The sequence below is a fragment of the Nonomuraea sp. NPDC003754 genome (assembly GCF_053605785.1).
Genome location: NZ_JBSGJX010000030.1, coordinates 57,340 through 114,622 on the forward strand (window position 1 = coordinate 57,340; position 57,283 = coordinate 114,622).

51 protein-coding genes, 2 tRNA genes and 1 pseudogene (1 of these 54 cut by a window edge) are annotated in these 57,283 nt (G+C 70.5%); 29 read left to right on the forward strand and 25 right to left on the reverse strand.

All coding sequences use genetic code 11. The annotated features are described in order from the left end of the window. The 3 genes from ACWEVS_RS31065 to ACWEVS_RS31075 form a co-directional block, all read right to left on the reverse strand. Nucleotides 1-587, reverse strand: the 5' portion of a protein-coding gene (locus ACWEVS_RS31065) for an AMP-binding protein (protein ID WP_452413764.1). Its footprint begins 1,117 nt before the window's first position; 587 of the gene's 1,704 nt are visible here — the first part of the coding sequence; the start codon lies at nt 585-587; the stop codon falls past the left edge of the window. 123 nt (nt 588-710) lie between these two features. Then, nucleotides 711-1,763: a quinone-dependent dihydroorotate dehydrogenase gene (locus ACWEVS_RS31070; protein ID WP_354919926.1), complete on the reverse strand. Its 1,053-nt coding sequence runs from the start codon at nt 1,761-1,763 to the stop codon at nt 711-713. Between the two features lie 10 nt (nt 1,764-1,773). Then, on the reverse strand, nt 1,774-2,442 hold the full coding sequence (locus ACWEVS_RS31075) for a response regulator transcription factor (RefSeq protein ID WP_354919923.1): 669 nt from the start codon (nt 2,440-2,442) through the stop codon (nt 1,774-1,776). 18 nt (nt 2,443-2,460) lie between these two features. On the opposite strand from ACWEVS_RS31075, the gene ACWEVS_RS31080 reads away from it, so the two are divergent. Beyond that, entirely contained in the window at nt 2,461-2,844 is a 384-nt protein-coding gene (locus ACWEVS_RS31080; RefSeq protein WP_354919921.1) for a tautomerase family protein, read from the forward strand. Here ACWEVS_RS31080 and ACWEVS_RS31085 read toward each other — a convergent pair. Next, nucleotides 2,755-3,669 (reverse strand): DMT family transporter, encoded by a 915-nt coding sequence (locus ACWEVS_RS31085; protein WP_452413762.1) that lies wholly within the window; start codon nt 3,667-3,669, stop codon nt 2,755-2,757. The two genes, ACWEVS_RS31080 and ACWEVS_RS31085, sit on opposite strands and share 90 nt — an antisense overlap. 73 nt (nt 3,670-3,742) lie before the next feature. On the opposite strand from ACWEVS_RS31085, the gene ACWEVS_RS31090 reads away from it, so the two are divergent. The 9 genes from ACWEVS_RS31090 (at nt 3,743) to ACWEVS_RS31130 (ending at nt 15,005) form a co-directional block, all read left to right on the forward strand. Further along, nucleotides 3,743-4,648 carry a LysR family transcriptional regulator gene (locus tag ACWEVS_RS31090; RefSeq protein ID WP_449921549.1) on the forward strand — a complete coding sequence of 302 codons (906 nt, stop codon included), beginning with the start codon at nt 3,743-3,745 and terminating at the stop codon, nt 4,646-4,648. Between the two features lie 139 nt (nt 4,649-4,787). After that, the gene (locus ACWEVS_RS31095; protein WP_452554329.1) at nt 4,788-6,566 is read left to right on the forward strand and encodes a GTP-binding protein; all 1,779 of its coding nucleotides are present in this window, start codon (nt 4,788-4,790) and stop codon (nt 6,564-6,566) included. 470 nt (nt 6,567-7,036) lie between these two features. Further along, nucleotides 7,037-8,272 (forward strand): sugar transferase, encoded by a 1,236-nt coding sequence (locus tag ACWEVS_RS31100; RefSeq protein WP_449921553.1) that lies wholly within the window; start codon nt 7,037-7,039, stop codon nt 8,270-8,272. A gap of 3 nt (nt 8,273-8,275) precedes the next feature. After that, nucleotides 8,276-9,538, forward strand: coding sequence for an O-antigen ligase family protein (locus ACWEVS_RS31105; protein ID WP_452554330.1), 1,263 nt, complete (start codon nt 8,276-8,278; stop codon nt 9,536-9,538). Continuing rightward, complete coding sequence (locus ACWEVS_RS31110; protein WP_452554331.1) at nt 9,535-11,028, forward strand: lipid II flippase MurJ; 1,494 nt, start codon at nt 9,535-9,537, stop codon at nt 11,026-11,028. Before ACWEVS_RS31105 ends, ACWEVS_RS31110 begins: the two co-directional genes overlap by 4 nt. A gap of 5 nt (nt 11,029-11,033) precedes the next feature. Further along, nucleotides 11,034-11,726 (forward strand): polysaccharide deacetylase family protein, encoded by a 693-nt coding sequence (locus ACWEVS_RS31115; RefSeq protein ID WP_452554358.1) that lies wholly within the window; start codon nt 11,034-11,036, stop codon nt 11,724-11,726. Then, nucleotides 11,723-12,817, forward strand: coding sequence for a glycosyltransferase (locus ACWEVS_RS31120; protein WP_452554332.1), 1,095 nt, complete (start codon nt 11,723-11,725; stop codon nt 12,815-12,817). The genes ACWEVS_RS31115 and ACWEVS_RS31120 overlap by 4 nt, the downstream gene beginning before the upstream one ends. A gap of 2 nt (nt 12,818-12,819) precedes the next feature. Then, nucleotides 12,820-13,413 (forward strand): hypothetical protein, encoded by a 594-nt coding sequence (locus ACWEVS_RS31125; protein ID WP_452554333.1) that lies wholly within the window; start codon nt 12,820-12,822, stop codon nt 13,411-13,413. Continuing rightward, nucleotides 13,410-15,005, forward strand: coding sequence for a glycosyltransferase (locus ACWEVS_RS31130; RefSeq protein ID WP_452554334.1), 1,596 nt, complete (start codon nt 13,410-13,412; stop codon nt 15,003-15,005). The genes ACWEVS_RS31125 and ACWEVS_RS31130 overlap by 4 nt, the downstream gene beginning before the upstream one ends. A 257-nt stretch (nt 15,006-15,262) precedes the next feature. Here the strand turns inward: ACWEVS_RS31130 and ACWEVS_RS31135 are convergent. Then, nucleotides 15,263-15,415, reverse strand: a pseudogene (locus tag ACWEVS_RS31135) (glycosyl hydrolase family 26); the annotation flags it as partial. On the opposite strand from ACWEVS_RS31135, the gene ACWEVS_RS31140 reads away from it, so the two are divergent. The 4 genes from ACWEVS_RS31140 to ACWEVS_RS31155 all read left to right on the forward strand — a co-directional run bounded on the left by ACWEVS_RS31140 (nt 15,405) and on the right by ACWEVS_RS31155 (nt 20,854). Further along, a complete protein-coding gene (locus ACWEVS_RS31140) occupies nt 15,405-15,683 on the forward strand; it encodes a hypothetical protein (protein ID WP_452413751.1) in 279 nt (92 codons plus the stop codon). The pseudogene ACWEVS_RS31135 and the gene ACWEVS_RS31140 sit on opposite strands and share 11 nt — an antisense overlap. A gap of 522 nt (nt 15,684-16,205) precedes the next feature. Next, nucleotides 16,206-17,225: a carboxylate--amine ligase gene (locus tag ACWEVS_RS31145; RefSeq protein ID WP_452413749.1), complete on the forward strand. Its 1,020-nt coding sequence runs from the start codon at nt 16,206-16,208 to the stop codon at nt 17,223-17,225. Between the two features lie 63 nt (nt 17,226-17,288). After that, nucleotides 17,289-18,449: an NAD(P)-binding domain-containing protein gene (locus tag ACWEVS_RS31150; protein WP_449922141.1), complete on the forward strand. Its 1,161-nt coding sequence runs from the start codon at nt 17,289-17,291 to the stop codon at nt 18,447-18,449. A 35-nt stretch (nt 18,450-18,484) separates the two neighbouring features. Next, complete coding sequence (locus ACWEVS_RS31155; protein ID WP_452554359.1) at nt 18,485-20,854, forward strand: GEVED domain-containing protein; 2,370 nt, start codon at nt 18,485-18,487, stop codon at nt 20,852-20,854. Between the two features lie 169 nt (nt 20,855-21,023). Here ACWEVS_RS31155 and ACWEVS_RS31160 read toward each other — a convergent pair whose 3' ends face one another. Beyond that, nucleotides 21,024-21,776, reverse strand: a complete 753-nt coding sequence (locus ACWEVS_RS31160; RefSeq protein ID WP_449921570.1) for a DUF2127 domain-containing protein — start codon at nt 21,774-21,776, stop codon at nt 21,024-21,026. Between the two features lie 178 nt (nt 21,777-21,954). Between ACWEVS_RS31160 and lepB the strand changes: the two genes are divergently transcribed. From lepB to ACWEVS_RS31190, 6 genes are all read left to right on the forward strand, one after another. Next, nucleotides 21,955-22,392: a signal peptidase I gene (gene lepB / locus ACWEVS_RS31165; RefSeq protein ID WP_354919882.1), complete on the forward strand. Its 438-nt coding sequence runs from the start codon at nt 21,955-21,957 to the stop codon at nt 22,390-22,392. An 11-nt stretch (nt 22,393-22,403) separates the two neighbouring features. Continuing rightward, nucleotides 22,404-25,286 carry a BTAD domain-containing putative transcriptional regulator gene (locus ACWEVS_RS31170; RefSeq protein WP_452554335.1) on the forward strand — a complete coding sequence of 961 codons (2,883 nt, stop codon included), beginning with the start codon at nt 22,404-22,406 and terminating at the stop codon, nt 25,284-25,286. A gap of 74 nt (nt 25,287-25,360) precedes the next feature. Continuing rightward, nucleotides 25,361-25,555, forward strand: a complete 195-nt coding sequence (locus ACWEVS_RS31175) for a hypothetical protein (RefSeq protein WP_452554336.1) — start codon at nt 25,361-25,363, stop codon at nt 25,553-25,555. Nucleotides 25,556-25,614: 59 nt separating this feature from the next. Continuing rightward, complete coding sequence (locus ACWEVS_RS31180) at nt 25,615-26,136, forward strand: MauE/DoxX family redox-associated membrane protein (RefSeq protein WP_354919874.1); 522 nt, start codon at nt 25,615-25,617, stop codon at nt 26,134-26,136. Between the two features lie 14 nt (nt 26,137-26,150). Then, nucleotides 26,151-26,645, forward strand: a complete 495-nt coding sequence (locus ACWEVS_RS31185; protein ID WP_452413744.1) for a hypothetical protein — start codon at nt 26,151-26,153, stop codon at nt 26,643-26,645. Beyond that, a complete protein-coding gene (locus ACWEVS_RS31190) occupies nt 26,642-28,474 on the forward strand; it encodes an ABC transporter ATP-binding protein (protein WP_452554337.1) in 1,833 nt (610 codons plus the stop codon). The genes ACWEVS_RS31185 and ACWEVS_RS31190 overlap by 4 nt, the downstream gene beginning before the upstream one ends. Before the next feature lie 272 nt (nt 28,475-28,746). Here the strand turns inward: ACWEVS_RS31190 and ACWEVS_RS31195 are convergent, their stop codons facing one another. The 6 genes from ACWEVS_RS31195 to ACWEVS_RS31220 all read right to left on the reverse strand — a co-directional run bounded on the left by ACWEVS_RS31195 (nt 28,747) and on the right by ACWEVS_RS31220 (nt 35,344). After that, nucleotides 28,747-29,268 (reverse strand): SET domain-containing protein, encoded by a 522-nt coding sequence (locus ACWEVS_RS31195; protein WP_452554338.1) that lies wholly within the window; start codon nt 29,266-29,268, stop codon nt 28,747-28,749. 165 nt (nt 29,269-29,433) lie between these two features. Next, nucleotides 29,434-30,309 (reverse strand): NAD-dependent epimerase/dehydratase family protein, encoded by an 876-nt coding sequence (locus ACWEVS_RS31200; protein WP_452554339.1) that lies wholly within the window; start codon nt 30,307-30,309, stop codon nt 29,434-29,436. An 85-nt stretch (nt 30,310-30,394) separates the two neighbouring features. Further along, on the reverse strand, nt 30,395-33,196 hold the full coding sequence (locus tag ACWEVS_RS31205) for a LuxR C-terminal-related transcriptional regulator (RefSeq protein ID WP_452554340.1): 2,802 nt from the start codon (nt 33,194-33,196) through the stop codon (nt 30,395-30,397). Nucleotides 33,197-33,261: 65 nt separating this feature from the next. Continuing rightward, entirely contained in the window at nt 33,262-33,897 is a 636-nt protein-coding gene (locus ACWEVS_RS31210) for an alpha/beta fold hydrolase (RefSeq protein ID WP_452554341.1), read from the reverse strand. 103 nt (nt 33,898-34,000) lie between these two features. Next, entirely contained in the window at nt 34,001-34,282 is a 282-nt protein-coding gene (locus ACWEVS_RS31215) for a hypothetical protein (RefSeq protein ID WP_354919847.1), read from the reverse strand. Between the two features lie 585 nt (nt 34,283-34,867). Continuing rightward, on the reverse strand, nt 34,868-35,344 hold the full coding sequence (locus tag ACWEVS_RS31220; protein WP_449921600.1) for a MarR family winged helix-turn-helix transcriptional regulator: 477 nt from the start codon (nt 35,342-35,344) through the stop codon (nt 34,868-34,870). A 63-nt stretch (nt 35,345-35,407) separates the two neighbouring features. On the opposite strand from ACWEVS_RS31220, the gene ACWEVS_RS31225 reads away from it, so the two are divergent. After that, nucleotides 35,408-35,815, forward strand: coding sequence for a VOC family protein (locus ACWEVS_RS31225; RefSeq protein WP_449921602.1), 408 nt, complete (start codon nt 35,408-35,410; stop codon nt 35,813-35,815). Between the two features lie 159 nt (nt 35,816-35,974). On the opposite strand, the gene ACWEVS_RS31230 is transcribed toward ACWEVS_RS31225, so the two are convergent. From ACWEVS_RS31230 to ACWEVS_RS31255, 6 genes are all read right to left on the reverse strand, one after another. Further along, entirely contained in the window at nt 35,975-38,365 is a 2,391-nt protein-coding gene (locus ACWEVS_RS31230; protein ID WP_449921604.1) for an ATP-binding cassette domain-containing protein, read from the reverse strand. Between the two features lie 438 nt (nt 38,366-38,803). Continuing rightward, entirely contained in the window at nt 38,804-39,214 is a 411-nt protein-coding gene (locus tag ACWEVS_RS31235) for a VOC family protein (protein WP_452554342.1), read from the reverse strand. Between the two features lie 5 nt (nt 39,215-39,219). After that, nucleotides 39,220-39,678: a helix-turn-helix transcriptional regulator gene (locus ACWEVS_RS31240; protein WP_449922143.1), complete on the reverse strand. Its 459-nt coding sequence runs from the start codon at nt 39,676-39,678 to the stop codon at nt 39,220-39,222. 95 nt (nt 39,679-39,773) lie between these two features. After that, entirely contained in the window at nt 39,774-40,202 is a 429-nt protein-coding gene (locus ACWEVS_RS31245) for a YybH family protein (protein ID WP_452554343.1), read from the reverse strand. 136 nt (nt 40,203-40,338) lie between these two features. After that, a complete protein-coding gene (gene wrbA, locus ACWEVS_RS31250) occupies nt 40,339-40,947 on the reverse strand; it encodes an NAD(P)H:quinone oxidoreductase (RefSeq protein WP_452554344.1) in 609 nt (202 codons plus the stop codon). Nucleotides 40,948-41,264: 317 nt separating this feature from the next. After that, nucleotides 41,265-41,765, reverse strand: coding sequence for a hypothetical protein (locus ACWEVS_RS31255; RefSeq protein ID WP_452554345.1), 501 nt, complete (start codon nt 41,763-41,765; stop codon nt 41,265-41,267). Between the two features lie 136 nt (nt 41,766-41,901). Between ACWEVS_RS31255 and ACWEVS_RS31260 the strand changes: the two genes are divergently transcribed. From ACWEVS_RS31260 to ACWEVS_RS31270, 3 genes are read left to right on the forward strand one after another with little or no spacing between them, the layout of a single operon-like run. Continuing rightward, the gene (locus ACWEVS_RS31260; protein ID WP_452554346.1) at nt 41,902-42,576 is read left to right on the forward strand and encodes a response regulator; all 675 of its coding nucleotides are present in this window, start codon (nt 41,902-41,904) and stop codon (nt 42,574-42,576) included. Further along, nucleotides 42,573-43,991: an ATP-binding protein gene (locus ACWEVS_RS31265; RefSeq protein ID WP_452554347.1), complete on the forward strand. Its 1,419-nt coding sequence runs from the start codon at nt 42,573-42,575 to the stop codon at nt 43,989-43,991. The genes ACWEVS_RS31260 and ACWEVS_RS31265 overlap by 4 nt, the downstream gene beginning before the upstream one ends. Then, nucleotides 43,988-44,470 carry a hypothetical protein gene (locus tag ACWEVS_RS31270; protein ID WP_452554348.1) on the forward strand — a complete coding sequence of 161 codons (483 nt, stop codon included), beginning with the start codon at nt 43,988-43,990 and terminating at the stop codon, nt 44,468-44,470. The genes ACWEVS_RS31265 and ACWEVS_RS31270 overlap by 4 nt, the downstream gene beginning before the upstream one ends. A 22-nt stretch (nt 44,471-44,492) precedes the next feature. Here ACWEVS_RS31270 and ACWEVS_RS31275 read toward each other — a convergent pair whose 3' ends face one another. Then, a complete protein-coding gene (locus ACWEVS_RS31275; protein ID WP_452554349.1) occupies nt 44,493-45,482 on the reverse strand; it encodes a DUF5937 family protein in 990 nt (329 codons plus the stop codon). A gap of 136 nt (nt 45,483-45,618) precedes the next feature. On the opposite strand from ACWEVS_RS31275, the gene ACWEVS_RS31280 reads away from it, so the two are divergent. Next, nucleotides 45,619-46,473, forward strand: a complete 855-nt coding sequence (locus tag ACWEVS_RS31280; RefSeq protein WP_452554350.1) for an isocitrate lyase/PEP mutase family protein — start codon at nt 45,619-45,621, stop codon at nt 46,471-46,473. A gap of 6 nt (nt 46,474-46,479) precedes the next feature. On the opposite strand, the gene ACWEVS_RS31285 is transcribed toward ACWEVS_RS31280, so the two are convergent. Beyond that, nucleotides 46,480-48,234 carry a hypothetical protein gene (locus tag ACWEVS_RS31285; protein WP_452554351.1) on the reverse strand — a complete coding sequence of 585 codons (1,755 nt, stop codon included), beginning with the start codon at nt 48,232-48,234 and terminating at the stop codon, nt 46,480-46,482. Nucleotides 48,235-48,842: 608 nt separating this feature from the next. Beyond that, nucleotides 48,843-48,915 (reverse strand) — tRNA-Asn (locus tag ACWEVS_RS31290). An 87-nt stretch (nt 48,916-49,002) separates the two neighbouring features. Between ACWEVS_RS31290 and ACWEVS_RS31295 the strand changes: the two genes are divergently transcribed. Beyond that, nucleotides 49,003-49,509 carry a hypothetical protein gene (locus ACWEVS_RS31295; protein WP_452554352.1) on the forward strand — a complete coding sequence of 169 codons (507 nt, stop codon included), beginning with the start codon at nt 49,003-49,005 and terminating at the stop codon, nt 49,507-49,509. A 705-nt stretch (nt 49,510-50,214) separates the two neighbouring features. Continuing rightward, nucleotides 50,215-51,267, forward strand: coding sequence for a zinc-dependent alcohol dehydrogenase family protein (locus tag ACWEVS_RS31300; protein WP_452554353.1), 1,053 nt, complete (start codon nt 50,215-50,217; stop codon nt 51,265-51,267). Nucleotides 51,268-51,423: 156 nt separating this feature from the next. Here the strand turns inward: ACWEVS_RS31300 and ACWEVS_RS31305 are convergent, their stop codons facing one another. From ACWEVS_RS31305 to ACWEVS_RS31320, 4 genes are all read right to left on the reverse strand, one after another. After that, nucleotides 51,424-51,804, reverse strand: coding sequence for a hypothetical protein (locus ACWEVS_RS31305; protein ID WP_452554354.1), 381 nt, complete (start codon nt 51,802-51,804; stop codon nt 51,424-51,426). Next, the gene (locus ACWEVS_RS31310; protein WP_452554355.1) at nt 51,801-52,160 is read right to left on the reverse strand and encodes an SGNH/GDSL hydrolase family protein; all 360 of its coding nucleotides are present in this window, start codon (nt 52,158-52,160) and stop codon (nt 51,801-51,803) included. The genes ACWEVS_RS31305 and ACWEVS_RS31310 overlap by 4 nt, the downstream gene beginning before the upstream one ends. Nucleotides 52,161-52,191: 31 nt before the next feature. After that, the gene (locus tag ACWEVS_RS31315; RefSeq protein WP_452554356.1) at nt 52,192-53,001 is read right to left on the reverse strand and encodes an SGNH/GDSL hydrolase family protein; all 810 of its coding nucleotides are present in this window, start codon (nt 52,999-53,001) and stop codon (nt 52,192-52,194) included. Between the two features lie 833 nt (nt 53,002-53,834). Next, nucleotides 53,835-53,913: transfer RNA gene (locus tag ACWEVS_RS31320), tRNA-Phe, on the reverse strand. A 494-nt stretch (nt 53,914-54,407) separates the two neighbouring features. Between ACWEVS_RS31320 and ACWEVS_RS31325 the strand changes: the two genes are divergently transcribed. Next, nucleotides 54,408-56,705, forward strand: coding sequence for a hypothetical protein (locus ACWEVS_RS31325; RefSeq protein ID WP_452554357.1), 2,298 nt, complete (start codon nt 54,408-54,410; stop codon nt 56,703-56,705). Nucleotides 56,706-57,106: 401 nt separating this feature from the next. Next, the coding region (locus ACWEVS_RS31330; RefSeq protein WP_452554360.1) for a transposase at nt 57,107-57,283 on the forward strand (177 nt) is incomplete at its 3' end.

Consider the following 57,283-nt stretch of genomic DNA (forward strand, 5'->3'; position numbering starts at 1 on the left):
GGCGCGGTTCCGGGGTGCTTCGCCGGAGGGACGGGAGCGGCGTACGCGTCGCGGTAGGCGGCCCAGCCCTCCGGGGCGTCACCCACGCAGATCCTGGTGTAGTCGCCCTTCACCTCGTCGAACTTGGCGGTGTCGGCGGCGTTGGCGACGACGTAGCGGGCACCGCCCCTGTCGATGCGGTCCGCCAGGTCCGACGGGCCCAGCGCGGTGGTGGCCGGCAGGATGACCGCGCCCAGCTTCATCACCGCCAGCATCGACTCCCACAGCTCGACCTGGTTGTTGAGCATGAGCATCACCCGGTCGCCCCGCGAGACGCCCTGCCCGGCGAGGAAGGCGGCGACCTGGTCCGATCGCCGCGCCATCTCGTCGTAGGTGTAGCGGGCCTCGGAGCCGTCCTCCTCCACCACCCACAGCGCCGTCTGGTCGTTGCCGCGGGCGATCGCGTCGAACCAGTCGACCGCCCAGTTGAAGGTCGCCCCGAACCGCGGCCAGGCGAACTGCTCGACCGCTTCGGCGTGCCGCCCGCCCAGGTTCAGCAGCAGGTCGCGGGCCGTGCGATAGATCTCGGTGTTGCTGGTCGCGCCCATGGCGGCAACTCCTCTCGCTGGTTGCCACAAGCTACGACAGCAGTATCCGTCGCGGCACCCCCGAAAGGGGGAGACCGCACCGCCGCCGGCGAGCCCGTCCGAGGGCTCGTCGGGGCGCGCGGGTCAGCGGGCCGTACGGCCGATCAGCTGGGGGACCGTGGTGCGGTGGCGGCGCAGGCGGCGCGAGAGCTGCCGGTGGATGCGCGAGGCCCACAGCGGCCCGCCGTAGATCATCCCCGTGTAGCCCTGCACCAGCGTGGCCCCGGCGAGCAGCCGTTCCCACACGTCGTCGACGTCCTCGACGCCGCCCACGGACACCAGCGTCAGGCGGTCGCCCACGCGCGCCCGCAGCCGGCGCAGCACCTCGAGCGAGCGCCCCTTGAGCGGCCGCCCCGACAGCCCGCCGGTCTCCCCGCCGTGCTGGATGGTGGTGTTCGTCGCGATGATCCCGTCGAGCCCCAGCTCCAGCGCGAGGTCGGCGACCGCGTCGACGTCGGCGTCGGCCAGGTCGGGCGCGATCTTCACCAGCAGCGGCGTACGGCGCGGCGTGGCGTCGGCGACCTCCTTGACAGCCACGAGCAGCGGCCGCAGCAGCTCGACGGCCTGCAGGTTGCGCAGCCCAGGCGTGTTGGGCGAGCTGACGTTCACGACGAGGTAGTCGGCCAGCGGCGCGAGCTCCTTGGCGCCGGCGACGTAGTCGGCCGCCGCCTCGGACTCCGGCACGACCTTGGTCTTGCCGATGTTGACCCCGACCACGACGGGCACGCCCCTGGTACGGCGGAGCCTGCGGGCCGCCGCGTGGGCGCCCGCGTTGTTGAACCCCATCCGGTTGATCACGGCGTGCTTCCCGAGGTCGCGGAACAGGCGCGGCCGCGGGTTGCCGGGCTGGGCGTGGGCGGTGATCGTGCCGACCTCGACGTGGCCGAAGCCGAACGCCGACAGCGCCTCGGCGCAGGCCGCGTCCTTGTCGAACCCGGCGGCGAGCCCGAGCGGCCCGGGGAAGTGCACGCCGAAGGCCGTCACCCGCAGCGCGGGATCGCTGGGTGCGAGAAGCCGGTGGAGCAGCCGCTTCAGCAGCGGCAACGTGGAGAGCAGCGCGAGCGCTCTGACGGTCGCGTGGTGCACGGCCTCGGCGTCGAACCGCCGCAAGACCTGCGTGAACAGGAGTCGGTACATCAAGGCCAGGCTATCGGTCCCCGGTGACCCCGATCACGAGGCCCGCTTCGTAGGCGACGATCGCCGCCTGCACCCTGTTGCGGACCTCCAGCCTGGTGAGGATCGTGCTGACGTAGGCCTTGACGGTGCCCTCGACGATGAACAGCCGCCTGGCGATCTCGGCGTTGGACAGCCCCTCGCCGACCAGGGCGAGCACTTCCTTCTCCCGTTCGGTGAGCACGTCGATCCGGTCGCGGGCGTGGGCGCCGCGCCCCATCCTGCCGCCGCTGATCTGGGTGATGACCCGGTGGGCGACCTTGGGCGACAGGTAGGCGGCGCCGCCGGCGACGGCGTGGACGCCCGCGATGAGCTCGCGCGGATCACCCGCCTTGAGCAGGAAGCCGCTGGCGCCGACGTCGAGCGCCTTGGCGATGTAGTCGTCCTCGCCGAAGGTGGTGAGCATGATGACCGCCGTGGCGGGGGCCACCCGGCGGATCTCGGCCGCGGCGGCGAGGCCGTCGAGCTTCGGCATGCGGATGTCGAGCAGGGCGACGTCGGGCCGGTGACTGATCGCGAGGTCGACGGCCTGCCTGCCGTCGCCCGCCTCCGCGACTACCTGGAAGGCGGGGTCCACGCTGAGGATCGCGCCGACCCCGGCCCTGATCATGGCCTCGTCATCGGCGAGGAGGATACGTACCACTTTTGTATAGTGCCCGACATGGCGCAGGTGAAGGTCTTCGGACGGCGGGACGTGTGGGCGGGGCGGCAGCGGGAGGTCTCCGACCTGCTGCACGCGTGCGTCACGAAGGCGTGGGGGCTGCCGGAGGACAAGAGGTTCCACCGTTTCCTGCTGCTCGACGCCGACGACCTGATCTGCCCGCAGCGCGGCGACGGCTACCTCATCGTGGAGATCGTCTGTTTCACCGGGCGCAGCGACGAGGCCAAGCGGGCGCTGATCCGCGAGGTGTTCGCGAAGGCTCCGGCCCTCGGGATCACGACCGACGACATCGAGCTAACGATCATCGAGATGCCCGCTGTGAACTGGGGCATCAGGGGCGTGCCTGCCGACGAGCTGGCGTTGCCGTACAAAGTCGAGGTCTAGCCGCAGCACCAGCACCGCGGTCAGGACCGCGACGCCGCCCGCGAGCTGGCCCGGCGTGAGGATCTCGCCGTACACGAGGGACGTGGACAGCAGCGTGACCACCGGCTCCGCGCACGACAGGATCGCCGCGGTGGGCGCGCCGAGCATCCGCACGCCCACGAACAGGGTCGCCATGGCCAGCACGGTGGACACCAGGCCGAGCAGGCCCGTCCACAGCCAGCCCTCGGCGGTCGCCGGCACCTGGAAGCCGCCGGCGAAGCCCAGCGTGATGGCGGCGGCCGTGCAGACGATGGCCGACAGCAGGTAGACGTCGACGTCGGCGGGCAGGCCGTCGGCGACGGTGAGGTAGAGGGAGTAGGCGACGGCCGCGCCGAGCGCGAGCAGCACGCCGGTGGTCCCGCCCTCGGCCACCCCGCCGAGGCCGAGCAGCAGCACCAGGCCCACGGCCGAGCAGGCGAGCGCGGCGAGCTTGCGCCGGTCGAGCGACTCCCTGCGCAGCGCCACGGCCAGGGCGGTGACCAGGGCGGGGAAGGTGTAGAGGAGCAGCGCGGCCAGCGAGGCGTCGATCCTGGCGACCGCGCCGAAGTAGCACAGCGCCTGGACGGCGTAGCCGACGGCGCCGAGCCCCACCGCGGTGGCGATCACCTTTCTCGTCGGAAGCGCGGGCCTGCGCCAGGCGCATATGGCCCACAGCACGACGGCGGCGATGACGAACCTGCCGGTCAGCAGCTCCGTCACGCTCGCGCCGGACTGGTAGGCCTCCTTGGCGAAGATCGGCGACAGGCCGAACGCCGCGGCGGAGATCAGGCACCACAGCACTCCCATGCCCGGCAACCTAGGCAGGCTGGAGCCATCGAGGTAGCCTTGCTTTCCTTTGGAATCCGCAGGAATTACCTCTATGACCACGTTGCACCAGCTGCGCTGTTTCCTGGCCACCTTCGAGCACGGCTCGTTCACCGCCGCCGCCGCGGCGCTCGGCTACGCCCAGCCGTCCATCTCCGAGCAGGTGCGCCTGCTGGAGCAGCACCTCGACGTGTCGCTCTTCCTGCGTGTGGGCAGGGGCGTCGTGCCGACCGAGGCCGCGCTCGCGCTCCGCCCGCACGCGCTGGCCGCCATCGCGGCGGTGGACGAGGCGCGCAGGGCGGTGGCCGCGGTCCGCGAGATGCTGACGGGCACGGTACGGCTGGGCCTGTTCGGCACGGCCCGCTTCTACCTGGGCGCCGATCTGGTCGCCGACGTCCTAGAACGACATCCCGGCGTGCGCGTCGAGCTGATCGGGCAGAACTCGGCCGAGGTGCTCGACCACGTCCGCAGGGGCCGGCTGGAGGCGGCGGTCGCGACCGTGCCGGTCGCCGACGAGGGGCTGTCGGTGACGCCGGTGTTGCGTGACGAGCTGGTCTTCGTCAGCACCGAGCCCTCGGACCCCGTCACGCCCGAGCAGCTGGCCGCCCGCCCGCTCGTGCTTCCGAACATCAGCTGGCGCGAGGAGGACACCACCCGCCGCACGCTCACCAGCACCCTTCAGGCGGCGGGCCAGGTGCTGCGGCCCCGGGTGGAGGTGGAGGATCCCGAGATGGCGCTGGAGATCGCGGCGCGCGGCCTGGCGGCGACGGTGACGTGGCGGGGCGTCCTGCACCGGCTGGCCGACCGGCTGCCCGGCAACCTGCGGTGGGCGCCGCTCGACCCGCCGCTGCACGACACGTTCGCGATCGTGCACGGGCCCGCGCTCTCCCCCGCCACCCGCATGGTGCTGGAGCTGGCGTCGGCGCGCATGCGCGCGCTCGAGGCCCAGGTACGCAGGTGACCGCGGAAAAACCGGTCGACTCGACGGGCCGCGCGGCGGCACGATAGGAGGCCCACGAACCTCAGGGAGGACCAGATGCGGCAGAGCCTCGCGGCACCCCAGCGTCCTGTCCTTCTTCCTGTCGAGGTTCCACGCATCCATGACCACCCTGAACATCGGCGTGCTCGCGCACGTCGACGCGGGTAAGACCAGCCTCACCGAACGACTTCTCTTCGACGCGGGCGCCATCGACCGGCTCGGCAGCGTCGACGGCGGAGACACCCAGACCGACAGCGGGGCGATCGAGCGCCGCCGCGGCATCACCATCCGCTCGGCCGTCGCCGCCTTCACGATCGGCGGTCTGCGGGTCAACCTCATCGACACCCCCGGCCACGCCGACTTCGTCGCCGAGGTCGAGCGGGCGCTCGGCGTCCTCGACGGCGCCATCCTGGTGATCTCGGCGGTCGAGGGCATACAGGCGCAGACCAGGGTCCTGCTGAAGACCCTGAAGAAGATGCGCCTGCCCACGCTCCTGTTCGTCAACAAGATCGACAGGAGGGGGGCGCTCCAGCGCGACATCCTCGCCGGGCTGCCCGTCATCGCCATGAACCGGGTACGGCAGGGCCGCGTCGTCCCCGTCCCGATCGACGCCGAAGCCCTGGCCGACCACGACGACGCGCTGCTGGAGGCGCTCGTGGAAGGCCGGGTGCCGAGCCACGACGAGCTGCTCAAGACGCTGGCCGTACGGACGGCCGGCTGCGAGGTCCACCCGGTCTTCCACGGGTCGGCGGTCGGCGGGCAGGGCGTGGCCGAGCTGCTCGGCGGCATCCGCGACCTGCTGCCGGTGCCCGCGCCGAGGGGGGAGGGGCTGTCGGGCACGATCTTCGCGGTGGAGCGCGACCAGGCCGGGCGGAAGGTCGCCTATCTGCGGCTGTTCTCCGGCGAGGTGCGCCCGCGGCAGAAGCTGGCCGGGGGCCAGGTAACCGCGCTGCGCGTGGTCGGCGCGGCCGAGGAGCCGACGCTGACCGCCGGCAACATCGCCAAGGTCTGGGGGTTGCACCGGGCCCGTGTCGGGGACCGGCTGTCCGACGAGGGCGGCGAGACCTCCGCGTTCGCGCCGCCGGGCCTGGAGACCGTCGTGCGGGCGGTCGACCCGGCCGACTCCGCGCGCCTGCACTCCGCGCTGCTCTGGATGGCCGAGCAGGACCCGCTCATCAGCACCCGCGTCCTGCCCGGCGGCGGCTCGTCGGTGCTGCTCTACGGCGAGGTGCAGAAGGAGGTGCTGGCCGAGCGGCTGCGCGACGAGTTCGGCGTCGAGGCGGTCTTCGCCGACAGCACGCCCGTCTACCTGGAGCGGCCGGTCGGCGTGGGCGCGGACGTGGCCGACATCGACGACCACGCCGTGCACCACTTCTGGGCCACCGTGGGTCTGCGCGTCGAGCCGGGCCAGGGCTTCACGTTCCGGCGCGAGGTGGAGCTGGGCGCGCTCCCGCCCAGCTTCGACCAGGCGATCGAGGACACCGTCCGCGCCACCCTCCGCGAGGGCCGGTACGGCTGGCCGGTCGTCGACTGCACGGTCACGCTGACCAGATCCGGCTACGCGTCGCCGGTCAGCACGGCGGGCGACTTCCGCGGCCTGACGCCCGTCGTGCTGCGGTCGGCGCTGGCCCGCGCGGGAACGAGGGTCTTCGAGCCGTGCCATGCCTTCGAGGTGGAGATCCCCTCCGCCGCGCTCGGTCAGGTCGTCGCCAGGCTGGCCGCGCTGGGCGCCGAGCTGGCCGACACCTCTCCCACGCTTGTCACGGGGTCGCTGCCCGCCCGTTCGGTCAACGAGGTCAAGAGGCAGCTGCCGGCGCTGACCGGGGGCACGGGCGTGTGGTGGTCGCGTCCGTCGGGCGATCGTCCGGTGCAGGGCCGGATTCCGCCGACACGGCGGTAGACACTCCATCCGCTCCGAATAACGGCGATTTCCCCGATCGCGGCCGGCGCCTACCGGCCGCGATCGGCATTCGCGGGACCATAAACGAGTAACTGGTATTTCCAGCACCAACTCACTGTCAATGAAATCTTGCCTGCCAATCTTCCGTTTCCCCTGCACGGTGCCGGAAACGATGATTGCCGGAGGGCTACGATCAAGGCCTTTGTTGCGGCATTTCTCGCGCAATGCGGAGGCAAATATCGGCACCTCGTCAAGAGCAAAGACAAGAGACTCACAAGAGCCGCCGGTGATCCTTGACTGGATTAGTCGGGCAATTAACGCATGCCCGACTTAAGGTGATTTATTCCGGAGAAATGATGGCTGTACCTGTTAGGGATGACCGCCATGCCAGGGAACGGGCGGGGCACCGACGGTCGAGACGCTGGGCGGCAGTCCAACCTCTCGGCCTGGTCGGCATGGACCTGGCGTGCATGACCGTCACCTCGCTGGCGGCCGGACAGGGGGCCGCGCGAGTCGCCCTCGCAGGAGCGCTGGTGGTGGCGGTGAACGCGGCGGGCCGCGGCTACGAGCCGCGGATCCTGCCGTCGAGCCTCGACCGGGGGTTCTGGCTGGCCGGCTCCGGGCTGGCCGCGTCGCTCGCCGCCTTCTGGGGAAGCACGTCGTTGACGGTGGTCGCCCTGACCTGCCTGCTCTTCACCTTCCTGGCCTTCTGCGGCAGATGCGTCTTCCATTCCGTGGTGCGGGGCGCCCGCCGGCGCGGCGTCACCACGCCCACCGTGATCGTGGGCGCCGACCGGCACGGGCAGCGCCTGGCCGTCACTCTGCTCGGCCATCCCGAGTACGGTCTGCTGCCGATCGGCTTCATCAACGACGGCGAGGAATCCGAGCTGCGGCTGCCGGTGCTCGGCAAGCCGGGTGACCTGCGCGAGATCCTGCGCGACCACGGCGTGCGCGCCGTCGTCCTCGCGGGCCAGGACGACCAGGCGACCGCCAGGACGGCCAGGTCGCTCGGGTGCGCGGTCTACTTCGCACCGGAGCCCGGCGACGTCATCGTCGACTTCGTCCCGCTGCGCGAGCACGTGCGGAGCTTCACCCTCCTGCGCATGCGTCCCGCCCCCCAGGCCCGGGTGACCTGGCCGCTCAAGAGGGTGCTGGACATCACGGCCGCCATGGTCGGCCTGCTGATCAGCGCACCGATCCTGGCCGTGTGCGCGGCGGTGGTGCGCTGGGAGATCGGCCCCGGCGTGCTGTTCAGGCAGCGCAGGGTCGGCTACGGCGGCGAGCCGATCGAGCTGATCAAACTGCGCACGCTCAAGCCCGTGGACGCCCACGAGTCGGCGACCCGCTGGAGCATCGCGCACGACCACCGGCTCGGCCCCGTGGGCAAGGCACTGCGCAAGACCTCCCTCGACGAGCTGCCCCAGCTGTGGAACGTGCTCAAGGGAGACATGAGCATCGTCGGCCCGCGGCCCGAGCGCCCGTTCTTCGTCGACCAGTTCTCCAGCTCGACGCCGCGCTACCACCTGCGTCACCGGGTGCCCGTGGGGATCACCGGCTGGGCGCAGATCCACGGCCTGCGCGGCGACACCTCGATCGAGGACCGGGCCCGCTTCGACAACCACTACATCGACGACTGGTCCCTCAGAACCGACTTCAAGATCATGCTCAGGACCGCGTGGTCCCTGCTTCGCCCTGGTGGCAGTTAGGAAATGCGCGTCGTGTTCACCCGCCTCCGGCGTCCCCTCACCCTGGTCCGCAGGCCGAGCGTTCTCGCGGCCCTGACCGTCCTGCTGACCTGCCTTCCCGACGGGCGGGCCGACCAGGCCGCCGCCGCGCACGTGACGGCGGCGGACATCGCGTCGGTAGGGCTGATCCTCGTGGCCGCGGCGTGCCTGGCGGCGCGCCGCGCGACGCTGCCGGGACGCGCGCTGGTGCTCGTGCCCGTCGTCCTCGCGGCGACGATCGCGACGCTGGCCTCACCCGACATGTTCACCAGCCTGCCGGGACACCTGAGGCACATCCAGATCTTCGTGCTGATCCCGCTGGCGGTCGTGGTGACGCTGCGCGACAGGGTCGACGCCTGGCTGGTGGGGGGCGCGCTGGTGGCCGCCGCCTCCGTCCAGGGGGTCATCGGCTGCTACCAGACGCTCACCGGGACGGGCGCGTCCTACGGGGGCGAGCGGGTGCGGGCCGTGGGCACGTTCGGCGCCCTCGACGTCATGGGGATGGCGACGGTGGTCAGCTACGGCGCGATCGTCCTGCTCGGCGCGGGGCTGACCCTGCGGGGCAGGTCCAGGGGCGCCGCGCTGGCCGGCGCGGCGCTGCTGGCCGTACCGCTGGTGCTGTCGCTGAGCCGCGGCGCCTGGCTGGCGATGGCGTGCGCCGCGCTGGTCATGCTCGTCATGTACGGCACGCGGACCGCGGCCCGCGTGATCATGGTGACCGCCGCGGCAGGAGTCCTGCTCGTCTTCGGCGTCGGCGTGGGCGCCGACACGATCGGCCAGCGCATCACGTCGATGACCTCGTCGGTCACCCAGCCCGACCAGTCGGTCAACGATCGCTACGACCTGTGGCGGACGGCCGCGGGCATGTGGCGGGACCACCCGGTGACCGGCGTGGGCCCGCGCAGGTTCGCCGCGCTGCGCGACAGCTACGCGCCCGCCAGCCTGTCGTCGAGCAGCGACACCGACGACCCCGTGCACGGTTTCCAGCGCCAGCCCCTGCTGTCGCCGCACAACATGTACCTGCTGGTGCTCAGCGAGCAGGGCGTGCTGGGGCTCGTCGCCTTCACGCTCATGCTCGCGGCGCTCCTGCTGTGGGCGGTCACGCGCGCCGGGCTCGTCGTCGCCGGGCTGCTCACCTGGGTGAGCGTCGACTTCGCCTACTCCGACATCGGTGGCCTGCCGACTCTCGTCACGGCCGTGGTGCTGGGCGTCGGGCTCTCGTGGGCCGCGGGCGGGTGGGCGCGATGACGTCCACCGGCACGCCTGGGCTGAAGGCGGCCAGCCTCACCGCGGTGCTGGTCGGGCTGGGGTTCCTGCTGGGGTTCGGCCGCGACCTGCTCATGGCCAGGACCTTCGGCGCCGACTCGGGCACCGACGCCTTCCTCGTCGCGTGGATGGTGCCGGAGACCGCGGCGCCGCTGCTGATCGAGGGCGCCATGGCGTTCCTGATGGTGCCGCTGTTCAGCAGGGCGGCGGAGCTGGACGACGACGTCAGGCACCTGATCTCGGCGACGCTGCCGCACATGGGCGTCGCGCTGCTGGCGCTGAGCCTGGTGACGGCGGCGGGGGCGCCCTGGCTGGTCGGCGTGCTCGCTCCGGGCATCGCGGACCCCGCGCTCGCGGTCGGCTGCATGCGGTTCACCTCGGTCACGATCCTCATGTTCGGGCTGGCGGGATACGCGAGCGCCGCCCTGCGCGCCAACGACGTGTTCGGGCCGCCCGCCACGGTCACCGTGGCCTACAACGTGGGCATCGTCGCGTGCGTGTGGTGCTTCCACGACCTCGGCGTGTCCGCCGCGGCGGTGGGGGTGGCGATCGGGGGGCTGGGCATGGTGCTGGTCCAGGCGCCCTCGTTCGTCCGCAGGCTCGGCCTGCCGCGCCGGCCCGCGGCCAGGATGCTGCTGCCGCTCGGCGCGTTCGTCCCCGTCGCGGCCTTCACCCTGGAGCGTCAGGGTCAGGTGTTCGTCGAGCGCTTCGTCGGATCGTCGCTCGCCGAGGGGTCCATCTCGCACCTCAACTACGCGCAGAAGATCGCCCAGGTGCCGATGATGCTCTCGCTCGTCGTCGCCACGGTGAGCTTCCCGCACCTGGTCCGCGCCATCACGGCGGGCGACGTCGCCGCCGCCCGGCGGCGCCTGACCGACGACCTGCTGGCCGCCGCCGCGATCGTGCTGCTGGCCACCGCCGTGCTGGTGGTGTGCGCGCCCGACATCGTGCGGCTGCTGCTGCAGCACGGCGCCTTCACCGACGCCGACACCGCGGCGACCGCCGAGATCATGCGGATCTACGCGCTCGGCCTGCTCGGCCAGGCCGTGGTCGGCGTCGTCTGCAGGGTGTTCTTCTGCGGCTCGCGCCCGAGCTGGTTCCCCGCGATGGCGATGATGGCGGGCCTGGCCGCCACGATCGCGCTGGCCACGCCGTCGGCGGAGGCGGCCGACATCGCGGCGGCCAACGCGGCGGGCATCACGCTCACGGCGGTGATCCTGCTGGCCGGCCTGCGCGGCCCCGCCGTCGGCATGCCGGTGCGGGAGATCGCCGGGCCCGCCGTCCGCCTGCTCGTCGCCGCCGCCGTCACCGCCGCCGCCGGGTGGGGCACGCGTTCGCTGCTGGAAGGACTGCCGTCGGCGGCCGCGCTCGTGCTCGCCGCGCTCGCGATGACGGTGACGTTCTGCGCCGTGACAGCACTCACGGGAACTGAGGAGATCAACAGGATGATCAGGATTCGAGGTCGTTCGTGACCGCCATGCCGCTCGTGCTCATGTACCACTCGGTGACGAAGTACGACAGCGACCCGCTGCTCGTCACCGTCTCACCCGACCGGTTCGCCGCCCAGATGCGCTGGCTCGCCGGCCGCGGCCTGCGCGGGGTCGCGATGCGCGACCTGCTCGCCGCCCGGCGACCGGGTACGGCACGCCGCCTGGTCGGGCTGACCTTCGACGACGGCTACGCGGACTTCGCCGGCGAGGTCGTCCCCGTCCTCCTCCAGCACGGTTTCACCGCCACCGTCTTCCCTGTCACGGGTGAGCTCGGCGGCCACAACGCCTGGGACGCCGGGTACCCGCGCAAGCCGCTCATGGACGCCGACGACGTGCGCAGGATGGCGGACCTCGGCATGGAGGTCGGCTCGCACTCCGTGGGGCACCGCTCGCTGCCCACCCTGTCCGACGACGAGCTCGCGCACGAGCTGGTGGCGAGCAAGGAGCGGCTGGAGGACATCACCGGCACCGAGGTGACCGGCTTCTGCTACCCGTACGGCCACGTCGGCGCCCGCGAGGTGGCCGCCGTCCGCGACGCGGGCTACGGCTACGCGTGTGCCATCTGGAAGTCCGAGGTCACCGGCGTCCACGCGTTGCCGCGCACCTACATCGGCGATCGTGACGGAGCGCTGCGGCTGCACGCCAAGCGGCTGCGACACCGGATGCGGTGGGGGTCGTGAAGGTCCTGCACGTCATCACCGGACTCGCGGCGGGCGGCGCCGAACAGCAACTGCGGACGCTGCTGCCGTACATGAGCGCGCGGTGCGAGGTCGCCGTGCTGACGGGGCTCGGCGTGGTGGCCGAGGCCATCAGCGCGAGCGGCGTCCCGGTCCACCAGCTCGGCATGCGCGGCAACCGCGATCTGCGGGCGGTCGGCCGGCTGGCCAGGCTGATGCGGGCGGGCCGGTTCGAGGTGGTCCACGCGCACCTGTACCGGGCCTGCGTGTACGGCAGGCTGGCCGCGCGCCTGGCCAACGTCCCCGCGATCGTGGCGACCGAGCACTCGCTCGGGGACGAGCGGATCGAGGGCCGGCGCATCACCATGCCGATCAGGCAGCTCTACCTGGCCAGCGAGCTTCTCGGCCACGCCACCGTGGCGGTGTCCCCGTCGGTGGCCGAACGGCTGGCCACGTGGGGGATCCCGCGCTCGCGCATCGTGGTGATCGCCAACGGCGTCGACGCCGACGCGTTCCGCTACGACCCCCGGCTGCGGGAGCGGACCAGGGCCCGACTCGGGCTGCCCCAGGACGCCTTCGTGGTCGGCGGGGCGGGCCGTCTGGAGCCGGGCAAGCGCTTCGACCTGCTCATCGAGGCCATGAAGGGCCTGGAGGACGCGTTCCTCCTGCTGGTCGGGACGGGATCGGTGCGGCGGCGGCTCGAGGATCTGGCCCGCGCGCTCGGGGTCGAGCGCCGCGTGGTCTTCGCCGGTGAGTCGGCCGACATGCGGGCCATGCTGTCGGCGATGGACGTGCTGGCCGCGCCCTCGCAGGAGGAGACGTTCGGCCTGGCCGTCGTCGAGGCGCTGGCCGCGGGGCTGCCCGTCCTGTACGACACCTGCCCCGCCATCGACGACCTGCCCCCTGACGCCGCGCCCGGAGCGCGGCGTGTCCCGGGGGGCGGGCTGGGCGCCGAGATCAGGACGCTGGCCGCGACGCGGCCCGCCCGGCTGGCGCCTCCTGGAGCCGTCCGGCTCTACGACATCCGACATCAGGTCGCCCAACTGGAAGCGCTCTACCGGCGCCTGCTGGGCGCCGCCGCCGACAAGGAGTAGCGATGACATCGAAGCGGGCTCAGGTGACGCAGTGGCTGGCGCGGTTGTGGCTGCCGCTGTCGCTGCTGTTCGGTGTGCTGGGGGGACTGTTCTACTCGCTGGCCAAGGAACCCGTCTACACCTCCGACGCCTACGTCGTGGTGGTGTCGGAAGGCGACATGGCGCAGGCGGTGCACTTCGCCCAGGCCTACACCAGGATCGCCGTCCAGCCCTTCATCATCGGCAACGAGCAGGCGGGCGGGACGCTGAGCGCGACGGCCTCGCCCGACGCGCCCATCATCAGGCTCACCGCGCAGGCCGCGACCGCGCTCGACGCGGCCGCGCGGGCCGACCAGGCCGCCTCGGCGCTGATCCTCTACGCCAACGGGCACGCCGCCGACACCAGGGTGCGGCTGACCAGCTTCGCCACCGCCTCGGTCGCCACCTCGCCGTCGTCGCCCGTGCTGCTGGTCAACATCAGCGTCGGCGGCGCGGCGGCGGCGCTCGTCACCGGTCTGCTCTATCTGGGGGCGCCGTACGTGCGTCCCAGGAGCAGGCGGGAGCCGGACGCCGCTCCTGACGAGAAGGCTCCCGCGATGAGTGGAGCCGAGGCGTGAAGGGCGCCGCGTCCACGAGCCCGCGCGTGCTGCACGTGACGCAGCCCGTCGACGGCGGCGTGGGCGCGTACGTGGCCGCGGCGGCGGCCGACCAGGTACGGCGCGGCTGGCAGGTCGCGGTCGCGTGCCCTGGAACGGGACCGCTGCGCGGACGGCTGGCCGAGCTGGGCGTGCCCTGGCTCGACTGGCCCGCCGGACGGGACCCCGGCCCGCGCGACCTGGCGGCGATCCGCCGGCTGCGCCGGCTGGTCGACGCGTTCGCGCCTGACGCGGTCCACCTGCACTCGTCGAAGGCGGGGCTGGCCGGCAGGGCGGCGATCCGCGGCCGGATCCCCACCCTCTTCCAGCCGCACGGCTGGTCATGGCTGGCCGGCAGGGGTCTGGTGGCCAGGGCGGCGCTGGCGTGGGAGCGCCGCGCCGCCCGCTGGACCGGCCTGACGGTCTGCGTGGGCGAGGGAGAGGCGGCGCTCGCGCGCCGGCACGGCGTGGGCGGCGACCAGGTGGTCGTGCGCAACGGCGTCGACCTGCGCCGGTTCCGCCCGGCGGGCAAGGAGGAACGGGCGACGGCGCGGGAGCGCCACGGCATCCTCTGGTCGGCGCCGCTGGCCGTGTGCGTCGGCAGGATCACCCGCCAGAAGGGGCAGGACCTGCTGCTGTCGGCATGGGAGCGGGTCGTCGAGGAGTGCCCGCAGGCCAGGCTCGTGCTCGTCGGCGACGGCGACCTGCACGACGAACTGCGCGCGCTGGACGTCCCCGGGGTCTGCTTCGTCGGCGACGTGGCCGACGTCCGCCCCTGGTACGTCGCCGCCGACGTGGTGGTCCTGCCGTCGCGCTGGGAAGGCTTGCCGCTGACCGCCCTCGAGGCCATGGCCACGGGGCGGTCGCTGGTCTGCTACGACGTGCCGGGCCTGGCCGAGCTGGTCGGCGACGGCGTGGGCGCCGCCGTACCGGCGGAGGACGTCGCGGCCCTGGCCGAGGCCCTGCTGCTCAGGCTCTCGCAGCCGGGCCTCGCGGCGGCCGAGGGGCTGGCCGCCGCGGCGCGCTCCGCGGCCTTCGACGCCGCCGTCGCCTTCGGCGAGCTCGCCCAGCACACGCTGCGAACGGCGAACGGCGGGTGGGCAGGCACCGGCGGCGTGGGCGGCGGCGCGGGCATCGGCCGCGGGACCGGGCTGGCGGAGACCTCGGCCGGTGCGCCGGGGGCCTGCGCGACGGGCAGCACCGGCGAGGGCGTGACCGGGGCCGGGATGACCGGGGTCGGCGCCAGAGGGGTCGGTACGGCCGGGCCCTGCGTGGCCGGGGCCGTGACGACCGGGCCTGTGGTGACCGGCTCCGTGGGCTCGGGCCCCGTCGTGGCCGGTCCCGTGACCGGCTCCGGCGTGGAGGACGGCGCCGTGCCAGACGTCGGGGCAAGCGTCGGGTCGGGCGTGCCGGGTGCGGTCGCGGACGGGCTCGGCACGGGCGTCGGGATCTCCGGGGTCGGTGTCGCCGGAAGCGGGGTAAGTGTCGCGCGGACCTGCGACTGCACCATCGTCCGGAAGAGCTCCGAGGAGTTCGGGTTCGACGAGCACTGCCAGACGCCGTGCGGACAGTAGTCGGTGATCGAGTGATACACGACGTTGTGCGTGGCGATCCAGTCGAGCATCCGGCGTACGAAGCCGGGCCGGTCGCCGTGGTGGAAGAGCCCCCACTCGGGGAACGACATCGGCTTTCCCCGCTCGGCGGCGAAGTCGGCGTGCGCCTGCAGGCCGTACGGCTGCTCGACGTAGTGGGAGAAGGTCTTGCCCGGCTCCATGTCGTAGTTGTCCATGCCGATGATGTCGACGACGTCGTCACCCGGGTAGCACGTCGTCCACTCGATGGCGTCGCGGCCGCGGGCGGGCGCGAAGTCGAAACGGAAGCGCTGACCGGGGATCGACCGCATGGCGGTGACGACGCGCCGCCAGTAGGCCTTCCACGCGTCCGGATCCGGCTTGCACCGGTGGGAGTAGGTGGTGCCGTTCATCTCCCAGCCGAGCACGATGATGGTGTCGGCCGCGTTGCCCGCCACCAGCTTCTGCGCCAGGCGCTCGAAGAACGGGTCGAACGCGCCGTTCGCGCCCGCGCGGAGCAGCACGGCCACCTCGTCGTCGGACATCTCGTTCTCGTTCGGGGTGATCATCGGCACGTTCAGGGCCAGGATCCTGCCCGGCTTGGCGGCGCGCCAGCGCAGCCACGGTTCGAGGATGAATCCGGGCCCCTGCAGCGCGTCCCAGGACTCCCCCGGCAGATAAGTACGGCCGACCGTCACCTCGGCGCCCAGCCAGGCCTCGAAGCCGGGCAGCCGCTGAGGACCTCGCTCGTCGGAGGCGAGGAAGACACCGAGCGCGGCGGGTCTGTGCTCGGGCTCTTCACGTTGCGCGCCGTCGACGCGGCTGCTCGCGGAAAGCCACGCCATGGCGGCCGATCCGGCGAGCATCGCGAAAAGACAGCGCACGTATCCCTTTTTGGCGGTCATTGCGAACGTCCCTATATGTCGTCTCAGGTCTCACCGTATATACCCCGCTCGGCGAAAAAGCCAATATCCGACTCGCGAGTTGCCGAGAAATGTCCGAGATGAGGCGTTTGACTTTTGGAATGGAACGCACGACATGCTTGATACGACCGTTCCCGCACTAGTGCTGCGGATGGACGACAATATCTTTCACCACGGAACACTCGGCGCCATTCGCTCCCTTGGCCGGGCCGGAGTGGAAGTGCACGGAATCATCGAGGGACGGCACGCACCCGTCTCCCGATCGAAATACCTCAGCCGCATGTACACCTGGCCACCGGGCGGAGAGGTCGTCGAGACGCTGACCGCGGTGGCCAAGCGGATCGGCCGCAGGGCCGTCCTGGTCGCCATGGACGACGCCGGCGCCATCGCCGTCGCCGAGCACGCGGCGGAGCTCAGCCACTGCTTCCTGCTGCCCGGCCAGGCGCCGGGCCTGCCGCGGCGGCTCGCCGACAAGGCCGCGCTGTCCTCCCTGTGCACGTCACTCGGCGTGGCGCAGCCGGAGACCCGCGTCGTGACCTGCCCGGACGACATCGCCGCCGCCGTGGCGGACCTCGGCCTGCCGCTGGTGGCCAAGTGGGCCCAGCCGTGGCGGTTGCCCAGGCAGGCGGGCCTGCGCAACACCAGCCTGATCCACCGGCCCGAGCAGGCGGACGGGCTGCTCGGGCACGGCTTCGACTGCGACCTGCTGCTGCAGCGTTTCGTGCCCGGCGGGCCCACCTCGGACTGGTTCTTCCACGGCTACTACGACGAGGACTCCAGCTGCCTGTTCGGCGGCACGGGACGGAAGGAGCGCGCCTACCCGCCCGGCGCCGGCCTCACCACGTACGGCAGGGCGCTGCCCAATCCCGCGATCGAGGACGTGGCGCACGGCATGGCCGCCGCGCTCGGCTACCGCGGCGTGCTGGACATGGACTTCCGCTACGACGCCGCCGAGGACGTGTACTACCTCGTCGACTTCAACCCGCGACTCGGCGCGCAGTTCCGTCTCTTCGGCGACGGCCGCGGGCTCGACCTCGTGCGCGCCATGCACCTGCACCTGTCCGGGGAACACATACCGCCGGCCCGTTTCGTCCATGGGCGAACTTTTCTGGTGGAAAACTACGACATTTACCCCGCATTTCGCGCCGGACGCGAACGAACCTGCACCGCATGGCTGCGGGCCGTACGGGAGGCAGACGAACTCGCCTGGCTTTCCGCGGACGATTTCTGGCCCTTCGTGGCAATGGCTAGACAGTCGATAAAGCGTGGCTTTACCCGCCTCGCACAGGGTCGGAAATAGGCTTTTAGGGGACAACGAACAGGAGGGGAAGTTTTGCAGACGCCGGTGATTGACGTGGCAATTGTGGGCGCCGGTCCCTATGGACTCTCGGTCGCCACCCACGCGCTGGCGGCGGGTCTCGACGCCCGGGTTTTCGGACGGCCGATGCAGGCATGGGAATGGCACATGCCGCGCGGAATGCTGTTGAAATCCGAGCCGGACGCGTCCCATCTCAGCGACCCCGACCGGCGATACGGCCTCGACGCCTTTCGCCGCTACTCGTATGGCGAGCCCGTCCCGGTGGAGACGTTCATCGCCTACGGCAAATGGTTTCGCGCGCAAACGGTGAAGGACGCGCTCGACGAGTCGACTGTGACCGGCATCGGCACCGAAGGCGGGCTGTTCAGCGTCACGCTGTCGTCCGGCGCCACCCTGCTGGCCAGGACCGTGGTCCTGGCGCTGGGCTTCCTGCCGTTCGCGCACCGGCCCAACGCGCTGGCCCAACTGCCGCCGGAGGTGTCGTCGCACAGTTGCGAGCACCACGACCTGTCGGCCTTCGCCGGCAGGCACGTGGCCGTCGTCGGCGCGGGCCAGTCCGCGCTCGAGACGGCGACGCTGCTCGTGGAGGCAGGGGCGAAGCCGCGTATCGTCGCCAGGACCACGTCGCTGGCGTGGAACGACACGCCCGACGAGCGGCGCTCGGTTCTCACGCGCACGCTGGCGCCCCGCTCGGGCCTCGGCACGGGCTGGCCGTCGTGGGTGTGGTCCGAACTGCCCGGTGCCGTCAGGTACCTGCCGAAGGCGGCCCGCAGCCACATCGTGCGCACCACGCTGGGGCCCGCGGGCTCGTGGTGGCTCAAGGAGCGCTTCGACGGCGCCGTCCCGGTGACGCTGGGCGTGCGGCTGGAGGGCGCTGACCACCGCGACGCCGTACGGCTGCACCTGACCACCGCCAGGGGCACGGTCAAGACGCTGGAGACCGAGCATGTGATCGCCGCGACCGGATACCAGGTCGACGTCGGCAGGATCGACATCCTCGACCCGAACCTGCGCCGCGGCGTCAGCGCGGGCGGGCCGCGGCCGCGGCTGTCACGGACGTTCGAGACCCGGGTGCCCGGCCTCTACATGGTCGGACTGGCCGCCGCCGCCACCTTCGGCCCGGCCATGAGGTTCGTCCACGGCAGCGACTTCGCCGCCAGACGAGTCACCCGCGGACTGGTGAGCCAGGTCCGCAAGTCAACGTGATCCTTTCGGGACAAGAACAGGGAGCGAAATTGGGTGTGCGCGTAATCCTCGCCGGGATGACCGCGGCCTTCGTCGGGGTCACGGGCATCGTTCCCTTCGCATACGCGAGCGGGCGCCCGGCATCGTTCACGAACTCGTCGACCGAGGCCATAGGCGACACGCCCTCGGGCGTGATGGTCACCGTACGCAAGGTGATGGTCAACGGAAGCAAGGTGGGCTCCGCCGAAGTGTCGCTCGCCGACCCGGCGGCCCCGCCCGACGAGTACCTCATGCCCGTCAACGCCAAGGCGGAGGCGGGCATCGTCGACCGCTACGAGAACTTCACGGTCGAGGCCAACGAGTGGAGCGACGTCGCCGAGCTGACGTTCACCTTCTCCAGGCCGGTCCGCGATCCCCGGCTGCACGTCTTCGGCACCGGCGGCAGGGCGGAGGACCTCTCCGGCAGGCGGGACGACTACTGGGCGGGAGTGGAGCTGGTCGGCGGAACACCGACCATGCCCTCCTTCTCCCGCGTGGCGGGCTTCCCCGGCTACGAGGTCACCGGCACCTCGATCGTGCCCGAGCGGGTCTACCGGGTCCACTCCACCACCTGCGGCGTCGTCTACACCTGCGGCACCGTCCAGGTGAACGGCACGGTCACCTCGTTCACGATCCGGCTGCGCGCCCGCAACGTGCGGACCAGGGGCGACGCGGGCACCCCGCACCTGTGGGGCGCCTTCAAGCTGTCGCTGCACGAGGACGACTCCGACGCGCCCTCCTCGTACGGCCCCGCCTCGCACGCCATCACCGACATCTTCATCGGCGAGAACGCGACGGCCGACAACGCCGACACGCTGAGCTTCGAGGCGCGGGCCATCCGAGGGGACGCCGACATCGACGACGCGCTGAGCGGCGACGAGCTCGTCCTCGAGGACGACGCGACGGCGTACTCGCTGACCGTGCCCATCAGGTCGGCTTCGGACGCCGTCCTGGCGGGGTGGATCGACTTCGACCGCGACGGCAGGTTCGACGACGAGGAGCGGGCGCTCGCGGAGGTGGACCGCCGCGACGACAGCGAGACGCTCACCTGGAACCTTCCCGAATCGATGCAGGCCGGCAGCACGTGGATGCGGCTGCGCGTGACCGCCAGGCCCGAAGGGGTGGAGCGGCCGACGGGATGGGCCGACAGCGGAGAGGTGGAGGACTACCGCTTCGACCTGCCGCAGCGCGTGGCCATCACCCCGCAGGCCGACACGCCCGCCGGCACCACGCCGACCATCACCACGGTCGCCGCGCCGGCGGTCGTCCCGCCGACGGCCACTCCGGCGCCGGTCACCCCGGCGGCGGTCAACCCGCCGAAGGCGGTCCCGCCGAAGATGATCAGGCCGAAGCTGGGCATGCCGAAGGTGACCTGGCGGACGGTCAGCCCGGACAAGCGGCAGTGGCCCTCGATACACAGCCGGAAGGACGGCTCCCGGGCCGAGCGGCGCGAGCACGCGACGCGGGGGGCCCGCCGGGCCTGGGCCGAGGGCGACCGGGCGACGCGGAACCGGCGGGCGGGCGACGCCGAGCCGGGCCGCGCCAGGCAGGCGCACGCCCCTGAGCTCCGCCGGGCCTGGGGGGCGCACGACCCCGCACCCGAGCGCGCCAGGCGCGACCGGGCCGGGACCGACCGCGCCGGCCGCGGCCGGGCCACGGACACCAAGAAGCCCTGGGCGACCGCCGCGGCGGAGCGTGAGATGCGGGCCGCGATCAGGGAGGTAAGGAGACAGGCCGCGGCCCAGGCCAGGCGGCAGCGGGCCGGCCAGCAGTCCGGCCAGTCCAGCCAGCAGTCCGGGCAGCAGTCCGGCCAGCAGGCCGAGTCCGGTCAGCAGTCCGGGCAGCAGGCCGACACCGGGCAGCAGTCCGGCACCGGGCAGCAGGCCGAGGACAGGTACCAGCAGGCCGAGTCCGGTCAGCGAGCCGCGGCCTGGAGCGAGCGGACCGCGTCGGAGGCCGTCCACGGGCGGGCGGCGGACCGGCGCACGCGGGCCGAGGCGAACGACGACCTGCTCGACATCACGCGTGACTGGAACGACCGGTTCGGCGCCACGGGCGACGACGACGCGCGGCCCGGCCTCGTGAGCGGCAGGAACAGCCGGCCGACGAGCGACAGGAACGACCAGCCGACGGTCGGCAGGAACGACCAGGCCACCGTGGGCGGGCACGACCAGCCCAACGCCAGGCGGGAACAGGACGACCGGACCAAGACCAGGCGGGAGCGTCAGCGCGAGCGCGACGACGCCAGGCGCGCCCTGGAGCAGTTCCGCCGCCAGCTGGGCGAGTCGCGCAGGCGCGAGACGCCCTGGAAGCCCGCTCAGATCAGGGAACTCGCCAAGGAGGAGCTGAGGCGGCACGTCGCCATCGGCAGGCTTCCCGAGTTCTAGACATGACCGCGACGGGCTCGTCGAGCTCGCCGATCGGCTCCCAGCGAGGCCCGCATTCCGATGCGGGCCTCGCTTCCTTTTCCCCCACGGTTTCCCGCGGGCTTCCCGCGCCCTCTTTCCCACGTCTCCCAGCCCATCGTGCACCTCGCGTCGACCGTCCGGGGCGGGTTCAGCGGGTGCCCGCCGTCTGGACCTCGAGGAGGCTCGCCTCGTGCCGTTCCGCCTCGTGGGCGGCGCGACCCCCGCGCACGCCGAAGAGGCGCTTGGTGACGACGATGTAGGCGACGGCCGCGAGGTTCACGACGAGGAACGTCACCCGGATCCAGGTGATCCGGTGGCTCAGCTCGTAGATCTCCAGCGGGATGAAGACCGAGGTGGCGATCACCGCGAAGTACTCGCCCCACCGCTTGAGCAGCCACAACCCGACGCTCTCGACGACCAGGATCACGCCGTACGCGGTGAGGGCGACGGTCAGCAAGGTCAGCGTCCTCGTGCCGGTCGCCAGCAGCTGGTGCAGGGTGAGGACGAGCTTGGAGTCGGCCAGGCGCCAGCCGAGCCGTTCGGCCAGCGGCATGAGCAGCGGCAGGTACTCCTCGAAGGCCCTGTTGATCGCCTCCTTGCCACCCTTGAAACGCCAGACGCCGTAGGCGGCCAGGAACAGCAGCAGCGCCCTGGCGAACCGTTCGAGCGCGAGGAGCCGGAGGATGGCGGCGTCGCGCAGGGCCCGGCCGCGCAGGACGAGCGGAGCCTCGTCGGCGGGGCCGGTGCCGTGCGGCGGTCCGAGGGTGAAGTCGCCGCAGCGCAGGCAGCGCCACACCTCGCCCAGCGTGGTGTCGGCGCGCAGCCGCCGTCGCAGATGCGGCTCGTCGGGGGCGTAGGTGACGTGACCGCGCCGGCTGCAGGCGCGAAGGCTCCAGTCCATGACGGCAGGCACTCCTCAGCGTGGGACACCTTGTTCCTTCCCGCCGCGGGGCCTTCTACGGGCGACGATCCGCCGCCCGGCCGTACGGGGCGGCGGCATCTTGACATGGCCACGTTCCAACGGAGATCGTTTCGCCTCAGGAATCACCCCTCCCAGGGGCCGACCTCGGAAGAGCGCCATGAAGCTGATCATCGGTGGGTGCGTGCTGGTGGCGATCGCGGGCGCGTTATGGGTGCGAAGGCGCTACGTGGTGGTCACCGTCGAGGGGACCAGCATGCTGCCGACCCTGGCCGACGGCGATCGCGTCCTGGTGCTCAGGCGCCGGATCGACCAGGTCAGCAGGGGTGACGTGGTCGTGCTCGAGCCGCCGCCGACGCCCGCCGAGCCTGGTCCGCCGGGACCGGACGGTCGGCAGTGGAACATCAAGCGTGCCGTCGCGTTGCCCGGCGACCCGGTGCCGCCGGGCATCGACGACAGCGTGACCCGGGTACCGGCCGGCGCGCTGGTCGTCCTCGGCGACAACAGCGACAGCGTCGACTCCCGCCAGCGCGGGTTCTTCGACGCCGACCGGCTGCTCGGCGTCGCGCTGCGCCGGTTTGGCGGACACTCCCGGTAACCGCGGCCATCGTGCGGTTTCGACTTCTCGGCCCGATGCGGATCCAGGTCAACGGGTCCCCGGTCAGGATCACGGCGCCGAAGCAACGGACCGTCCTCGCCATGCTGCTGGCGCGGGCGGGTCACGTCGTCCCCATCAGGTCGCTGGTGGCGGAGGTGTGGGACGAGCAGCCGCCCCGCTCCGCGGTGGCGAACCTGCGCACCTACCTCATGCAGCTGCGCAAGCTGTTGCCGGACGAGGAACGGCTGGTCACCTCGGACGTCGGCTACCTGTTGCACGTCGGGCCGGAGGAGTTCGACCTCTTCGAGTTCGAGGCGCTGTCGGCACGCGGCCGCCAGGCGCTGGCCAGGCGCGACCTGAGCGCCGCCGAGGAGTCCTTCACCCGGGCCCTGGCGCTGTGGGACGGGACGGCGGCCGAGGACGTGCCGCTCGGCCCCACCCTGCGCGAGGTGGTCGCCCGCCTCACCGACCACTACCTGGGCGTGGTGGAGGAACACGCCGACATCCAGCTCGCGCTCGGCAAGAACGCGACGGCGGCGACCCGGTTGCGCGAGGTGATCGGGCAGTATCCGCTGCGGGAGCGGCTGCACGGCCAGCTCATGGTGGCCCTGTACCGCAGCGGCGACGTGGTCGGCGCGCTGGAGGCGTTCGGCGCCGCCCGCCGGGTCCTGGCCGACGAGCTGGGCATCGACCCTGGACCGGACCTTCGCCTGCTGCAGCAGGCGATCCTGCGCAGGGACGCCGGTCTGCTGGCACCGGACCGTGACACGGTGGCCGTCCCGACCGACGACGGGCGCCCGCGTCCCCGCCTGCTGCCGCGGGCGCCGATGGTGTTCGTCGGCCGGGCGGCCGAGCAGGCCCGGCTGCACACCGTCCTGCACGGCGAGGCGGGCCCGTCCGTGGTGACGCTGCACGGCCCCGGCGGCGCGGGCAAGTCGGCGCTCGCGGTGAAGGCGGCGCACCGCGTGGCCGACCACTACCCCGACGGCCAGCTCTACGTCGACCTCCAGGGATCCACACCCGGCCTGCCCCCGTTGCGCCCTGCCGAGGTGCTCGGCCGCTTCCTGCGCGCGCTGGGCGTGCCGCCCGGTGACGTTCCCGCCGCGCCGGCGGAGGCGGCCACCCACTACCAGTCGCTGCTGGCCGACCGGCGGGTCCTGGTCGTCCTCGACAACGCGGTCAGCGCCGCCCAGGTGGCGCCGCTGCTGCCGGCGGGCGAGGGCTGCGCGGCTCTGATCACCAGCCGCGTCGCGCTGACCACCGTGGACGCCGTGCCGATCGCCGTCGGCATGCTCGACGAGGCCGAGTCGGTGCGCCTGCTGACGTTGCTGGCCGGCGAACGGGTGGCCGCCGAGGCGAAGGCTGCCGCGGAGATCGCGTCCTGGTGCGGCTACCACCCCCTGGCGCTGCGCATCGCCGGCGCGCGGCTGGCGGGCCGGCCCGACTGGTCGCTGGCCCGCTTCGGCGAGCGGCTGGGCGACGAGCACCGGCGGCTGGACGAGCTGCAGGCGGCCGACCTGCGGCTGCGCTCCTGTTTCGAGGTCGGGTACGGCACGCTGACGAGCACCGCGAAGGCCGCCTTCCGGCTGTTCGGCGTGCTGGAGGTGCCCGAGGTGGGCGTCGAGCTCGCCGCCGCGCTGATGGACACCGACCGGGCGACGGCGGAGAGCGCGCTGGACGAGCTGATCGAGGCGCGCCTGCTCGATCCGGTCGGTGACGGCCGGTTCCGCATGCACGACCTGCTGCGCCTCTTCGCGGCGGAGCTGGCCGGCGGCCATGACGCGCCGGAGGAGCGCGCGGGTGCGGTCGGACGGGCCCTGGAGTGGTACCTCGACGGCTGCCGCCGGCTGCAGCACGTGTTGCAGCCGCACCTGCTGCCCGCCGTCGAGGGCGCCGACGCCTCCGCCGTCGCCCCGCCGGATCCCGCCGCCGCTGTGCGATGGCTGGACACGGAGCTGCCGTGCCTGGTGGCTGCGGCCGTACAGGCGGTGAAAGAGGACCAGGGCGGCTTCGCCGTCGCGCTGATGCCCCTGATCAAGGCCATCGCGATGAAGAGCGGCTACTGGCGGGAGCTGGAGACCGTCGCGCGGCTGGCCATCGACGTCGCGCGGCGCGAAAGCGACCGCGTCGCGGAGGCGTCCACGCTGGTGACGCTGGGACTGGTGGAGTGGAGGTCCGGCCAGGCCGAGGCGGCGCACGACCTCCTGCGCCGGGCCCTCGATCTCTGGCGCGACCTGGGCAGGCGCGAGGAGGAAGGGCTGGCGCTGCACAACCTCGGCTGGCTGTGCATGCAGACCGGCGAGCTCGACGCGGCCCTCGACCACATCACCGCGGGCCTGCGCCTGCTGGAGGCGCACGGGTCGAACCGCATCGGGCTGGTCACCCACAACCTGGGCGAGGTGCTGCTCCGGCTGGGCCGGTACGCCGAGGCGGCGGACCGCCTCGAAGAGTGCCTGTCCGTCCGGCGCGCCGACCGCGACCTGTACGGCGAGAGCATCACCCTGGCCGCGCTCGGCCGCGCCTACTGCCTGCTCGACCGGCGGGAGAAGGCACTGGAGGTGCTGGCGGAGGCGCTGGCCCGCTGCGAGGAGATCGGCAACAGGGAGGACCAGTGGGAGGTCCTGCTCAGCAGGTCCGAGATCCGGCTGCGGCAGGGTGATCCGGGCGCGGCCGTGGCCGACCTGGCCCGCGTCCTGGAGCTGACCGACCAGATCGGCGACGCGTACGGCCGCGCCGCCGGCACCCGGCAGCTCGCCCGAGCCCGCGCGGCCCTCGGCGACCCGCGCGCCGCGGCGGACGCCGCCAGGGCCGCCGGCCTTTTCGCCGACCTTTTCGCCGACCCGTCGAAGCGCCGCGATCCGGTGCTGGAACGGCTGCTCACCGCCCGGTTGTAGCGCGGCTGTATGGGGCGCTGTATGCCCCGCCCCTAGGTTTCGGCTGACCGCATCGCTAGGAAAGGAGCGAATCCATGACCGCTGTCCTTGGCAGGCTCGGCGACCGGGTTCTTGACAAGCTGGTGCCCAAGGCGTCCGCGAAGGCCGCCTCCGAGTGGTACGTCCACTGCTACTGCAGGGAGCGCTCCGACTACCGCAAGCTCTGCACCAACATCGGCGGCCAGACCTACTGCGGGGCCTGCTACGTGTACAGAACCTGTGGTGGCTAGGTAGGACACGCGGGTCTGGCGGCGGTGTCCGCCGCCAGACCAGGCGACGAGGTGACGACGTGCTGTATCTCATGATCGCCTGTCGGGCCCTGCTGGCCGCCGTCTTCACGATCGCACTCGTGGGGAAGATCCGCGGCCGGGCGGCGTTCGACGAGTTCGCGGCCTCCATCGTGGCGCTCGGGATCCTTCCGCGAGGCGGGTCGGCGGTGGCCGCGCACGCGCTCGTGGCGGCCGAGGCCGTGGTGGTCCTCCTGCTGGCGCTCCCGCCGGCCGTACCGCTGGGGTTCGCGGCCGCCGTCGGGGCGCTCACCGTGCTGACCGGCGGCATCCTGGCCGCCCTGCGCCGAGGACGGCAGGCGCCGTGCCGGTGCTTCGGCGCCTCCGCCACGCCGCTCGGCCGGGTGCACGTGGTGCGCAACCTCGTCCTGGCCGCCCTCGGGGGCGTCGGGCTCACCGCCTGGATCACGGCCGGGACGTCCGCGCCGCATCCGGCCGGTGTCGTCCTCGCGCTCGTCGCGGCCGGCGTGGGCGCCCTGCTCGTGGTGCGCCTCGACGACCTGATGGAGCTGTTCACCGTCTGAAGTGAGGTTGTCCGATGCCTTTCCTGGTTGCCGCCGTCGTGCTCGTCGGCGTCCTGTGCCTGTTCAACCTGCTGCTCACCCTGGGGGTGCTGCGCCGGCTCCGCGAGCACACCGCCGAGCTGGAACGGCTGGCGGGGCGTTCGATGCTCATGGCGTACGACCCCGGCGTGCTGGTCGGCCGCACGCTGCCCGAGGTCGCCGCGGGGGCGCGACTGGTGGGCTTCTTCGACGTCGGCTGCAGCACGTGCCACGAGCGGGCGCCGCAGTTCGCCGAGGCGGCGGGCAAGCAGCCCGCCCTGGCGGTCATCAGCGGCGCCGGCGCGAAGGTCGACGACCTGCTCGCCGTACTGGGCGGCGCGGCGAGCGTGATCACGGGCGCCGATGCCGACCGCATCGGGCACGCGCTCGGCATCGAGGCGTTCCCCACGTTCCTGCGCGCCGAGGAGGGCACGGTCGTGGCCGCGCACACGGAACTCGCCGAGCTCACCGCCATGGCGCCGGCGACGTGATCGCGGAACGGCTGCGCGGCGCCGCCGCCCTGGGGGCGCTGTGCTGGCGGGCCGGACCGGTGCTGGCGGTGTCGCAGCTGGCGGCCACCATCGCGGCCGGGCTGCTGCCCACGGGCACCGTGTGGATGACCAAGGAGCTCGTCGACGGGCTGGCGGCGGGTCTCGCGGAACGGGTGGCGGGACCGGTCGCCGGCCTCGTCGCGCTCGGCATGGCCGCGGGAGTGCTGCCGCACGTCACGGGATACCTGCGGGCCGAATCTGACCGCCGGCTCGACCTGTTGCTGCAGGACCGCCTGTACACGAGGGTGAACGGGTTCCAGGGGCTGTCGCGGTTCGAGGACCCGGCCTTCCTCGACGAGCTGCGGATGGCCACGCAGGCCACCGGTGGCGCGATGGGGCCGATCACCTCGGGCCTGTTCGACCTCGGGCGCAACGTCATCACCCTGGCCGGACTGCTGGGCGCGCTGGCCGTGCTGAGCCCTCTGATGGCGGTACTGGTCGCGGTCGCCGCGCTGCCCACCCTCGCGGCCAGGATGTCCCTGGAGAAGCGGCGGGCCGCGATGATCGCCGGACAGTCGGCGGCGGCCCGGCGGCAGATCTTCTACTCCTCGCTGATCACCGACGTGCAGGCGGCCAAGGAGGTGCGCCTGTTCGGGCTCGGCGACTTCCTCAGGCGCCGGGTGATCGGCGAGCTGACCACCATGCAGGCGGGCGAGCGGCGGCTGGACCGGCGGGAGGCGCTCACGCAGTCGTCACTGGCGGCCCTGTCCGCCCTGGTCAGCGGCACCGGACTGGTGTGGGCGGGGTACGCGGCCCTGGCCGGACGGCTGACCCTGGGCGACGTCACGGCGTTCGCCGCGGCCGTCGCCGGCACCCAGGCCGCGCTGGTCGCCACCGTGGAGAACGCGGCCAACGCCGGCCACGCGCTGCTCCTGTTCGGCCACCACGAGCGGGTGATGTCACTGCCCGACGACCTCCCTGCGCCGCGCCGGCCCGCGACGCTGCCGGCGCTCCGGCGCGGCATCGAGCTGCGCGACGTGTGGTTCCGCTACGACGAGAGCCACCCCTGGGTGCTGCGCGGCGTCGACCTCACGATCCCCCACGGCGCCTCGGTCGCGCTGGTGGGGCTCAACGGAGCCGGCAAGAGCACCCTCATCAAGCTGCTGTGCCGCTTCTACGACCCGGTCCGCGGGACGATCCTCTGGGACGGCGTGGACATCCGCGACGTACCGCCGGCCGAGCTGCGCGCCAGGATGGGCGTGCTCTTCCAGGACTACATGAGCTACGACCTCACCGCGGCGGAGAACATCGGCGTCGGCGAGCTCGCGGCGATGTCCGACCGGGCCAGGATCGAGGCCGCCGCCGAGGCGGCGGGAGCCGGCGAGACCGTGCGGGCCCTGCCGCAGGGGTACGACACGATGCTGAGCCGCATCTTCTTCGGGCCGGAGGACGACGCCGGCGTGGTGCTGTCCGGAGGGCAGTGGCAGCGGTTCGCGCTGGCCCGCGCGCTGGTGCGCGAGCACCGCGACCTGCTCATCCTCGACGAGCCCAGTTCGGGACTCGACCCGGAGGCCGAGTACGAGGTGCACCGGCGGCTGCGCGAACATCGGGCGGGGCGCACCAGCCTGCTCGTCTCCCACCGGCTCGGCGCGGTACGGGACGCCGACCTCATCGTGGTGCTCGGCGACGGCCGGATCGCCGAGCAGGGCACCCACGCCGACCTCATCGCCGCGAGCAACGGCTACGCCCGGCTGTTCGAGACCCAGGCCAGCGGCTACCGCGCCGAGGACGAGTCGGCGGCCGACCAGGCGACCTTCGCAGCCGGCTGAGCCCCCTGCCCGCGCCACTCCCGACAAACTGCCTCGTCCGCCGTGAAGAACACGCGCACGACGAACGCCGGCTCGGCCTCGGCCGGCGGCCCGGACTCGATCCGGCGTAGCTCGCCTTCCGAGATCTCCATGAGGCGGCAGTATGCAGCACGCCGCGCGTTCTCGAGCTTGTCGGCGGGGTGGGCGACACGGGGTGGCCGATGTGCCGGATATGGGCCTCGGCGACGGCGGGCTGCCGTTCCAGGCATTGAGGTGGTGGAAACGACGGTTCGTCATCGAAGCGCGCCGGGCTCGCTCTGCGCGATGCGGCGTAGCAGCGGCGTCACCCAGTGGGTTCCGTAAGCGCGCCGCAGGCGGGCGAGTCGCCAGTCGCCGCCGGTGACCGTACCGCGGCACAGAGGGCTCAGGCACCGGCACGGCATGGCCCAGGTGTCCGTTCCGCTGTGGGTGGCGTAGTCGAGGGAGAGCTCCTCGCCGGGCATGACGCGCCTGCGCGCGACCACCGTGGTGGAATCGTCGTGCCAGAGGTTCGGGTCGCACGAGTGGTTGCCGTAGCGGACCGGATGGCCGGGGTCAAGGAGCAGGTGGACGCCTTCCTCGACGGTCAGGCTGCTGTAGGGCGGGGTCAGGCCGGCCAGGGTCACGTCGTCGATGACCTGTCCGCCGAGCCGCATGACGAGGTCCCCTGGGCCGATCTCCGCGGTGGCGAAGAGCCCGAGTCCCTCGACAGGCGAGGGACGGACCTCCGCGCTCGGTGTGAGCCAGCACGTGGCCGGGTAGCGGTTCGTGACCATCCGGGCGATCCTCCCTTGCGACGGTGGGACTCGGGGCCTCCGCGGGTGCCGCGGATCCGGCACCTCCACCACACCGGAGGTGTCTTCGCCGATCAAGTCCCACCGTTGACGACGCCTGTGATCAATCCAGCCGGCCCGCAGCGGGAGCGTGGCGAGCAGCGGTGCTCACCCGGCGTAGGAGCCGCTGGTCAGGTCCGTGGTGACGTACGGCCGGCTCGGCCGCCATCCCAGCTCGTCCCACGCCCGCCTGCCGGAGACGGTCTGGTCCAGGGCCAGCGCCTGGGCGAACGGCACGCCCAGCGTCTCGGCGGCCTGCTCGACCGGCCACGGCTCGGCCCTGCCGGTTCCGCCCGCGGCCAGGTCGGCGGCGGCGGCCAGGGCGGCGGCCGGCACCGCCTCCAGCGCGATGCCGTGCAGCACGCTGCCCGCGGAGCCCTTCTCCAGCACCAGCCCGTACAGCGCGGCCAGGTCGTCCACGTGCACCATCGGCCAGCGCGTCCCCGCCGAGCCCACATACCGCCCGTGGCCGTGCTCCCTGGCCCAGGCCACCATCAGCGCGGGAATGCCGCCGCCGTTGCCGTAGGCGATGCCGGGCCGGATCACCGCGGAGCGCACGTCATCCGCCGCCGCGGCCAGCACCCGCTGCTCGATGCGCGGACGGTAGCCCACGATGTCGATCGCGTTCGTCGCCGAGCCCTCGTCCGCGACTCGGTCGCCGGTCTCGCCCAGCACCCACACGCCGCTGGTGTAGACGAACGCCCGTCCGGTGCCCCGCAGCCGATCCAGCAGGGCGTCGACGGCGGCGGCGTCCACCGCCTCCTCGCCGGTCGGTGTCGCGATGTTCAGCACCGCGTCGATGTCCTCCGTCACCGCGGCCCGCAGCGAGCCGGGGTCGGACAGATCACCCACGCGTGTCCCCACCTGGGTCGCCGCGGGGTCGTCGGCCTGCACGAACGGCACCACCTCGTGGCCGTCCTGCCGCAGCCGCCGCACCGCGGCCTTGCCGATGTAACCCGTCGCACCCAGCACCAGAACCTTCACGGGTCCTCCCCTTCGCGTCGTTGATCGAACGGAGGCGACGCTACGGGCGCGGGGGGATGACCCGGATCTGCCGAATGACCGGGTTCTATGCCAGGTCGAGCCGCGCCAGCGCGGCCCGGCCGGTCACGCCGAGCTTGGGATAGGCGTTGGACAGGTGGTAGCCGACGGTCCGCGGGCTGAGGAACAGCTGGGCGCCGATGTCGCGGTTCGTCATCCCGGTCGCGGCCAGCCGTACCACCTGCAGCTCCTGCGCGGTCAGCCGGGCGGCGGGATCCACGCTGCCCGGCGCCTGCACCGTGGTGGTGCCGGCGGCCCGCAGCTCGCTCCTGGCCCGGTCGGCCCACGGCGTGGCGCGCATCCGCTCGAACGACTCCAACGCCGATGCCAGCGCCTCGCGGGCGGTCGCGCGGCGCTTGGCGCGCCGCAGCCACTCGCCGTGGAGGAGTCGCGTGCGCGCCTGTTCGAACGGGCGGCCGTCCCCCTCGTGGACGGCCAGCGCGGCCTCGAAGAGCGGCCCGGCCTCCTCGCCCGGTTCGAGCAGGGCACGGCAGCGCAGCGCCACGGCCCGCGCCCAGGGCGTCCTGATGCTCGCCGCCCACTGCCGGAACCGGTCGCAGGCTTGGCGCGCCTCGGCGGCCCTGCCCAGCCGGGCGGCCGCCTCCACCTGCTCCGGCAGACTGTGGAGGGCGATCACGGTGTGCCGGTCGGCGCCGGCGGCGACACCGGCGAGCCGCGGCAGCGCGGACTCGTACCGGCCGAGACCGAGATCGAGCAGGCCCAGGGCATACGCGTGCCAGGTGGGGTTCGGCGGGATGCCGTGTGACAGGTCGTCGCCGACGGGCCGGCGACAGCCGTCCTGGTCGCCCGCGAGCGCGGACAGGACGGCGAGCACCGCGCTGAGCATCGCGACGTAGTGGTGCTGCCCGGTGTCGCGGGCGATCTCCAGCCCCTCCATGGCGGTCGCGTAGGCGTCGCGGTGCCTGCCCAGGAACAGCCGGCAGCGCGCCAGCCGCAGCAGCACCCTGGGCAGCACGCCGAGCGCGCCCTGTTCGCGGCACTCCTGGTCCAGCGCGACGGCCTGCTCGTGGACGCCTGCGTAGTCGCCGAGCAGCATCTCCCATCCCTGCAGCCGGGAGTGGTCGGACAGGCTGCGGTCCTGGCGGGTGGCCGCGACGTGGCCGGTGAACTCCCGTAGCGCGGCGACGCCACCGGCGAGATCCCCCGTGGCGAGCCCGAGCAGCCCGGCCGCGCCCCTGCGCAGGGCGCCGTCCCCCACGTCCGGGTCGGGCAGCCTGAGGGCGGTGCCCGCGGCGGCCGTGGCCGGGTCGGGCAGCGTCGCGGCGGTGCCTGCGGCGGGGTCGGGCAGTCTGGCGGCGGTGTCCGTGGCGGCCGTGGCCGGGTCGGGTGTGTCCCAGGCCGCGGCCATCGCCTCGAAGGCCATCATCCGGCCCGCCGTGGAGTCGAGCGTCATGACCTCCCGTGCCGCGTCGATGAGCAGCAGGCGGGCCACCTCGGGCCGGCCCTTGGCGTGTTCCCTGCCGGCCCGGATCGCGGCCAGGCGGGCCAGCTGAGAAGGGTCACGCACGTGTGCCGCCGCGGCGTCAGCCAGCGCGGCGGCGTGCTCGATCTGGCCGGCGTCGTGGGCGGCCAGCGCCGCGGCGGCCAGGCGACCGGCGCGGATGTCGAGGTCCTCCGTCAGCTGGGCGGCGCGACGGTAGGCGGCGGCGACCGCGGCCAGGCCGCCACGCGACCTGAACAGCTCCGCGTTGCGTGCCAGCTCGGCCGCGACCTCCTCGTCGTAGCCGGCGGTCGCGGCGGCCAGATGCCAGGCCCGGCGGCCCGCGTCCCGACCGGCGCCCATCGCCTCGGCCAGCGCCCGGTGGGCGGCCATGCGCTGTGCCAGCGGGGCGCCCTGGTAGGCGGCGGCCCGTACCAGAGGGTGGCGGAACGCCACGTGTCCGTCCGCCGGCCGGATCAGCGCGGCCTCGGCCGCGGGCTCGAGATCCGTGGCCGCGGCGCCCATCAGCTGCCCGGCGCGCAGGACCATCGCCAGGTCGCCGGTGTCGTCCGCCGCCGTGATCGTCAGCAGGGCGCGCGCCGGGGCGGGCAGTGCGGCGATCCGCTCGTCGAAGATCCGCCGGACCCGCCAGGAGACCGGCAGGACAGCGATCTCCTGCTCGTCGACCGGTTCGCGCCCGTCACGCTGGGCGGGGGTGAGCGCGTCCGCCAGCTCCACCAGGGCGAGCGGATTGCCCCGCGCCTGCGCCAGCATCCGGCGGCGTACGGCGGCGTCCAGGTCAGGGGCGTGGTCGGCGAGCAGCGCGACCGCCGCCTCGTCGGTCAGCGGGTCCAGCCGCAGCACCGGCAGGCCCGGCCCGTCGAAGACCATGGAGCCGTCACGGGCGGCGAAGATCATGGTCACCGGCTCCGCGCCCAGCCGGCTCGCCGCGAACACCAGCGCCTGCGCCGATTCGAGGTCGAGCCAGTGCGCGTCGTCGACCAGCACCAGCACCGGCAGGTCCGCGGCCAGCTCGCTGAGCAGCGTGAGCGTGGCGGCGCCGACCAGGAAGCGGTCGGCGCCCGAGCCCCCCGGCAGATCGATCGCCGCGCGCAGCGCCAGGGCCTGCCGTTCCGGCAGCCGGTCGACCAGCCCCGGCACCTCCCGCAACAGCACCTGGAGACCGGCGTAGGGCAGCTCGGCCTCCGACTCGACGCCCGTCGCGCGCAGCAGCCGGACCTCCCCCGCGGCGCCGGGAACCGACTCCAGCAGGGCGGTCTTGCCCGTGCCCAGGTCCCCGCGGATCACCACGGCGCCGCCGTGACCGGCCCGCGCCCGCGAAAGAACCTCTCCCAGGACGGCCAGCTCGGCGGATCTCCCCCTCAACACGGTCGCCCACCCTACCCAGCGGGTGTCCGGCAGGAACTCGTGCCCGCCGTGCCGGCGGCCCCGTTTCACGAGGGTTCACGAGGGTTCACGAGGGTGAAGGCGTGCCGCTCCGCTGACGGGCCTGCTCGACGACATCGCGAATCGCGTCGATGACGAGCCGTGGCCGGTTGTTGTGGATGTTGTGGTCGCTGTCGGTCTTCGTGACGTGCCTCGCGCCGGGGAACTCCCGGGCGAGAGCTCGCTGGGACGCCACTTGTGCCCGCCAGAAGACGCCCGGATAGTCGGCCGGTGCCCCCGGCAGGCAGGCGGGCACGGAAGGCGTCGGCGTCGAAGGTGTCTCCCGACAGCACGACCACGGACATCCTCGGTGGCGGAGGCGCCGCGCGAACCTGGTCGAAGACGGTCGCGGGGTCCTGCCTCTCGACGTCCTTCCACTGGGCGACGCGCTTGCCGTCGTCGTTCCGGATCAGCGCGAGGAAGGTGTCGAACTGCTCAGGCGTGAGCTCCGACTGCAGGAACTCCGACTCCGCGTCGACGAGGACGAGACCCGACACCTCGTGCGGGTACTCGCCGGCGTAGATCCTGACGATCGGACCGCCCGCCGACCAGCCGACAAGCACGTAGGGACCGGGCACTCGCGCCGCCTCCAGCAGTGCGTGCAGGTCGGCGACATCGCCCTTCGAGGTGGTGGGCTGCGGCACCGGCCCAGGCCGAGTGATCCTCTTCGCGGACCGGCGCGGCGACGACTCGATCCCTTCTTCCTCATCGGCCCTCCTGCCGGGAACGGTCACGCGGACCGCGCCTTCATTCGGCCCGAGCGGCGATCCGCAGTTGCTTCTCGGCGTCCACCATCGAGGGCACGGTGCCCCACCACGGCAGGTCACGGAGGACGCCCAGCAGGCGCAGCCGTTCAGCGCGGGCCTCAAGGAGGTCGGCCATCGCCAGCGGCTCGAACGTGGCCCTGCCTTCGGCCACGTCGACGGACGACGGCATCGCGGCGGTGAGTTCCCTGACCCGGTCGTCGGCGGCGTCGTACGCCCTCCGGGCTTCGATCACGTCTTCGGGCAGCTCGAGGTCGGCCATCATTCCCCCAGGTCACAGCGCGGATTATGCGCCAGATCCTAGGACCGCGACAAGCTGGGACAACATCCGTCCCAACACCTCAAAAGGTAAAGTTTGGCTCCCGTACGGCGTGCGGCATCAGAAGCCCCAGCCGCACAGGGGCAGCGTCCGTCCCACAGGTGTCACGCTCAGGGCCTCGATCGGCGCCGCGGGGGCGGGGTTCCCGAGGGAGCGGCCCGCGCGGGCGTCCGGCGCCGGGTCCGTCAGGCATCGCGAAAGCCGCCGTCAAGTCACATAAGCCCAGGTGAAACCGGGTTCCCGTACACATGAGACTTACCAGCGAACCAGGCACGAAAGGTATGTCTCATGGAGTGCACGTTCTGGCTTCGCCTCCGCGACCGCGACAGCCGCTGCGGCTTTCACCGCGCCCGCCGCCACGGCCGGGTGGGGCCGTCCGGGTGGGTCGCGCGCGCCACGTCCGGCGGCTTCGGCTGCCCGACGTAGCGCCCGACGCCGCCCCGGAAGCGGAGCCACGCGCGGCCGTTCCGAGGGACACGACGCGTCGTAGGCGGGCCGTACAGCGGGCGGCAGGTGGCCATCCGGGCCGCTTCAGTGCCGATCCGCCCTTGCGTCGGGCCGGCGTGTCGCCGTGAACACCTTGAGCAGCAGCCCGTGCAACTGGGCTCGTTCGTCCGTCGTCAAGGGGGCCAGCACGTCGTCCTGGATGGTGCGGGCCTCGTGGACGAGCTCCTCCAGGGCGCGGCGTCCCGCATCGGTCAGGCCGACCGAGACCCGCCGCCGGTCGGTGACGTCGCGTGCGCGTGTCAGGTAGTCGAGGGCGGCCAGCTGCTCGACGACCTTGGCCATGTCGCTCGGGTCGACGGAAAGGCGTGCGCACAGGCCGCGTTGCGTGTGGGGGCCGAAGTCGGCGAGCGCGGCCAGTACGGCCATGTGCCAGAGGCGAAGGCCGCGGGAAGCGAGCCGGTCGGCTACGCGGCCCCGCGCCGCCTTGCCGGTCAGCGACAGCAGGTAGGTGCTGAGGCCGAGCAGCGTGGGCGGGAGCGCGTCCGGCGTTTCTGTTCCCATGGCGACATTGTAGGTGTCGACCTATAGTGGGTGCAGACCCACTATTTGAAAGGTAGGCCGCCCATGGACGCGCTGCATCCCCGTCTCCTGGTCGACGACTTCGCCACCGCTTTCAGGTTCTACGACGCCGTGCTACCGGAGCTCGTCGGCGCGCGGCGCGTCAGGGGCACCGCGGCGGGGCCGTATGCGAACTGGGACGTCGGTGAGGAGGGCGTCCTCGTGTTGTTCGACCGGGCATCCCTGGCCGAGGTGGCGGGCACCGCCCACCTCCCCTCCAAGAGCGCGCCGGCGCAGGACGCGGTGATGTTCGTGTGCCGGGTCGACGACGTGGACGAAGGGCTGGCCCTGTGCCTGACGCACGGCGCCGCACAGGTCGTACCACCCACGGACCGGCCCGCCTGGGGACCGAATCTCCGGACCGCTCACCTACGCGACCCGGCCGGCACCCTGATCGAACTCCAGTCGTACTGAGGACGTTTCTCGTGCCGCCCGGCGGCTCCGTCCCGGCGACGCGACCGTGAAGCTGGGAGTCCGAAGTCCATGGCCGACCGCGCCATGCCTGGACGCGGAAACACGAACGCCCCGAAGTGATTCGCTTCGGGGCGTTCGCGCGGCTCGGGAATGCCGCTGTCAGATGCCGACGTAGGCCGCGAGGTGCTCGCCGGTGACGGTGGAGCGGGCGGCGACGAGGTCGGCGGGCGTGCCCTCGAAGACGATCCGGCCGCCGTCGTGGCCGGCGCCGGGGCCGAGATCGATGATCCAGTCGGCGTGCGCCATGACCGCCTGGTGGTGCTCGACGACGATGACCGACTTGCCGGAGTCGACGAGCCGGTCGAGCAGGCCGAGCAGCTGCTCGACGTCGGCGAGGTGGAGGCCGGCGGTCGGCTCGTCGAGGACGTAGACGCCGCCCTTCTCGGCCATGTGGGTGGCCAGCTTGAGCCGCTGCCGCTCGCCGCCGGACAGCGTCGTGAGCGGCTGGCCCAGGCTGAGATAGCCGAGCCCGACGTCGGCGAGCCGGCCGAGGATGGCGTGCGCGGCCGGCGTGCGCGCCTCGCCGGCGCCGAAGAACTCCTCGGCCTCGGTCACCGACATCGCGAGCACCTCGCTGATGTCGCGGCCACCGAGGTGGTGGTCCAGCACCGATGCCTGGAACCGCTTCCCCTCGCACTCCTCGCAGGTGGTGGCCACGCCGGCCATCATCGCCAGGTCGGTGTAGATGACGCCGGCGCCGTTGCAGTCGGGGCACGCGCCCTCGGAGTTGGCGCTGAACAGCGCCGGCTTCACGCCGTTGGCCTTCGCGAACGCCTTGCGGATCGGGTCGAGCAGCCCGGTGTACGTCGCCGGGTTGCTCCGCCGCGAGCCGCGGATCGCGCCCTGGTCGACCGACACCACACCCGCGCCGGCGGGGATCGACCCGTGCACGAGCGAGCTCTTGCCGGAGCCGGCGACGCCGGTGACGACGACGAGCACCCCGAGCGGGATGTCGACGTCGACGTCGCGCAGGTTGTGCGCCGTCGCGCCGCGGATCTCCAGCGTTCCGGTGGGCTTGCGCACCGTCTCCTTGAGGGCGGCCCGGTCGTCGAGATGGCGGCCGGTGATGGTGCCGCTGGCCCGCAGCCCCTCGACGGTGCCCTCGAAGCAGACGGCGCCGCCCGCCGTACCGGCGCCGGGGCCGAGATCGACGACGTGGTCGGCGATCGCGATCGTCTCCGGCTTGTGCTCCACGACGAGCACCGTGTTGCCCTTGTCCCGCAGCCGCCGCAGCAGGTCGTTCATCCGCTGGATGTCATGGGGGTGCAGGCCCGTGGTGGGCTCGTCGAAGACGTAGGTGGTGTCGGTGAGCGAGGAGCCGAGGTGGCGGATCATCTTGACGCGCTGCGCCTCGCCGCCCGACAGGGTGCCCGACGGCCGGTCGAGCGAGAGGTAGCCCAGCCCGATCTCCACGAACGAGTCGAGGGTCTGCTGCAACGTGGCGAGCAGCGGCGCCACCGACGGCTCGTCGAGGCCGCGGACCCATGCGGCCAGGTCGCTGATCTGCATCGCGCAGGCGTCGGCGATGCTGATCCCCTGGATCTTCGACGACCGGGCCGCCTCACTGAGCCTGGTGCCGCCGCAGTCGGGACAGGCGGTGAAGGTGACCGCCCGGTCCACGAACGCCCGGATGTGCGGCTGCAGCGCCGTCCTGTCCTTGGACAGGAACGACTTCTGGACCTTGGGGATCAGCCCCTCGTAGGTGAGGTTGACGCCCTCGACCTTCACCTTGGTCGGCTCCCGGTAGAGGAAGTCCCGCATTTCCTTCTCGGTGAACTCGCGGATCGGCTTGTTCGGGTCGAGGAAGCCCGACTCGGCGTAGACGCGTACCGTCCAGAAGCTGTCCGACTTCCAGCCGGGGATGGTGAACGCGCCCTCCGCGATCGACTTGGAGTCGTCGTAGAGCTGGGTCAGGTCGATGTCGGAGACCGTGCCCCGGCCCTCGCAGCGCGGGCACATGCCGCCGGTGCGGGTGAAGGTCTGTTTCACGGTCTTGCTGGCACCCCGTTCGACCGTGACCGCACCGCTCGCCCGGACCGACGGCACGTTGAAGGCGAACGCGTTGGGCGAGCCGATGTGCGGCTGCCCGAGCCGGCTGAAGAGGATGCGCAACATCGCGTTGGCGTCGGTGGCGGTGCCGACCGTGGAGCGGACGTCGCCACCCATCCGCTGCTGGTCGACGACGATCGCGGTCGTCAGCCCGTCGAGCACGTCGACCTCGGGCCGCGCCAGCGTCGGCATGAAGCCCTGCACGAAGGCGCTGTAGGTCTCGTTGATCAGCCGCTGCGACTCCGCGGCGATCGTGTTGAACACCAGCGAGCTCTTGCCCGAGCCGGAGACGCCGGTGAACACCGTCAACCTGCGCTTCGGGAGCTCGATGCTGACGTCCTTGAGGTTGTTCTCGCGCGCGCCGTGCACGCGGATCACATCGTGGCTGTCGGCAACGTGCGGCGCAGGCGACTGCGTGTCCGTCCTCGTGGCCATGCTCATGGTGTCTCCATCTGTTGGGCGGGGCCGCCTTCGCGGTCGCCGGGGTCACGCTCGGCGCAAGATACCAAGGCAGCCACGCTGCTTCCGCATGGAGCCGGTGGGCCCCGGCCACGCGGCGTGCCCGCCGACGCGTCAGCCTGCCGTTCAATCCTGGGGTCGCGACGCGGGCAGATGCGGAACCACCGGTACGGCGTGGCCGGCGCACGCGGGGAGCCGGCGCACGCAAGAAGGGCCGGAGCACGCAAGACAGGCCCGAGCACGCAAGACAGGCCCGAGCACGCAAGACAGGCCGGAGCACGCAAGACAGGCCCGAGCACGCGGGGCGGGCCGGAGCACGCTAGGCGGCCGGTGACGGTGACCACCGGACGGCCGCCACTGACGCGCGCGCCCCTTCACGGTGCCGCCTGTCGCAGCTCATGGCCGCGATCGCCGGACGGCTCAGCGCAGCTGCTGGATGCGGATCAGGTTGCCCGCGGGATCGCGGACGGCGCAGTCGCGCACCCCGTACGGCTGCTCGGTCGGCTCCTGGACGATCTCGGCGTCGCCGGCCTGCAGCCGCTCGAAGGTGCCGTCGAGGTCGGGGGTGGCCAGGACGACGCCGGCGTAGGTGCCCTTGGCCATCATCTCGACGATCGTGCGGCGCTCGTCGTCGGTGACGCCGGGGTCGACGGCCGGCGGCTGCAGGACGATGGACGTGCCCGGCTGGTCGGCGGGGCCGACCGTGATCCAGCGCATCCCGCCGTATCCGACGTCGTTGCGGACCTCGAAGCCGAGGGAGTCGCGATAGAAGGCCAGCGATGCGTCCGGGTCGTCATGCGGTAGGAAGCTCGCGTGAATGGTGATGCCCATGACGGTCAGGTTAGGTGCGACTCCGTGACCCGCGCTTCTCGATTCCTGACCGGTCTGGTCACCTGCTTCGCCACGCACGACGGCATCCCGGCCGTCGCGCGCGCCGCGTGGCGCCGGTAGGCGCTGGGCGGCATGCCGACCAGCTCGGTGAAGCGGCTGCTGAAGGAGCCCAGCGACGAGCAACCGACCGCGAAGCAGACCTCGGTGACGCTGAGGTCGCCACGGCGCAGCAGCGCCATCGCGCGCTCGATGCGCCGCGTCATCAGATAGCCGTACGGCGACTCGCCGTAGGCGAGCCGGAACTGGCGGCTGAGGTGCCCGGCCGACATGTTGACGCCACGGGCGAGCGCCTCCACGTCCAGCGGCTGCGCGTACTCCCTGTCGATCCGGTCGCGGACGCGGCGCAGTCGCGCGAGGTCGCGCAGGTGCTGCGCCGCGGCGGGTCTGCTGCTCACCTGCGAAATCGTGTCACGTCACACCGGAGTTGCCCAGCGCCGCCGGCGCCGAGCAGGACGAGGGCGCTCCCAGACAGTCTTCTCCGATGAACGATCAGGCCGGCTCACATCTCCGGCGGAAACCAGGCCTGGAGGTTCTGAGGGTTGATCGGCACCGAGATGTGTTCGTGCGTGATCAACCACTGGCCCCGTGACCGCCGCAAACAAACGGTCGATCGTACCCATATCGCGCTCTGGAGCCCGTTCTTGCGTGTTCCGCTGTCCAGGTGAAGCATGTGGGCGAACGCCACATCCCCACTCGCCGCAACGGTGAGCTCGTGCGTTTCCAAGCCGATGGGGCCGTCGTATTCGTCGAACCACCGCACGAAGTTGCCGCGGACTTCATCGGATCCGGCGAACTGGAGCGGGGGAACGACGTCGTAATACACGATGTCAGGAGAATAATGTGACATGAGGCGATCAATGTCTTTTGTCCGGCAGGCCTCGACCCGGCTGTCCAAGAACTCTCTGACCTCGGAATCGTTCGACGTCATCGCATCCTCCATTCACGAATCTGACCGCGACCAGCTCATCCGGCGCGGTCCCTGTGGTCTCAGTGGTCCGACGACGCAGCCCTCAGGAATGTGAGGTGCCGCAGGCCGACGGACCTGCCGTACCAGGCCCGTTTCCTCAGGCGGCGCGGCCGGTCTTGAGCGCGGCCGTGGTGTCGACGACGCGGCGGGCCTGGTGACGGGCCGCCTGCAAGGTCACCTCGCCGGCCGGGCCATCGCCGGCCACGTGGGAGGTGCCGTAGGGATTGCCTGACTGGAACTGGATGGGGTCGGTGTAGCCGGGGGGCACGATGATGCCGCCCCAGTGGTAGAAGGTGTTCCCCAGCGCCAGGAGAGTGGATTCCTGTCCGCCGTGGGCGGTGTTGGAGGCGGTGAAGGCCGAGTACACCTTGCCCGCGAGCTTGCCCTGGTACCACAGGGGGCCGGTGGTGTCGATGAACTGCCTGAGCTGGCTGGCCGGGTTGCCGAAACGGCTGGGGGTGCCGAACAGCACCGCGTCGGCCCAGTCCAGATCGTCGTGGCCGGCCTCGGCGACGTCGGCGGTGTCCTGGAGGTGTTGGGCCCAGGCCGGGTTGGCGCTGATCGCCGCGGGCGGGGCCGTTTCGGCGACCTTGCGCAGGCGCACGTTCGCGCCGGCCTTCTCCGCGCCCTCGGCGACGGCTCGCGCCAGAGCGTGCACGTGGCCGGTGGCACTGTAGTAGATGATCGCGACGTTCACGGGTTCCATGATCGGTTCACTTCCTTCGCGCTCGGGTTCATCGATACGACGACGCAGCCCTGCGCGATGTGAGGCGACCCGCCGGCCTCCCCGGCCGGCGCGACAGGGAACCGCCGCCGACGACCGGATCTCCCGGAGCACCACCCCGCCCTGTCGCACTGCCGGTCACTCGGCCGGTCCCACCCCCTGTCGCACTGCCGGTCACTCGGCCGGTCCCGGCTCCTGACGCGAGGAGCCGGGACCGGCCCGCGCTCCCTCCGACCCTCCCCTCGTCCCCGCGCCGGGAGCGGAGGGAAAGGCATGGCCCGGCGAGAGCGGGCGGGTGGCTAGTTCTCCTCGTACGGCGCGGGCGGCTGCAGGGAGGCGCACCCCTCGAAGACCTGCTTCTCGGCGGTCGAGCCAGGCTTGACCTGCTTGAACCCGGCAGGCTTCTCCTCCTTGCCGACGGGCTGCCAGACGCCGCCCTTCTGCAGGCACTGGGCCCACGCGGCGAACTTGGCCTCGTCCTCGGGAGAGGACGGCTCGGCGCTGCCGAGGATCACCGAGTCCCACTCCTTGCACGCCTTCATGGCGGCGTCGAGCTTGGCCTGGCTGACCTTGGTGACGGCGCTGGTGTCGAGGTCCTGTCCCTTGACCGGGTCCGGGATGTCGATCCCGTTCTCCCGCATGCACCCGGCGAACTTCACCGCGGTCTCGTGCCAGCTGGGCTTGGCGGAGCCGGGCGCAGGGCTCGACGTGCTGGCCAGGCTCTGGGCCCCGCACGCCGCGCTCAGCGCCAGGGTGGGAAGGGCCGCCAGGACGGCGAGGCGCCGCTTGGTGATGAACACATGTCCTCCAACAGGTCTGTGACTGCCCATCACCCTGGCCCGCCCCTGTGAGCGGCCCGTCCGCGCCATGTCATGAACGTGTAATAGCTTCCAAGCCCGGACGAACCGCACGTCGGAGCCGCCGATACTGGACCGCATGGCTCGCGTGTTGCTGATCGAGGACGACCCGAACGTCAGGGACGCTCTGACGCTCGCCCTCAAAGGCAGGGATCACGAGGTCGAGTCGGCGGCATCCGGGGAGGAAGGGCTGGAGCGGCTGGCACGCTTCGCCGCCGACGTGGTCGTGCTCGACCTCATGCTGCCCGGCATCGACGGGTTCGAGGTCTGCCGGCGCATCCGCTCGGCCACCTCCACCTCGATCGTGATGCTGAGCGCGCGGGGCGACGACTTCGACGTGGTCGGCGGGCTGGAGGCCGGCGCGGACGACTACGTGGTCAAGCCGGTGCGGCCGCAGGTGCTGGAGGCTCGGATCAGGGCGGTGCTGCGCCGTACCGACGGTGTGCCCTTGCCCGTGGAGTCCTACGGCGCGCTGTGCGTGGACCGCGCCAGCCTGACCGTGAGCAGGGACGGGCGGCAGGTCGCGCTGCCACCGATGGAGTTGCGGCTGCTGCTGCACCTGTCGGCCACACCCGGACAGGTCTTCAGCCGGCAGCAGCTGCTGGAGGCGGTGTGGGAGCACGACTACCTGGGCGACTCGCGGCTGGTGGACGCGTGCGTGCAGCGGCTGCGCGCCAAGATCGAGAGCGTGCCGGCCGAGCCGAGGTACGTGCAGACCGTGCGCGGATTCGGTTACCGCTTCGGGCCGGTATGACCTGGCTCCGGGGGTTGCGGGCCCGGCTGGTGATCACGTTCGTGCTGGTCGGCGGGCTGAGCGCGGTGGGGGCCGCCGGGCTGACCTACTACACCGCGCAGAACAACCTGCTTGCCGGGGCGCAGGACCGGTTGCTGAAGGACTTCAGGAACCGGGTGCTGCTGCTGTCGCGCGACGTCGTGCTGCCCGCCGGTGACGGGGAGCTCGCCCTGCTGGCCGAGGACCTCGAGGTGGGCGACCGCAAGGTGTACGTGGTCAGGGACGGCGCCATCCCCAGCGACGCCCGCATCACCGCCGAACTGCGCACCAGCGTTCTGCGGCGGCCGGAGCTGGCCTGGCAGCGGGTGACCCGCGACGGCGTGCCGTACCTGGTGGCAGGCAGCAGGGTCATGCTCCTCGCGGGCGGGACGCCGTCGGGGATCACCGTCTACCTCGTCGAGTCGCTCGCGCAGGCCGCCTCCGACGAGGCGGCCGTGCTGCGCGCCGCGCAGGCGGCGGCCCTCCCCGTCGTGCTCCTGGCGGTGCTGGCCGGACTGCTGGCCGCGCGCGGCGTGCTGCGGCCGGTCGCCGACCTGGACCGCGCGGCCCGGCGGCTGGGCGAAGGCCGGCTGGAGACCCGCCTGCCCGTGCGCGGCGGCGACGAGCTGGCGCGGTTGGCGGGACGGTTCAACGAGACCGCCGCGGCGCTGGAACGCTCGGTCGGCGAGCTACGCGAGATGGAGGCCAGGTCGCGGCGGTTCGTCGCCGACGTCTCCCACGAGCTGCGCACCCCGTTGGCCGCCGCCACCGCCGTCACCGACGTCCTCCAAGCAGGCGCCGACCGGCTGGACGCCGACGCCGGGACCGCCGCCCGGCTGGTCACCGCCGAGGTCGCCCGGCTCACCAAGCTCGTCGACGACCTGATGGAGATCTCCCGCTTCGACGCCGGAGCCGCCGTGCTCAACCTCAACGACGTGGACGTCGGCGCCGCCGTCGCCGCCTGCCTGCGCTCACGCGGCTGGAGTGCCGACGTCACCACGGACCTGCCGCCGGACATCCGCGTCCCCCTCGACCCGCGCCGCCTGGACGTCATCGTCGCCAACCTCGTCGGCAACGCGCTGCGGCACGGCACGCCGCCGGTCACGGTCCGGGTGCGCGCCACCGGCCAGGCCGTCGCCATCGAGGTCGCCGACCATGGGCCGGGCCTGCCCGCCGACGTCCTCCCGCACGTCTTCGAGCGCTTCTACAAGGCCGACGCCGCCCGCGCCCGCTCCGAAGGAAGCGGCCTGGGCCTGGCCATCGCCCGCGAGAACGCCCTCCTGCACGGCGGCGACCTGACCGTCGCCCCCGGCCCCGGAGCCGTGTTCACCCTCACCCTGCCGAGGAACCGCCCTGCCGGGGAACCGCCAACCACCCCATCGGGGAACCACCCGTGAGAACCTGGCCCCTCGCCCTGCTCCTGGCAGCCTGTACGGCCTGCGGAGTCGGCCCCACCGGCGTGGTCGGCGCCGGAGAGCCCGCCCGCGGCTTCACCCAGGGCACCCGCCTGTACTTCGTGCAGGACGACCGCCTCGTCTCCGTCGGCCGCCCCGAGGGCCCGCTGGACGCCGCCGAAGCCGTCGAGCTGCTGGCCGGCGGCCCCACCTCGAAGGAGCGCGAGCGCTCCCTCGACACACGCCTGCCCAAGAACATCGCCGTCCGGGTGAACGACGACGGGTTCGCGCTGGAGAAGGGCGCCCCGATGCTGGTGGGCGGCCGATGGCTGCCGCCGGTCTCCCGCCTGTCGCGGATGGCGACCGGGCAGCTCGTCTGCACGATCGCGGCCGCCACCGCCGCCAGGCGCGGCGTGGACGTGGATGACGTGCGGGTGACCGTACCGGACGAAGGTCAGGCGCGCTGCGCGGACTTCACATGAGCACCCCGCGTCGAGCGGGCTTTCACGTCTGGGCGGTGAGCAGGGCGTCGGCCAGGCCGGTGCGGGCGTAGAGCACCGAGCGGCCCGCACGGTGGGTGCTGGTCAGGCCGGCGGCCCGCAGTGCGGTGAGGTGTTGGGACACGCCCGCCGCGGAAAGGCCCGACCGCTGGGCGAGTTCGGTGGTCGAGGCGGGTGAGTCCAGTTCGGTCAGGATCAGCGCGCGGGACCGGCCGATCACCGCGGCGAGGGCTTCCACGCGCTCGTGTGTCCGACGCTCCCACAACGTGCCGATCCCGCGTGCCGGGTAGGCCAGCTGCGGTGGTTCCGACGCGACGGAACGCGTCAGCACTCGCGGCCACGCGAAGACCGACGGCACCAGGAGCAGCCCGGCCCCGGTCTCGATCCTGGTGATGGCGCAGTGCCGCTGTACCAGGTGGAGGCCGCCGCCGGCCCAACGCACCGTGTGGTGCAACTCGTTGAGCACCTGGGCCGTGCCCTGCTCGGCCACCTGGCGGCCCCGATGGAAGACGTCCGCCTCCAGGACCGTGCGGATCCTGGCCCAGTAAGGCGCTATCGCGAGCCGCCAGTAGGCCTCGATCTCCGCGACGACCCTGGGCAGGTAGGTCCCGGGGGTCCGGTGAAGGCTCCGCAGCCGGGGGGACAACCGGCCGTCGCGCTCGGCGGCCAGGCAGTCGAGGTCCCGCCGTACCTGCTCGGGGTCGGTGGCCTCGATGGCGGCCAGCTCGTCGGAAAGGTCGGGGGACGCGGTCGCCGGTGCCGGGTTGAGGAAGTCGGGGAGGTGGCCGACGGGCGGAATCATGTCAGCCAGCCAGCCGCGGTCGAGACCCGCGGCCGCGAGCCGCGGGCGTACCTGGTCGACCCAGCCCCGATGGGGGTCCGCCACCGCGGCGGCGGTCAACACTCTGCGACTGGTGACGACTTCCCACATGGGCGAGACGGCGAACCGGGTCTCGGCCAGATCGTTCACCGAGAAGGTCAGCCGCGCCTTCATACCGCCTCCCTTGCGTCCCATGATTCGGTCCGAGCTTAATCAATGGACGCTCGCCGTCCCGCCCGGCAGCATCCCGTTGCGGGTGCCCACGAGGCGGGGCGCCGCGAAGCAGAACGACGCGAAGGCGGTCATGCACATGTCTGTTGACCTCTCCCCCACCCCTGATGCCGCGACCGAGGAGAAGGCCCGGCTGTTCCGCGCCTTGAGCACCGAGTCCGTGCTGGTGCTGCCCAACGCCTGGGACGCCGCCAGCGCGACGGTGATCGCCGCGGCCGGCGCCACGGCGATAGCCACGACCAGCGGTGGCGTGTCGTGGTCCCTGGGTCGCGGGGACGGGCAACGGCTCAGCCGGGGCGAGATGATGGAGGCCGCGCGGCGCATCGTGGACTCCGTCGACCTGCCGGTGACGGTCGACGTGGAGGGAGGGTACGGCCCGGCCCCGGCGGATGTCGCCGCAACCGTGCGGGCGGTGGTCGAGGCCGGTGCGGTGGGCGTCAATCTGGAGGACTCCACGGCGGTCGGCGGTCCGCTGTTCGACGTCGCCGAGCAGAGCGCCAGGCTGCGCGCCGCCAGGGATGCCGCGGCAGCGGCGGGCCTGCCGACACTGTTCATCAACGCACGCACCGACGTCTTCCTGTTCGCGATCGGTCCGTCCGACGCCCGACTGGGCGAGGTGCTGGCGCGCACGGCGGCATACGCCGAGGCGGGAGCCGACGGCATCTTCGTTCCCGGCCTGCTCGATCTGGACGTGCTGAGCACTCTCTGCGCCGAGTCGCCCCTGCCGGTCAACGCGATGGCCGTCGCCGGTGGACCACGTGTCACCGAGCTCGCGCAGGCGGGGGTGCGCAGGATCAGCTTGGGCACCGGGCTGGCCCAGGCCGCCTACACCGCGGCCCGCAGAGCCGCCGCGGAACTGCTCGGCACGGGAAGCCTCACAGCCCTGGACGGCTCACTGGACTTCAGCGAACTCGACGTCCTGTTCCGTCGTTGACCGAGCCTAGGAGGACGGCTCGGGCAGGCGATCGAGGGCGGCGTCCGCTCTCCTGACCGGATAGCTGAGAATGAGATCCACGCCCTGACGCGTATACAGGCGCAGCCGGTAGACGCCAGGACCGCCGCGCGCGAGATCGGGGAAGCGCACCTTGCTCGCCGACAGCGTCTGCATCACCAGGCGACCCGATTCGCTGACGATGTCCACCTCGACCACCTGCTCCCAGCCTTTGCGTCGCAGGGGTGGCGGGGCCGAGCGCAGCGCCTTCGCCGTGACGCAGGTCGCCCAGTCCTGGCTGGGCGTGAAGACCAGGGCCAGCGGACCGCTGGCCGCCAGGGTGCCGACCGATTCCGCGTTCCAGATCTTTTGGGAATGTTCCTCGGTGTCCGCTTCCGGGTCGTCGATGCCGTACGGCATGCCGTCCCAGTCGTAATAGGACGCGGTCGCCTGGAACCGAGTACGTAGCGCGGGCCACGGGTCGCGGCACATGGCGTCTTCCTTGCGCGCCTCGCGCTCTCGCCGTTTGCGCTCGGCGTTCTCCTTCTCTGCCTGCTGCCGGCGCATCTGAGCGGACGACAGCAACAGATCCGGATATTTCCGTCCGATCACCTCCGGACAGAGCAGCGCGAGCAGCGCGGGCCGGGCCTTGACCGGCTCCCCGGCCGCGAACCTGGCGCACGCGGCCCAGCCCTTGCCGAGCAGTTCCTGATCCGAGACACGCAGGTCAGAAGGCTTGTTCACGCTGCACATGTAGGCCCGGTCGCGCTCGTGGGCCGGGATGTCCGCGACACGTGGCGGTGCCGACGACGCCCAACAGTCCATGAGGTCACCGCTCTGCCAGGTGTAGACGAGATGGGGACGGCCCTCGGGTCCGACGACCATCAGCGGGAGGACCGCGGCCACAGCCGCGACCGCCGTGGGCACTCGCAGCGCCGTCTTCTGCCTCCGCTCACGGTTCAGCTCGTGCGCCGTACGCGCCAGCCAGACGATGTAGAGCACATCCATCGCCTCGGCGATCGACTCGATCGTGCTGCCGCGCGTCAGGCCATCCACGAGCTCCACCAGGAACGCGCTCGCGAACGTGCCCAGACCGATGAGGAGCGTCACCCGGCTCCAGCGTCCGTCACGCCGCTGAGCGACCAGCAGCAGCACCATCGTGACGAACGCGGCCACTCCCGCGGCCATGACACTCGCCCGGTCGGCCGGACTCATGAAGAGCTCGGGCTTCAGATCGTCCATCAGGTCGCTCGCGAGCGATATGGCCGGTCCCGCCAGTCCGAACAGGAGGAGAGCCAGCCGGAAGGGCCAGCCTGACCCGGTGAGCACCACCGCGAGCAGCACCAGCGCAGGCACCCAGAGCGCCAGTCCGATGACCGTCTCAACCAGGTCTGGGAGGAACGAGGGGATCAGCAGCCACACCACGTCGGCGTACAGCAGCAGCCGTAGCCACGTGGCCGCCCGACGCATCGGCAGCGCCGTAGGCGCGGGTCCCCGCAGAATCTGCCACAGCATCCACGAGTTCACCAGCCCGACCAGCAGCAACCCGCCCAGCACCGGCACCAGAGGAGACTTCCCGACGACCTCGCCGGGCGGGTACCACATGGTGACCAGCCATGCGGGTGTCGCGGTGCCGATCAGCAGGCTGAGGACGATCGAACCGAGAGTGATGACCAGGTAGACAGACGTCGCTAAACGATCTATGCGCACAATGAGGCCCGATCGTAGTACGACCGCGTAGTTCCCCCGGAACTGGTCGAGCACCACGATCCACGGCCGTTGTCGGCCTCCGCGTGCCCGTGCGACGTCCGGCCACGGACCGGTGCGGCAGCTTCGCGGCCGTCCCGATGGCACCGAGCCTCTCCTGACCGGAGGAAGGCGCGGGGTCGACGTGCCGGGAGTGGGGACCATCATGGAAGGCGACAGGTTCAGAGCGGGAGGCGGTGGGTTCACCTGACGCACCAATCCGCCATCTGGAGTCAAGATCCCCGACGGCTGCCTGCCCCCAGGGACCGACGGGACGGTATTCATCATCGGCGAAGTCCAGCGCTGGACACACATCTGGCGCCAAGCACAGGAACGCCCCGGAGCGGCCAACGCGCTCGACGCACTCGTGGAATAGCAGTCACCCGCTCCAACGCGGCTCAGACCGAAGAGGAACCGGGTCGACGAACTGAGCGACCCGCCAACCAGTGGCGCTGTACAGGTCTGTCGGGATAGCGGTCCTGATCGGCAGGCACTCGCTGCCGTTCGCCGCATAAAGGCCAGCCCTAAAGGAACCACCGGGGTTAACCGAGAGCATGAGATGCGCGAGAGGGGCGATGCCGCCCTTCTGTAGGACATTTAAGTCGTAGACCGAACGACACCCACCGCCGGCGTTCCTGGACTCGAACCAGGGACCTACCGATTAACAATCGGATGTTCCGCCAACTGAGCTAAACGCCATTGCAAATGTCAGCGCTTGCACCGTGCCACCAGACTCTTGCGTCGCACTTCGCGCGCAGGTGCCCCTGCAGGCTCTAGGATTTAGCCATGGGGGATCACGGGCTCAGCCTCTTCGACGCCTGGGCGGCATGGGCTGGCGGGATTGACATCCGCTCACGGCTCTTATGGGGCCTGGAGATCTACTGGTGGGCGCGCATCGCCAAGGTAGCCACTCTCATCGGAGGCCTTATCATAATCCTGGACATCATTGGGCCGGAGCGTATCCAGCGGTATTTAGACGAGCGCAAAAATCATGCCCCGAGCCGTATCGGCGATTTCGTTATGAGCACATTGATCGCGCTTTCGTTACTCTTGTTCCTTTTTGGAGGCGGCGCACTCCATCAGCGCGATCCTGGTGCGGGACCTTATGTGTTTTTGATCTGTGGATACATTGTTGGAGGCGTTCTTTGGTCCCGATATGGCGGAAGGACCGAGGCTGCTATAGTGCGTACAATCGTCAAAATATTTGACCACTCGGCGGTATTCAAGTATACAAGAATTATTAGCCTCGTACTGCTGCTGTCAGCTTTCCACTTCGACCTGTTGGCGTCATAAATCGGCCGCCGCTGAGCGGAGGGGCTGTGGGCCGCCCTGAGGGCGGGCACGAGGAAGGCCCCCGACAGCAGAGCAGTCGGGGGCCTTCGCCGCCTGTACGCTACGACGCCTCGCAGCAGACGGTGTGTCGGCAGTCCATCCCTGATGCCGACCTGCTGAACGCTCCACAGCGGTGACGGTGTTACGATTATTCTGGATTCGTTGGTCCGCTCGCAGGAGCTGGTTCCCTACTAGAACAGCTGAAAAAAGACCGACAAGACGACACCGACGTATCTGGGCGGCGGCGACCCGGCGCGGCAGCGCACGGATTACTACCCCTCTTGGCTGGACAACCTTGCCGACAATGTGACGATGAGGGGCTCGGTTCGAAACGGGATCGTGCGGGGGCCGAGGATGTTCGAACGATGCCAGCCTGTGCGCGCACTCTCTACGAATACCAGAACCTCGTCTATATCGGTGAGCATGGCGAGAATTACTTCGTCGAGGACCACGCATCGAAGGTGCGCGGTGAGCTGATCGCAAACATCGCTGTCGTCTACAGGAACCCAGAGAGACAGACGCAACATCTGGTGAATGAACCATCGTTCACTGCCGTCGGTCCTGCTTTTCTCTCGACTGTTGGGCGAACACTTTGCGGGGACACGGTACGCCCGGTACTTCGCCGCCCCGTCGGCCGATGCCGAGCGCGGCTGAAGGAGAGGTCTCATGGCCATGCCACAATCCATGCGCGCGCTCGTAGCCGGAAAGGTCGGCGAGCCGGCCGATGTCCTGCGGCTGGAATCCCGGCCTGTTCCCACGCCAGAAGCCGGTCAGGCGTTGATCCGCGTGAAGGCGACTCCGATTCACGCCAGCGATCTGCACGTACTGCGTGGCCGCTACGGTTTCTCCCCCGAGTTTCCCACTGTTGGTGGTCACATGGAATGCGTGGGCCGTATCGAGGCCCTGGGCCCGGACACCGAGGGGCTGGAGATCGGCGAGCGCGTGGTGACCGTTGCAGTCCCGGCGGTACCCGGGCCCCGTACGGCCGGCACGTGGCAGGAATACCTTGTCGCCGACACCCGAAGGCTCCTGCCGGTCCCCGACCATCTGAGCGACTCCGACGCCTGCCAACTCGCCGTCAACCCGTTGACCGCGCTGCTCCTGGTGACACGCGAACTCGACGTACAGCCGGGTGAATGGTTGTTGCAGACAGCCGCGGGCTCCACCGTCGGCCGGCTCGTGATTCAGCTGGCCAGGCATCTGGGCATTCCGACGATCAATGTCGTGCGGCGGCGCGATGCCGTCGAGGAGATCAAAGCGCTTGGTGGTGACGAGGTCATCTGCACTGAGGACGAGGACCTGTTGCAGCGTGTGGCTGAGACAGCAGGACCGGCTGGCGTGCACAAGGCCATCGACTGTGTCGCGGGCCACGTGGGTGCCCAGGTATCCCAGGCATTGGCTCCGGGAGGAGAGCTCGTGGTCTACGGCGCGCTCTCTACCCATCGGCAGACCGACCCGGCAGCGCTGACGATCCCGCTGCAGGCACGCTCGGTTATCTACGAGACCAAAGCAGTCCGTGGCTTTTGGCTGAACCGCTGGTTCGGCACCGCCTCACCTGCGGATGCGCTGCGCGCGCTATCCGAGGTTCGCAGTCTCGTCGCGAACGGAGTGCTGAGTATCCCCCAGGGCCAGCCGTTCCCGCTCGAACGCTTCACGGAAGCCATCTCGCTCGCCGAAACACCCGCACGTGTCGCCAAGCCACTCTTCGTCTTCGAATAGGACGCGGTATTTGGATCGCGGGAGCCTGTCGCCGGGCAGGCTGTCGGTGGTGGTCGCGCACAGGTCTTCCGCGCCGGCCCCCTCAAACCGGCAGACGAGGCCGACCGTGTTCAACGTGCAGGGTGCGGGACAGCCAGCCTGTGACGAGGTCGACGATCACGGCGCCGCCTGGTCGTTGAGGTGGCTCTGGTCGGTGAGCATGGTCAGGCCATTGCCTGTGGCGATGTCTTCCAAGGAGCGGCGCAGGAGATAGTGCTGCAGGGCGACGCGCAGCGCCAGGCCGAAGCTGAAGGCGAAGCGGGGCGCGGTGCCGTTTGAGCGGATGTGCTCGGCGATGCGCTCATATGCCGGCAGGTAGGCGACGCCCGCACGGGTGGCGGTCTGCCGGATGGCGGCGTTGTAAGGGGCAAGTTCCTGGTTGGGAGGGCCGTCGAGATCCTCGCCCAGCGGGGGCGCCGACAGCAGGGCGATGCGGGCGGTGGTACGGGACTGCAGCCGGCTGACGATCTGTTCCAGGTTGGTTTGGAAGCGGGTCACGGGGATGCCGTTGCGGGCGCGTTGGTGCCGATGAGGATGGTGACGGCGTCCGGCCGGCAGGCCACGTCCTGCTCCAGGCGGTCCAGCAGGTCGGCGGTGGTATGGCCGTTGATGCCCGCGTTGACGAACTCGTGCCCGCCGGGACCGAGCCGCTCGCGCGCGCCCACCCAGTCGGCGCTGAGGCTGGCGTGGGTGAGGCTGTCACCGAAGGCGACCGTGACGGTGTGGGTTCCGGGCCTGGGCCCACGAGTGCGGAACTTCTTGGGCGGGTTGGCGGGCGGGCGGCGGAAGGCCAGGTACATCAGGGCGCTCAGGCCGCCGATGAGCAGCAGGATCAGGGTGATGGCAACGGTCATGGTGATCTCCGGTGGAGGGTGAGCTGGAGGTTCAGCGGGCGTTGGGTGCTGTTGACAGCCAGTGGGAGGTGAGGCCGGTGATGATGGCCGCGCCGCGGTCGCTGAGGTGGACGTGGTCGATGAGGAGCTCGCGTCCGCCGTCGCGGGCGATCTCGTCCCAGCTGCGCCGCAGCAGGTAGTGCTGGGCGGCGGCGGTGAAGGCGAGCGGGAACCTGAAGGCGTACGGCTGCCGCCCACCTTGCGGCCGCAGGTGGTCGGCCACGCGCTCGTGCACGGGCAGGTAGTCGACCTGCGCCTGGTGCGCGATGTCCTTGATCGCGGCGTTGTATCCGGCGAGCTTTCGGTTGATCGCTGTGTCCAGGTCCTCGCCGAGCGGCGGCAGGGACATCAGCGCGATCCTGGCTGTGGTGCGGGACTTGAGGCGGTCGACGATCGCGCCGAGATTGTCTCGGTACTGATCCAGCGGGACGCCGTTGCGGACGTCGTCGGTGCCGATCAGGATCGTGACCGCGGCGGGGCGGCAGGCCACGATGTCGGCCTCGACCCGCCGGCCCAGGTCGGCGCTGGTGTTGCCGTTGGTGCCGGCGTTGATGAACGCGTATCCCTGATGCTCGGGCCGGGCGCGCAGCGAGCCGACCCAGTCCGCGCCGAGTGCGCCCTGGGTCATGCTGGCGCCGGCGGCGACCACGCGGGGGCGGGCGTCCGGCCCGTGCCCGTGGGCGCAGAGTTCGGCCGGAACGTCGAAGACCTGGACCCCGAGTTCCGCTGGGCCTGTGTCGTGTCGCGGAAGGAAGCGCAACCAGCCGCCTTCGGAGCGGATGCCCAGCAGGGCTTGGGCCACGGCGACCTGGCCGCACCGCCCACACACAGGTCGCCGTCGCCGGCAAAGGCGCGGATCGCGCGTTCGAACGGCGGCAAGGTGGCACACGCAGTCGCTTGCTGTAGCCCGATGGCACTCCGGGTGGCCGACTCCACCGGACGCCACGTTCACAGCGCTCGGGATGCACTCCCGAGCATCATCACCGACCTGACCGTGATCCGCGCCGACTCGACACCGAACCACGATCGGACCTGAGCGGCCTGCCGGGGCCATGATGTGCGTGACACATGGTGCTCGGACATGTGTGGCTAACTGGCCGCGCACACTATGAGACCCCACCCTTTCGGCAAGCTCGGAAACGCACTCAAGTAGAGCTTCCATTGCAGCGCCTCAGGCTTATGAGCTTGAGGCGCTGTTGTCATTCCAAGGAGGCGTCGATCCGTCGAGTGTGATTCGCACCTGGTGGTTGTGCTTGACATGGTCGGCAACGCGACCTTTCACCTGGGCGCCAAGCTGCGGAAGTTCGAAATCCAGAGGCATGCCGGCTACCTCGGCCAGTCCTACAGCATCAGGGACACCGTGGATCCTCAGGAAGATACCGAACGGTTGTCTGCCAATGACTGTTCCAGCGATGTGCTCATCCACCGGGAGCGCCTGGCATGTGGCAGGCCAGGATGCTTGGATCTTCTCAGCCGCCTCTGGCCCGATTTGCGGCCACGAATACTCGCCCACACTCTGACTCTTCACTGAAGGCTCACTGTTCGACGAGCGCATACTGTCGTCAGCGTTGTCGTCAAGGCAACAAAAACGCCCCGGAGCGATTTTCGCTTCGGGGCTTCTTTGCAGCTCAGGAATGGTGGTCAGGGGCAGGGTCGAACTGCCGACCTTCCGCTTTTCAGGCGGAGCAATCACACTGCTCGGCTGATCGAGACCGTGCTCAGGTGCGTGTGTGCGGTGGCGCGGATGCGTCGGCGTGTGGGGACGTTGCTGTCAGCGCTGCTGTCACCTCAGCCATGGTCATCCGGTGCCGGGGCCCGACGAAGGAGGGCTTCGGCGTCGATCGCCCCAGCCCCGGTCGGCGGGAACCGAAGTCAGCGATCGTCACGGCCTGGACGGATCACTTCGGTGTGAACTCGCGGCATGGAAGTCGCTGACGGTCGGCATCGAGGCCAGACGTCCGGTATAGATCGCGAGCGGCCGATTGCGGTTGGCGAGGTTGCTGCACGCGATTGCTGCACCCTTTGGGGTCGATGGATTGCCCGCGAACTCCGTAGCACCTATGGCCGAACGGTGTCCGAATACGGCTAGACCCTACCGGTTTCGGTAGTTTGATCCACCGCCTATGAGGTCTTTAAGATGTCACTTCTTCAACGTAGACTCAGACCCTGCCCTAAAGCTAGGAGAAGTCCAAGCCGCAGGAGGGTGACTTGGCCGGCACCTTGTTCTTTCGCCTACATGTTGCGCACATATATCAGCGCAGGTTCGACTCAACAAGCCTCGCCCAGGCACTCTCGGGCAGCCATTGGTATCTCCTTACTAGGAGACCAGCAGTTAAGCTGATGCCGAATTCTTTCAGATATGAAGACGAGATTCTGACAGCCGACTTCGTCACTCGCAATAGCAAGACAGGAAAAGCTGACGTTCATACATTAGGCACCGACACTCGACATCTAGGACACCTAAGCGATTTTCAGATTTATGCAGATGGCTCATATTTTTCGTTCAGAACATCAGAGACCGTGATTCACGGTGATTCATGGGCACTCGCTTCATTGCTGGCCGAGGCCAGAGGAGATGTATCGCTACAGGAAGTCCTCTACGTTGGACAAGCATTCGGATCGAACAATTCGCGCAACTCGTATGAGCGCACTCTTACCCACAAGAAGCTACAGCGAATCTACGAAGATCACATTGACAGTGGATACGAAATCTTTGTAGTTCCACTGGCATGCGAAAAGTCGATATTCATCAGCGATGATCACATTGAAGACGCGGAGCCTGGTCCGGACCTCGAAATATACTGGCGAGATCTCGTCACCGTAGAAGGTAAAGTCCTGCGCGCGTCAGTCGATTTGATCGAACACAGCATAATTTCACATTTCTCTCCTCACTATAATGAGAAGCTTGTCGAGTGGCGTGCTTCGAGGCCAACCGACGCGATGCAAAAGATGCGCAAGGCGGGATTCCGCCTTCTTCACATCCACCTGAGTGGATGGCATGGCCTTGCCCGCTTTTATTCATCGGCGACACCTACACCATATAAAAGTCATCTCATATCGCACGACCTACCACCGAGTGAGCTGGCCGCTCCAGATGTCTTGCGAGGGATTTCAGCGCAACAAATGAGTGATTGGCGCTTCGGCTCCTACATGTTGCGACAAGGCCAGGACATTGTGGCGAACCTGGCTGAGAATTCAGGTGCGGCGATGCGTATCTTTGGCGACGCAGCACCTGCCATTCGTAAACCTTCCGGCATCAAAATACCTCCTCCAGAGGTACCCGCCGATACTGCCACGGAACATCACGAAGTCATTCGAGGAGAAATCAATCGAGTCAGGGAATCGGAGCGCCAGGCTAAGGAGCCGCCACAACACCCTGGACTGCCGACGTATGATCCACACAGAGGCACGATTCAGATAGGCAAATACTCGGATGGAAGTCCGTCGCACCTCCAACTTTACGACCCAAAGACTGGGATAATCCAATCAGTTCTTATTATTGGCAGCCACGGCATGGGCAAATCAGCTAGCTTGCAAACCCTGATCATAGAAGCGTACGCCTCGGGCGTGTTTGATGTCATACCAGTCAATCCGCTCAATAACGACAGCTTGGCGGACATCTCCCGCGCGCTTCACAAGGACCGCCCACTAGTCACAAGCGTCAATGACGCCATTCATGTCCTAGAAATCGCGCTTCGCGTAATTGAGGAGCGGAAAGAGGGAGGGTATGTAGGGTTCCCCGGACGTGACAAGCCCGGACTATTTATAGCGATTGACGATGCTGACCAGATTCTTAGGGACGAGCGAGCCCACGAACTCGTCGAAGTAATTCGAAAGTCGGGAGGCAGAGTTGGTGTAGGACTTATGTTGGTCGTCTCTGAGATCTCATCCTTCGAGCTTAATGACGCCATCATGCAGACGCTCGTAACTTTCCCGCAACAATTGGCATTTATGAAGGACGGCTACTACGTGATGGCCGACCTTAAGGCTCGTTACGGACCAAAAAGAGAAATCACATGGGATCGTAACTCAGTCACTTTTGTTTTGCAGCGAGACTCGTCGAACACCCGCCTCGGCATCATTGTCGATACATTCGATCCTGCACTTGAGCCAGATCTCGCCAAGTCCAAATGTGCCCAGCAGATAATTCCCGACGAAGTTCGAGTTGGCAGTTGGAGGATGATTGATAGTGTAAATCGATGGAGCATCCATGGTCTCAATGTGCGCGAGTGGATGCTGGCTCGACATGATGATGCTTGGGCCGTAACTGTGAACTTGGCCACCTTCTCGAATGAAGCTTTCGAGGATGCTGCAGACGTACTCAAGTGGGCAAACTCGGCTTTCAGTTATAGGTTCGATGGTGAGCTAGGTCGCTGGCAAGCAGGTCCGACCGTAGAGGGAGTTCTCACTCTCTACGCAGACGCAAAGAGAGAAATTGTTCCTAAGCATCGATCGCTTGAGTCGGTATATCAGATCATGGTCAAGAACTATTGGGCCAATGGCTAGCCTCAACAAAGAGGTTCTGATACTTCGGCAATCAGTACTCTCACGCGTTCTGCGGTCATCTCCTCGTCGGGCAGGCGCAGCCATACCGGGCCGGACGTGCCAGGGCAAGCCGTCATTCACGTGTACATGTATCCCGGTGAACTTCCGCGTGCGCTGGTTGTCCTGCCCGCACATGGCGGCTTGCCCTGGTGCGGCTGGTCTGGTGTCCCTTGGGGTGGCCGACGAGGAGATGGCCGCACAGGACCCCAGCCACTTCACATCACAGCAACCACCGATCTTTGGCCATCTCCGAGGAGGGCCGGGGTTTGGGGCGGAGCCCCATATTTCCCTTAAAAGGGGCTAACAGAATGATCTCTGTTGTGCTTGGATCTCTCGCTGTAGTGATGGCGAGAGGAGCGGGGATGGCCCGGCTGAAGCCGTGGGAGGTCGGTGACGAGTTATGGCAGGTCATCGAACCGTTGCTGCCCAAACGTGAGCGCCGGTTCCGACATCCGGGACGCAAGCGGCTGGATGATCGGCTGGCGTTGCAGGGCATCTTGTTCGTGCTGCACACCGGGATCGCGTGGGAACATCTGCCG

Bases quoted from the DNA above. Each gene is read 5' to 3' on its own strand.
- ACWEVS_RS31095 (WP_452554329.1), top strand. From the start codon at position 4,788: ATGACCACCCTGAACATCGGCGTGCTCGCGCACGTCGACGCGGGTAAG.
- ACWEVS_RS31220 (WP_449921600.1), bottom strand. From the start codon at position 35,344: ATGGGAACAGAAACGCCGGACGCGCTCCCGCCCACGCTGCTCGGCCTC.
- ACWEVS_RS31215 (WP_354919847.1), bottom strand. From the start codon at position 34,282: ATGATGGCCGACCTCGAGCTGCCCGAAGACGTGATCGAAGCCCGGAGG.
- ACWEVS_RS31230 (WP_449921604.1), bottom strand. From the start codon at position 38,365: ATGAGCATGGCCACGAGGACGGACACGCAGTCGCCTGCGCCGCACGTT.
- ACWEVS_RS31105 (WP_452554330.1), top strand. From the start codon at position 8,276: ATGCGCGTCGTGTTCACCCGCCTCCGGCGTCCCCTCACCCTGGTCCGC.
- lepB (WP_354919882.1), top strand. From the start codon at position 21,955: ATGAAGCTGATCATCGGTGGGTGCGTGCTGGTGGCGATCGCGGGCGCG.
- ACWEVS_RS31125 (WP_452554333.1), top strand. From the start codon at position 12,820: ATGACATCGAAGCGGGCTCAGGTGACGCAGTGGCTGGCGCGGTTGTGG.
- wrbA (WP_452554344.1), bottom strand. From the start codon at position 40,947: ATGGAACCCGTGAACGTCGCGATCATCTACTACAGTGCCACCGGCCAC.
- ACWEVS_RS31195 (WP_452554338.1), bottom strand. From the start codon at position 29,268: ATGGTCACGAACCGCTACCCGGCCACGTGCTGGCTCACACCGAGCGCG.
- ACWEVS_RS31080 (WP_354919921.1), top strand. From the start codon at position 2,461: ATGGCGCAGGTGAAGGTCTTCGGACGGCGGGACGTGTGGGCGGGGCGG.
- ACWEVS_RS31110 (WP_452554331.1), top strand. From the start codon at position 9,535: ATGACGTCCACCGGCACGCCTGGGCTGAAGGCGGCCAGCCTCACCGCG.
- ACWEVS_RS31310 (WP_452554355.1), bottom strand. From the start codon at position 52,160: ATGACCGTTGCCATCACCCTGATCCTGCTGCTCATCGGCGGCCTGAGC.
- ACWEVS_RS31090 (WP_449921549.1), top strand. From the start codon at position 3,743: ATGACCACGTTGCACCAGCTGCGCTGTTTCCTGGCCACCTTCGAGCAC.
- ACWEVS_RS31185 (WP_452413744.1), top strand. From the start codon at position 26,151: ATGCCTTTCCTGGTTGCCGCCGTCGTGCTCGTCGGCGTCCTGTGCCTG.
- ACWEVS_RS31145 (WP_452413749.1), top strand. From the start codon at position 16,206: ATGTACACCTGGCCACCGGGCGGAGAGGTCGTCGAGACGCTGACCGCG.
- ACWEVS_RS31295 (WP_452554352.1), top strand. From the start codon at position 49,003: ATGGGGGATCACGGGCTCAGCCTCTTCGACGCCTGGGCGGCATGGGCT.
- ACWEVS_RS31100 (WP_449921553.1), top strand. From the start codon at position 7,037: ATGACCGTCACCTCGCTGGCGGCCGGACAGGGGGCCGCGCGAGTCGCC.
- ACWEVS_RS31175 (WP_452554336.1), top strand. From the start codon at position 25,361: ATGACCGCTGTCCTTGGCAGGCTCGGCGACCGGGTTCTTGACAAGCTG.
- ACWEVS_RS31115 (WP_452554358.1), top strand. From the start codon at position 11,034: ATGCCGCTCGTGCTCATGTACCACTCGGTGACGAAGTACGACAGCGAC.
- ACWEVS_RS31070 (WP_354919926.1), bottom strand. From the start codon at position 1,763: ATGTACCGACTCCTGTTCACGCAGGTCTTGCGGCGGTTCGACGCCGAG.
- ACWEVS_RS31275 (WP_452554349.1), bottom strand. From the start codon at position 45,482: ATGAAGGCGCGGCTGACCTTCTCGGTGAACGATCTGGCCGAGACCCGG.
- ACWEVS_RS31235 (WP_452554342.1), bottom strand. From the start codon at position 39,214: ATGGGCATCACCATTCACGCGAGCTTCCTACCGCATGACGACCCGGAC.
- ACWEVS_RS31300 (WP_452554353.1), top strand. From the start codon at position 50,215: ATGGCCATGCCACAATCCATGCGCGCGCTCGTAGCCGGAAAGGTCGGC.
- ACWEVS_RS31280 (WP_452554350.1), top strand. From the start codon at position 45,619: ATGTCTGTTGACCTCTCCCCCACCCCTGATGCCGCGACCGAGGAGAAG.
- ACWEVS_RS31160 (WP_449921570.1), bottom strand. From the start codon at position 21,776: ATGGACTGGAGCCTTCGCGCCTGCAGCCGGCGCGGTCACGTCACCTAC.
- ACWEVS_RS31265 (WP_452554347.1), top strand. From the start codon at position 42,573: ATGACCTGGCTCCGGGGGTTGCGGGCCCGGCTGGTGATCACGTTCGTG.
- ACWEVS_RS31225 (WP_449921602.1), top strand. From the start codon at position 35,408: ATGGACGCGCTGCATCCCCGTCTCCTGGTCGACGACTTCGCCACCGCT.
- ACWEVS_RS31085 (WP_452413762.1), bottom strand. From the start codon at position 3,669: ATGGGAGTGCTGTGGTGCCTGATCTCCGCCGCGGCGTTCGGCCTGTCG.
- ACWEVS_RS31260 (WP_452554346.1), top strand. From the start codon at position 41,902: ATGGCTCGCGTGTTGCTGATCGAGGACGACCCGAACGTCAGGGACGCT.
- ACWEVS_RS31245 (WP_452554343.1), bottom strand. From the start codon at position 40,202: ATGACGTCGAACGATTCCGAGGTCAGAGAGTTCTTGGACAGCCGGGTC.